Source organism: Weissella hellenica (genome assembly GCF_005405545.1).
Taxonomy (GTDB): Bacteria; Bacillota; Bacilli; order Lactobacillales; family Lactobacillaceae; genus Weissella; species Weissella hellenica.
Window position 1 is genome coordinate 1 of sequence record NZ_BJEG01000012.1, and the last position, 57,671, is coordinate 57,671.

At 36.2% G+C, this 57,671-nt stretch carries 53 protein-coding genes, 1 rRNA gene and 1 pseudogene; 9 read left to right on the plus strand and 46 right to left on the minus strand.

Annotated elements, in window-relative coordinates; genetic code table 11:
• The 14 genes from FFM61_RS06710 to FFM61_RS06775 form a co-directional block, all read right to left on the minus strand.
• A 16S ribosomal RNA gene (locus FFM61_RS06710) occupies positions 1 to 73 on the minus strand; the annotation flags it as partial.
• Between the two features lie 597 nt (positions 74 to 670).
• On the minus strand, positions 671 to 2,155 hold the full coding sequence (gene lysS, locus FFM61_RS06715; RefSeq protein ID WP_074427844.1) for a lysine--tRNA ligase: 1,485 nt from the start codon (positions 2,153 to 2,155) through the stop codon (positions 671 to 673).
• 112 nt (positions 2,156 to 2,267) lie between these two features.
• Positions 2,268 to 3,161, minus strand: coding sequence for an Hsp33 family molecular chaperone HslO (gene hslO, locus FFM61_RS06720; RefSeq protein ID WP_074427845.1), 894 nt, complete (start codon positions 3,159 to 3,161; stop codon positions 2,268 to 2,270).
• 106 nt (positions 3,162 to 3,267) lie between these two features.
• Positions 3,268 to 5,313, minus strand: coding sequence for an ATP-dependent zinc metalloprotease FtsH (gene ftsH / locus FFM61_RS06725; RefSeq protein ID WP_074427846.1), 2,046 nt, complete (start codon positions 5,311 to 5,313; stop codon positions 3,268 to 3,270).
• Between the two features lie 57 nt (positions 5,314 to 5,370).
• Positions 5,371 to 5,967, minus strand: a complete 597-nt coding sequence (gene hpt / locus FFM61_RS06730; RefSeq protein WP_083194524.1) for a hypoxanthine phosphoribosyltransferase — start codon at positions 5,965 to 5,967, stop codon at positions 5,371 to 5,373.
• Positions 5,968 to 6,048: 81 nt separating this feature from the next.
• A complete protein-coding gene (tilS, locus tag FFM61_RS06735; protein ID WP_074427847.1) occupies positions 6,049 to 7,023 on the minus strand; it encodes a tRNA lysidine(34) synthetase TilS in 975 nt (324 codons plus the stop codon).
• A gap of 113 nt (positions 7,024 to 7,136) precedes the next feature.
• On the minus strand, positions 7,137 to 7,508 hold the full coding sequence (locus FFM61_RS06740) for an FtsB family cell division protein (RefSeq protein WP_074427848.1): 372 nt from the start codon (positions 7,506 to 7,508) through the stop codon (positions 7,137 to 7,139).
• Between the two features lie 128 nt (positions 7,509 to 7,636).
• Positions 7,637 to 7,915 carry an RNA-binding S4 domain-containing protein gene (locus tag FFM61_RS06745; RefSeq protein WP_074427849.1) on the minus strand — a complete coding sequence of 93 codons (279 nt, stop codon included), beginning with the start codon at positions 7,913 to 7,915 and terminating at the stop codon, positions 7,637 to 7,639.
• The gene (locus FFM61_RS06750) at positions 7,915 to 9,504 is read right to left on the minus strand and encodes a polysaccharide biosynthesis protein (RefSeq protein WP_074427850.1); all 1,590 of its coding nucleotides are present in this window, start codon (positions 9,502 to 9,504) and stop codon (positions 7,915 to 7,917) included. The genes FFM61_RS06745 and FFM61_RS06750 overlap by 1 nt, the downstream gene beginning before the upstream one ends.
• A gap of 4 nt (positions 9,505 to 9,508) precedes the next feature.
• Positions 9,509 to 13,009: a transcription-repair coupling factor gene (gene mfd / locus FFM61_RS06755; RefSeq protein WP_074427851.1), complete on the minus strand. Its 3,501-nt coding sequence runs from the start codon at positions 13,007 to 13,009 to the stop codon at positions 9,509 to 9,511.
• Between the two features lie 17 nt (positions 13,010 to 13,026).
• Entirely contained in the window at positions 13,027 to 13,593 is a 567-nt protein-coding gene (pth, locus tag FFM61_RS06760; RefSeq protein WP_074427852.1) for an aminoacyl-tRNA hydrolase, read from the minus strand.
• A gap of 146 nt (positions 13,594 to 13,739) precedes the next feature.
• Positions 13,740 to 15,320 (minus strand): amidase family protein, encoded by a 1,581-nt coding sequence (locus tag FFM61_RS06765; RefSeq protein WP_074427853.1) that lies wholly within the window; start codon positions 15,318 to 15,320, stop codon positions 13,740 to 13,742.
• Positions 15,321 to 15,547: 227 nt separating this feature from the next.
• Positions 15,548 to 16,504, minus strand: a complete 957-nt coding sequence (locus FFM61_RS06770; RefSeq protein ID WP_074427854.1) for a TerC family protein — start codon at positions 16,502 to 16,504, stop codon at positions 15,548 to 15,550.
• Positions 16,505 to 16,626: 122 nt separating this feature from the next.
• On the minus strand, positions 16,627 to 19,149 hold the full coding sequence (locus FFM61_RS06775) for a YhgE/Pip domain-containing protein (protein ID WP_074427855.1): 2,523 nt from the start codon (positions 19,147 to 19,149) through the stop codon (positions 16,627 to 16,629).
• Positions 19,150 to 19,285: 136 nt separating this feature from the next.
• Here FFM61_RS06775 and FFM61_RS06780 point away from each other — a divergent pair, with 136 nt between their 5' ends.
• The gene (locus tag FFM61_RS06780) at positions 19,286 to 19,888 is read left to right on the plus strand and encodes a TetR/AcrR family transcriptional regulator (protein WP_074427856.1); all 603 of its coding nucleotides are present in this window, start codon (positions 19,286 to 19,288) and stop codon (positions 19,886 to 19,888) included.
• Positions 19,889 to 19,963: 75 nt separating this feature from the next.
• Here the strand turns inward: FFM61_RS06780 and FFM61_RS06785 are convergent, their stop codons facing one another.
• The 3 genes from FFM61_RS06785 to FFM61_RS06795 all read right to left on the minus strand — a co-directional run bounded on the left by FFM61_RS06785 (position 19,964) and on the right by FFM61_RS06795 (position 22,017).
• A complete protein-coding gene (locus FFM61_RS06785; protein WP_083194525.1) occupies positions 19,964 to 20,692 on the minus strand; it encodes a TatD family hydrolase in 729 nt (242 codons plus the stop codon).
• Between the two features lie 68 nt (positions 20,693 to 20,760).
• Positions 20,761 to 21,405, minus strand: coding sequence for a cyclic di-AMP binding protein CbpA (gene cbpA, locus FFM61_RS06790; RefSeq protein ID WP_074427858.1), 645 nt, complete (start codon positions 21,403 to 21,405; stop codon positions 20,761 to 20,763).
• Between the two features lie 177 nt (positions 21,406 to 21,582).
• Complete coding sequence (locus FFM61_RS06795; protein WP_074427859.1) at positions 21,583 to 22,017, minus strand: cytidine deaminase family protein; 435 nt, start codon at positions 22,015 to 22,017, stop codon at positions 21,583 to 21,585.
• Between the two features lie 191 nt (positions 22,018 to 22,208).
• On the opposite strand from FFM61_RS06795, the gene FFM61_RS06800 reads away from it, so the two are divergent.
• Positions 22,209 to 22,991 carry an AEC family transporter gene (locus FFM61_RS06800; protein WP_083194527.1) on the plus strand — a complete coding sequence of 261 codons (783 nt, stop codon included), beginning with the start codon at positions 22,209 to 22,211 and terminating at the stop codon, positions 22,989 to 22,991.
• A gap of 38 nt (positions 22,992 to 23,029) precedes the next feature.
• Entirely contained in the window at positions 23,030 to 23,179 is a 150-nt protein-coding gene (locus FFM61_RS08985) for a hypothetical protein (RefSeq protein WP_168388716.1), read from the plus strand.
• Positions 23,180 to 23,242: 63 nt separating this feature from the next.
• Here FFM61_RS08985 and FFM61_RS06805 read toward each other — a convergent pair whose 3' ends face one another.
• Both FFM61_RS06805 and FFM61_RS06810 read right to left on the minus strand, forming a co-directional pair.
• Entirely contained in the window at positions 23,243 to 23,872 is a 630-nt protein-coding gene (locus tag FFM61_RS06805) for a DUF421 domain-containing protein (RefSeq protein ID WP_074427860.1), read from the minus strand.
• Positions 23,873 to 23,875: 3 nt separating this feature from the next.
• Positions 23,876 to 24,325, minus strand: a complete 450-nt coding sequence (locus FFM61_RS06810; RefSeq protein ID WP_074427861.1) for a DUF3290 family protein — start codon at positions 24,323 to 24,325, stop codon at positions 23,876 to 23,878.
• Positions 24,326 to 24,591: 266 nt separating this feature from the next.
• Here FFM61_RS06810 and FFM61_RS06815 point away from each other — a divergent pair, with 266 nt between their 5' ends.
• Positions 24,592 to 25,512, plus strand: a complete 921-nt coding sequence (locus tag FFM61_RS06815; protein ID WP_074427862.1) for a hypothetical protein — start codon at positions 24,592 to 24,594, stop codon at positions 25,510 to 25,512.
• Between the two features lie 72 nt (positions 25,513 to 25,584).
• On the opposite strand, the gene FFM61_RS06820 is transcribed toward FFM61_RS06815, so the two are convergent.
• From FFM61_RS06820 to rbsK, 7 genes are all read right to left on the minus strand, one after another.
• Positions 25,585 to 26,406, minus strand: a complete 822-nt coding sequence (locus tag FFM61_RS06820; RefSeq protein WP_074427863.1) for a Cof-type HAD-IIB family hydrolase — start codon at positions 26,404 to 26,406, stop codon at positions 25,585 to 25,587.
• 332 nt (positions 26,407 to 26,738) lie between these two features.
• The gene (locus FFM61_RS06825) at positions 26,739 to 28,547 is read right to left on the minus strand and encodes an oligopeptide ABC transporter substrate-binding protein (RefSeq protein WP_074427864.1); all 1,809 of its coding nucleotides are present in this window, start codon (positions 28,545 to 28,547) and stop codon (positions 26,739 to 26,741) included.
• A 96-nt stretch (positions 28,548 to 28,643) separates the two neighbouring features.
• Positions 28,644 to 29,594, minus strand: coding sequence for an ABC transporter permease (locus FFM61_RS06830; RefSeq protein ID WP_074427865.1), 951 nt, complete (start codon positions 29,592 to 29,594; stop codon positions 28,644 to 28,646).
• Between the two features lie 9 nt (positions 29,595 to 29,603).
• Entirely contained in the window at positions 29,604 to 30,560 is a 957-nt protein-coding gene (locus FFM61_RS06835; RefSeq protein ID WP_074427866.1) for an ABC transporter permease, read from the minus strand.
• A gap of 14 nt (positions 30,561 to 30,574) precedes the next feature.
• On the minus strand, positions 30,575 to 31,528 hold the full coding sequence (locus FFM61_RS06840) for an ATP-binding cassette domain-containing protein (RefSeq protein ID WP_074427867.1): 954 nt from the start codon (positions 31,526 to 31,528) through the stop codon (positions 30,575 to 30,577).
• Positions 31,525 to 32,547 (minus strand): ABC transporter ATP-binding protein, encoded by a 1,023-nt coding sequence (locus FFM61_RS06845; protein WP_371258046.1) that lies wholly within the window; start codon positions 32,545 to 32,547, stop codon positions 31,525 to 31,527. Before FFM61_RS06845 ends, FFM61_RS06840 begins: the two co-directional genes overlap by 4 nt.
• 218 nt (positions 32,548 to 32,765) lie before the next feature.
• The gene (gene rbsK / locus FFM61_RS06850) at positions 32,766 to 33,710 is read right to left on the minus strand and encodes a ribokinase (protein WP_074427869.1); all 945 of its coding nucleotides are present in this window, start codon (positions 33,708 to 33,710) and stop codon (positions 32,766 to 32,768) included.
• A gap of 530 nt (positions 33,711 to 34,240) precedes the next feature.
• Between rbsK and FFM61_RS06855 the strand changes: the two genes are divergently transcribed.
• On the plus strand, positions 34,241 to 34,639 hold the full coding sequence (locus FFM61_RS06855; protein ID WP_074427870.1) for a VOC family protein: 399 nt from the start codon (positions 34,241 to 34,243) through the stop codon (positions 34,637 to 34,639).
• Between the two features lie 625 nt (positions 34,640 to 35,264).
• Here the strand turns inward: FFM61_RS06855 and FFM61_RS06860 are convergent.
• Entirely contained in the window at positions 35,265 to 35,639 is a 375-nt protein-coding gene (locus FFM61_RS06860; RefSeq protein ID WP_074427871.1) for a hypothetical protein, read from the minus strand.
• A 185-nt stretch (positions 35,640 to 35,824) separates the two neighbouring features.
• On the opposite strand from FFM61_RS06860, the gene FFM61_RS06865 reads away from it, so the two are divergent.
• Positions 35,825 to 36,106 carry a hypothetical protein gene (locus FFM61_RS06865; protein WP_074427872.1) on the plus strand — a complete coding sequence of 94 codons (282 nt, stop codon included), beginning with the start codon at positions 35,825 to 35,827 and terminating at the stop codon, positions 36,104 to 36,106.
• 159 nt (positions 36,107 to 36,265) lie between these two features.
• Here the strand turns inward: FFM61_RS06865 and FFM61_RS06870 are convergent, their stop codons facing one another.
• Entirely contained in the window at positions 36,266 to 37,651 is a 1,386-nt protein-coding gene (locus FFM61_RS06870; protein ID WP_074427873.1) for an MFS transporter, read from the minus strand.
• Positions 37,652 to 37,773: 122 nt separating this feature from the next.
• The gene (locus tag FFM61_RS06875) at positions 37,774 to 38,160 is read right to left on the minus strand and encodes a LysM peptidoglycan-binding domain-containing protein (protein ID WP_074427874.1); all 387 of its coding nucleotides are present in this window, start codon (positions 38,158 to 38,160) and stop codon (positions 37,774 to 37,776) included.
• Between the two features lie 115 nt (positions 38,161 to 38,275).
• On the opposite strand from FFM61_RS06875, the gene FFM61_RS06880 reads away from it, so the two are divergent.
• On the plus strand, positions 38,276 to 39,175 hold the full coding sequence (locus tag FFM61_RS06880; RefSeq protein WP_074427875.1) for a YihY/virulence factor BrkB family protein: 900 nt from the start codon (positions 38,276 to 38,278) through the stop codon (positions 39,173 to 39,175).
• A 254-nt stretch (positions 39,176 to 39,429) separates the two neighbouring features.
• Here FFM61_RS06880 and FFM61_RS06885 read toward each other — a convergent pair whose 3' ends face one another.
• From FFM61_RS06885 to FFM61_RS06895, 3 genes and pseudogenes are all read right to left on the minus strand, one after another.
• Positions 39,430 to 40,368, minus strand: a complete 939-nt coding sequence (locus tag FFM61_RS06885) for a DUF4097 family beta strand repeat-containing protein (RefSeq protein WP_074427876.1) — start codon at positions 40,366 to 40,368, stop codon at positions 39,430 to 39,432.
• Positions 40,361 to 40,990: a DUF1700 domain-containing protein gene (locus FFM61_RS06890; protein WP_074427877.1), complete on the minus strand. Its 630-nt coding sequence runs from the start codon at positions 40,988 to 40,990 to the stop codon at positions 40,361 to 40,363. The genes FFM61_RS06885 and FFM61_RS06890 overlap by 8 nt, the downstream gene beginning before the upstream one ends.
• Positions 40,980 to 41,302 (minus strand): annotated as a pseudogene (locus FFM61_RS06895) (PadR family transcriptional regulator). Before FFM61_RS06895 ends, FFM61_RS06890 begins: the two are co-directional and overlap by 11 nt.
• Before the next feature lie 118 nt (positions 41,303 to 41,420).
• Here FFM61_RS06895 and FFM61_RS06900 point away from each other — a divergent pair.
• A complete protein-coding gene (locus FFM61_RS06900; RefSeq protein ID WP_074427878.1) occupies positions 41,421 to 41,708 on the plus strand; it encodes a PspC domain-containing protein in 288 nt (95 codons plus the stop codon).
• A gap of 54 nt (positions 41,709 to 41,762) precedes the next feature.
• On the opposite strand, the gene FFM61_RS06905 is transcribed toward FFM61_RS06900, so the two are convergent.
• The 12 genes from FFM61_RS06905 to FFM61_RS06960 all read right to left on the minus strand — a co-directional run bounded on the left by FFM61_RS06905 (position 41,763) and on the right by FFM61_RS06960 (position 55,771).
• The gene (locus tag FFM61_RS06905) at positions 41,763 to 42,194 is read right to left on the minus strand and encodes a threonine/serine exporter family protein (RefSeq protein WP_074427879.1); all 432 of its coding nucleotides are present in this window, start codon (positions 42,192 to 42,194) and stop codon (positions 41,763 to 41,765) included.
• A complete protein-coding gene (locus FFM61_RS06910; protein WP_074427880.1) occupies positions 42,195 to 42,935 on the minus strand; it encodes a threonine/serine exporter family protein in 741 nt (246 codons plus the stop codon).
• Between the two features lie 113 nt (positions 42,936 to 43,048).
• A complete protein-coding gene (locus tag FFM61_RS06915) occupies positions 43,049 to 44,602 on the minus strand; it encodes a bifunctional metallophosphatase/5'-nucleotidase (protein ID WP_074427881.1) in 1,554 nt (517 codons plus the stop codon).
• Positions 44,603 to 44,731: 129 nt separating this feature from the next.
• Positions 44,732 to 45,526, minus strand: a complete 795-nt coding sequence (phnE, locus tag FFM61_RS06920) for a phosphonate ABC transporter, permease protein PhnE (protein WP_174855263.1) — start codon at positions 45,524 to 45,526, stop codon at positions 44,732 to 44,734.
• The gene (gene phnE, locus FFM61_RS06925; RefSeq protein ID WP_074427883.1) at positions 45,526 to 46,308 is read right to left on the minus strand and encodes a phosphonate ABC transporter, permease protein PhnE; all 783 of its coding nucleotides are present in this window, start codon (positions 46,306 to 46,308) and stop codon (positions 45,526 to 45,528) included. The genes phnE (FFM61_RS06920) and phnE (FFM61_RS06925) overlap by 1 nt, the downstream gene beginning before the upstream one ends.
• A gap of 3 nt (positions 46,309 to 46,311) precedes the next feature.
• Complete coding sequence (gene phnC, locus FFM61_RS06930) at positions 46,312 to 47,076, minus strand: phosphonate ABC transporter ATP-binding protein (RefSeq protein WP_074427884.1); 765 nt, start codon at positions 47,074 to 47,076, stop codon at positions 46,312 to 46,314.
• Positions 47,077 to 47,184: 108 nt separating this feature from the next.
• Positions 47,185 to 48,117, minus strand: a complete 933-nt coding sequence (locus FFM61_RS06935) for a phosphate/phosphite/phosphonate ABC transporter substrate-binding protein (RefSeq protein WP_074427885.1) — start codon at positions 48,115 to 48,117, stop codon at positions 47,185 to 47,187.
• A gap of 252 nt (positions 48,118 to 48,369) precedes the next feature.
• Positions 48,370 to 48,843, minus strand: a complete 474-nt coding sequence (locus FFM61_RS06940) for a hypothetical protein (RefSeq protein ID WP_240005989.1) — start codon at positions 48,841 to 48,843, stop codon at positions 48,370 to 48,372.
• Between the two features lie 125 nt (positions 48,844 to 48,968).
• Entirely contained in the window at positions 48,969 to 52,343 is a 3,375-nt protein-coding gene (locus FFM61_RS06945; protein ID WP_074427887.1) for a DUF1542 domain-containing protein, read from the minus strand.
• 612 nt (positions 52,344 to 52,955) lie between these two features.
• Complete coding sequence (locus FFM61_RS06950; protein ID WP_137604617.1) at positions 52,956 to 54,140, minus strand: LCP family protein; 1,185 nt, start codon at positions 54,138 to 54,140, stop codon at positions 52,956 to 52,958.
• A gap of 178 nt (positions 54,141 to 54,318) precedes the next feature.
• A complete protein-coding gene (locus tag FFM61_RS06955) occupies positions 54,319 to 55,275 on the minus strand; it encodes a thymidylate synthase (RefSeq protein ID WP_074427888.1) in 957 nt (318 codons plus the stop codon).
• A 22-nt stretch (positions 55,276 to 55,297) separates the two neighbouring features.
• The gene (locus FFM61_RS06960) at positions 55,298 to 55,771 is read right to left on the minus strand and encodes a deaminase (protein ID WP_074427889.1); all 474 of its coding nucleotides are present in this window, start codon (positions 55,769 to 55,771) and stop codon (positions 55,298 to 55,300) included.
• 232 nt (positions 55,772 to 56,003) lie between these two features.
• Between FFM61_RS06960 and FFM61_RS06965 the strand changes: the two genes are divergently transcribed.
• A complete protein-coding gene (locus tag FFM61_RS06965; protein WP_240005990.1) occupies positions 56,004 to 56,252 on the plus strand; it encodes a Veg family protein in 249 nt (82 codons plus the stop codon).
• A 61-nt stretch (positions 56,253 to 56,313) separates the two neighbouring features.
• On the opposite strand, the gene FFM61_RS06970 is transcribed toward FFM61_RS06965, so the two are convergent.
• Complete coding sequence (locus tag FFM61_RS06970) at positions 56,314 to 57,306, minus strand: hemolysin family protein (RefSeq protein ID WP_342353937.1); 993 nt, start codon at positions 57,304 to 57,306, stop codon at positions 56,314 to 56,316.
• A 5-nt stretch (positions 57,307 to 57,311) separates the two neighbouring features.
• Positions 57,312 to 57,656 (minus strand): CNNM domain-containing protein, encoded by a 345-nt coding sequence (locus tag FFM61_RS09235; RefSeq protein WP_306452598.1) that lies wholly within the window; start codon positions 57,654 to 57,656, stop codon positions 57,312 to 57,314.
• Positions 57,657 to 57,671 lie beyond the last annotated feature (15 nt).

The following is a 57,671-nucleotide window of genomic DNA, read 5'->3' on the forward strand; positions in this document are numbered from 1 at the left end:
CAAAGCGTTCGACTTGCATGTATTAGGCACGCCGCCAGCGTTCATCCTGAGCCAGGATCAAACTCTCATTTTAAAAGCTTGAGTATAACTCATTAATTTGTTTTGTTTAACAGAAGTTAAACGAATTTACTAGCGAATTGACTTCGCAAATGTTTTTGTTTCAAGCATAATGCTTGAAGACCCTACACATTTGTTCTATCGAAACGATATTCAGTTTTCAATGACCTACATTGCTTTCATACAACTTAATCAGTATATCACCAAACAAAACGCTTGTCAATAACTAATTTTAAGGTTGAATAATCAACCCGTTGTGCATCACAACTTAATCTATATTACAGTATACTTTTGTAAATGTCAATACTGTATTTTAGATATTTTTTGATGACTTTTGAATTGATTTTTCAATCCTTTTCCAAAAGCCAACTTTTATATAATACGACTATCCGTAACATAATGCAACCCCTAATCTGCATTTTAAACATATTATTTCAAATAAGCATTAACAGCAAAGCAATACATCAATGCAAGCTAATTTTCAAAACTGTTTTGTTGGTATTAAAAAGGACGAAAATCTAACCATTATCCATGGTAGATCATCGTCCTTTTTTAACATATTTCAAAAACCCAATATATTGCTTTTTAAAATACGTTTTTATATTCATTTTAATTAACGCATCGTTGGGAACAACAAAACATCACGAATTGAATCAGCATTAGTTAGTAACATAACCAAGCGATCAATTCCAATTCCCAAACCACCAGTAGGCGGCATACCGTATTCTAGTGACTCAATAAAGTCTTCGTCAATACCCTCAGCCTCGTCATTACCAGCATCACGTTCAGCTGCTTGTGCTTCAAAACGTTCACGTTGATCAATTGGATCGTTTAGCTCCGTAAATGCATTGGCATATTCACCACCTGAAATAAACAACTCAAAACGTTGTGCAAAACGTTGATCATCATCACTTTTCTTAGCTAGTGGTGATACTTCAACTGGGTGTCCATAAACAAAGGTTGGATCAATCAATGTTTCTTCAACAAAGTCCTCGAAGAATTCGTTAATAATGTGGCCAACACCCCAGTATTGTTCGTATTTAACACCTTTTTCATCTGCAATCGCACGAGCTTGTTCAAGTGAATAATCTTGCCAGAAATCAACACCAGTATTCTCTTTGATCAAATCAACCATATGCTTACGAGCAAAAGGCTTTGCCAAATCGATATTCGTCCCCTGATAAGTAATCATCATATCATCAGCTACCACTTTCGCAGCTGCTTTAAAGATGTTTTCTGTTTCAGTCATCACATCGCCCAAATCCCAGAAAGCTGCGTATGATTCCATAACAGTAAATTCAGGGTTGTGCTTTGGATCCATCCCCTCATTTCTAAAGACACGGCCAATTTCGTACACACGTTCCATACCACCAACAACTAACCGCTTTAAGTGTAACTCTAACGCGATACGCATGTATAAATCAATATCCAAAGCATTATGATGCGTAATGAATGGACGCGCAGCGGCACCACCTGCAGTATTTTGCAACATTGGTGTTTCAACTTCTGTAAAACCATCCCCATCCATGTAGGCACGAATAGCTGAAATAATCTTTGAACGCTTTTGGAAACGCTCAAATGAATCATCGTTTGAAATCAAGTCCAAATAACGTTGACGATATTTCGTCTCAACGTCAGTTAAACCATGGAATTTGTCAGGTAATGGACGCAAAGCTTTTGACAAGTGAATAATTTCAGTCACGCTCAATGATAGCTCACCAGCACGTGTCTTAATCATTGTCCCCTTAAAGCCAAGCCAATCGCCTAAATCAGCCTTCTTAAACCAATCGTATACTTCTTCACCAACTATTGGCTTTTGAATGAATACTTGGATACGTCCAGAACGATCCTTAATATCGGCAAAACTGATTTTACCTGAACGACGCTTAGTCATCATGCGTCCAGCAATCGCTACTTCATTTGCTTGTGCTTCCAAATCTTCGCCTGAAACATCATCATACAATGCATGTAATTCTGATGCCATATGTGTCCGATCAAAACGGTGACCAAATGGATCGATACCTGCTTCGCGCAGTTCGGTCATTTTTTCACGACGCTTGATCATTTGGTCATTTAATGACACTTGTTGATCAGCCATTTTTCTATCCCTGCCTCATTTTTCATTAATTAATTCGTAACTGGTTTCTACCATACATACTTATAAGTTTGCCAACATTCAACACATTTTGCAAGTCCGAACTGCTACTTTTTTACAAACCGCTTGCATCTTTACTAGCAATAATTGCTTGCAATTGCGTTTCATCAAAATTAATAACTTTACCAGTAAAGCGATCAACAATTTCGATACCGTGATCTTCAGCCAAAATCGCTTGCAATTCACTTAATGGCAAGGTCGCTAACATTCGTGCATACTCATGCTTAGTAATAGCTGGATATAACGCTACTTCGGTTGTTGTCAAAATCTGCAATTCTTCAGTACCAAATAAATTATGTAATAAATCACTTGGTGTATAGCCTTCCATCATTTGTGTTGAAATAGCTGGGAAGTTTCCAAGACGTGTTTCTAATTGTTCAATATCTTCAGTTGTTGCATCTGGTAACGTCGACACCATAAATCCACCCGCTGTCACAACACTACCATCTGGATCAACTAATACAGAAACGGCAACTGCTGACGGAATCTGTTCTGACTTCGCCATATAATAAGTTAAATCATCCCCAATTTCACCAGTTGCCAAAGCAACCTTTCCTGTGAAGGGTTCGTTAGTCCCGTAATCTTTTGTAACTGTCAAAAAGCCATCCACACCAACTGCAGTCGCAACATCTGGCTGTTGCTTAACATTTAACGGCAACGCTACTTGCGGATTAGTTGCATAACCGCGCACTTCTCCTTGCGCCGATGATTCCACAACAATTTTACCAGCAGGTCCTTGACCATCAATACTAACTGCTAAACGTTCCTCACCTTTAAGAATTGCGTTTGACATCATCAAAGAACCAATCAATGCACGTCCCAAAATAGTCGTTCCTAATTGTGAAGCATCATGAAAGGTTGCTGCTTCTTTCATCATCTCAGTTGCATCAATTGCAATTGCACGAAACTTACCATCTGTCGTAATCGCACGTACTAATTTATCTGCCATATTATCTTTCCTTTTCCTATTTTTTTCCCGTTATCAAGTGTAACACAGAGTATATAAAAAAAGAGCTTAGGGAGCGCCTCCCTAAACTCTTTTAGCTTATCAAATATTAAGCTTTATCCTCGTCATCTGACGTGGTTGTTTCTTCTGATGAAGATGCTGCTTCTTCATCTTCTGTTAATTTGTCATTTGCGGCTTGCTTTGCTTGCTCATATGACATTGGTGTACCGTCATCTTTTTTTGCTTCGCTCTCATTTTCTGGCATTTTACCAGTGTTGAACAAGCTCAAAATTTGCTTTTCATCTAATGTTTCATATTCTAACAATGCTTGTGCAATTGCTTCATGACGATCCTTATAACGCAGAATAATGTCACATGCAGTGTCATATCCCTGTGTTGTAATGTGTCGAACTTCTTCATCAATTAGGCGTGAAGTTGTATCTGAATACAATGGTTGACCATATTGCGGACCATTATCCTTCTCCAACTGAACCATTCCTAATTTATCAGACATACCATATTGCGTTACCATCGCACGTGCAATACCAGTAGCCTGCTCAAAGTCGTTTGAGGCACCTGAAGATTGTTGATTAAATAGTAGCACTTCAGCAGCACGACCACCCATCAAACCAGCAACTTGGTCCATAGCGTCGGTCTTACTCATCAACATTTGATCTTCACGCGGTAGCATGATTGCATATCCGCCGGCACGACCACGAGGCACGATTGTTACCTTGTGAACGACACGAGCTTCATTTAAGACAAGGCCAACAATAGCGTGTCCAGCTTCGTGGTACGCAACAGTATTACGTTCCTTAGCTGAAATTACACGGTCCTTCTTAGCAGGTCCAGCAATCACACGATCTTCAGCCTCATCCAAGTCTTTAGCTGTAATCGTATTACTATTACGACGTGCTGCCAACAAAGCTGATTCATTCAGCAAGTTTTCTAAATCAGCCCCAACAAATCCTGGGGTTTGCTTAGCAATTTCTTTCAAATCAACACTTGAATCTAATGGCTTATTCTTCGCATGAACTTTTAGGATAGCTTCACGACCCTTAACGTCAGGACGGCCAACCAAAATCTTTCGGTCAAAACGACCAGGACGAAGTAAGGCAGGGTCCAAAACATCAGAACGGTTGGTAGCCGCCATCACAATAACACCCTCGTTACCTTCGAATCCATCCATTTCAACCAACATTTGGTTCAGCGTTTGCTCACGTTCGTCGTGACCACCGCCCATACCGTTACCACGTTGACGTCCAACTGCATCAATTTCATCAATAAAAATAATTGATGGTGCAGATTTTTTGGCGTTTTCAAACAAGTCACGAACACGACTTGCCCCAACACCAACGAACATTTCAACGAAGTCTGATCCAGAAATTGAGTAGAATGGTACACCAGCTTCACCAGCAACGGCTTTGGCTAGCAAAGTCTTACCAGTTCCGGGAGGTCCCTCTAGTAAAACCCCTGATGGGATGCGGGCACCCAACTTCAAGAATTTCTTAGGATCTTTCAAGAATTCAACAACTTCAACCAATTCTTGCTTTTCTTCTTCTGCTCCAGCAACATCGCCAAAGCGTTTCTTGTTTTCTGATGGGTCAGCAGCCTTAGCTTTTGATTTTCCCATACCCATCATGTTACCACGACCACCTTGACCACCTTGGTTCATACCACCCATCATTAGGTAGAATAATCCGACTATCAAAAGTAATGGCAACATTGTTACTGCAAGTGTACCCCAAAAATTAGAAGGTTGTGGTTTTGTCGTTATATCTGCCTTTGAAGCATCAGCAGCCTTTTGAACATCAGCAACAATATTGTCGCTCCCAACTAACTTGGTTTCAAAGGAATTGGCTTTCTTTGAATTACCACCTAATAGTGAAGTAAATGCATCATTGTTAGCATCTTTATCAGACTGTGCTCTTTTGTATTCACCCTTAATGTCATAGACACCATCACCAGGTTGAATCGTGACTTTATCAATCTTTTTGTCACGCAATTCCGTCATGAATGTTGACGTAGAAATAGTCTTTGTATTTGAAGTCTGCGTGGGCCCAGCTACCCAATAAATCAAACCCATAATACCTAGGACTACAATTACGTAAAACAAACTATTTCGGACAAAATTTCCGTTTCGTTGGTTTTTCATCAATTCCTCCCAAGAACAGGTAGTAATAGCAGTTACTACCTCATATAATGTACTAGCTTAATGATTTGGTGTGATGTCTACCGTGTCAACCATATCAGCATGTTGTGGATCATAAACTTCGCGTTTCAAAACACCAACATATGGTAAGTTACGGTATAGCTGCTTGTAATCAAGCCCATACCCTACCACAAAGGCTTTTGGCACATCAAAGCCAACATAGTCAACTGTTGCTTCCACAACACGACCATCTTTTTTGTCCAACAAACTAGCAGTTTTTACTGATTTTGCACCACGGTCTTTTAATAACTCAACCATGAACTTTAATGATCGACCAGTATCAACGATATCTTCCATGATAATAATATCACGACCCGCAATATCAGTTTGTAAATCTGTTACCAAATCAACACTCCCTGATGAAGCGATACCACCGTTATAACTAGAAATATCGATGAATTCAACTTCTGCATATTGCATATGTCTCATAACATCAACAGTCCACAAAACAGCACCTTTAAGTACTGATAGAATAATCGGCGTTTGACCTTCGTAGTCAGCAGCTAATTGCTCACCTACTCGTTTTGCAGCTTTTGCAATCTCTGCTTCGCTATACAATACCCGTTCGATATCATTATTCATATCTGGTTGGTTCATGTTTTGTTAATCTCCTAAATCTTGATTCCCCTACTGTTACATAACTTTAAGAATAACATGTTTAGTCAATAACTAATAATTTTACCCTTTTAATAATTGTAAATTCCCACGACTTCTAACAAGTAGGTTATTACCCTGTAAATGAACGGTTCCGGTTGCAATATTTTTATTTTTCATCAATTGCACCGCCTGCTCTAACTGACGATTTTTTACATCTAATATTTGATGCTTTTGCAGCCACTTTTGTAGCACCAACACCAATTGAGGCATTGGCAATTCCCAATCTAAATGACCTTGTTCTAAATCGGCGACATATTGCGTGATTTGCGCGTTTGCCAATGCTTGCAATGCTGCCAGTTCCTCAGCAAAACCAATAATATGTGGTATTGCTTGTTGATTAATTTGTTGTAAATCAGGAATGATAGCATGTCGTAATCGATTACGTGCATATTTTTGATCATCATTAGTATAATCATCAATCCATTCTTGCACAGGCTCTTTAACTAAACCTTGTAATTCTGCCTTTGATAGCTCTAAAAATGGTCTCACCAATTGTAAATGATTTGTCAGTGTTTGTTTGGGTGGCATCCCCGTCAGTTGATCTAAACGACTACCACGCGTTAACTTGTATAAAATTGTCTCAGCCTGATCATCACGATGATGCGCTGTAACAATCACATTGGCGTTAATTTTATTGGCAACTGCAAACATAGTTTGATAGCGTCTATCACGTGCTTGTTCTTCAACGGAAACAGTGGGCACTTCATCCCAATTGATTCTTTCTATTGCTTGCACCACTAAATTGGGCGTGTTTGATAACACGCGACGAACAAACGTCTCTTCTTGCATAGCATCTTGTCTTAATTGATGGTTAATATAAATGGCACTAACTTTAGGTTGAATATCTTGTGGCAAGTCGCCTTCTGTTAACCACCGTAATAATCGTAACGAATCTTGTCCACCTGACACAGCTACTAACACATGATCCTTGGCGTTAAACAATTGTTGTTCGCGAATTTTACGGATCAAATTAGCTCGCAAAACTTTTGGTTTCATACGACATGCTCCATTATCTTTACTTGACTAGTCTTATTATATGACAAAAGCTACCAGCATATAAAAAAACAGACTTACGCAATTGTATGTAAGTCTGCTGATCATTAATATCGTTAATTTGGCATATTGAACACAATTTCATTATCTTTTGTGTACATATATTTTTCACGGATTAATTTTTGCAAATAACTATCATCATGCAAATCTTGCACTTCTTGTTTTAGATCCGCATTATTTTGCTTAGCGTTAATCAAAGCTTTATTAGTTTGTTGCAATCCAGCTGAGGCATTCGTATATTTGGTTTGTTGACCATATAAATTAATCATTGCTAATACCGTAATGATTAACATTGCAATTACAGCAATTCCTCGACGTCGCCAGTGAATCCATTGATTATATTGATCTTGACGCATTTGAAAATGTATATGTTGTTTGCCAGCGGTATTTAACGGCTCAATATTTGATTGTTTTCTAACTTTCCTCATATTTCACCCTCCAAAAACAACACAAAAGCAATCTCTAATCACTCTAACTTTAACGCTAAACTTAAATATTCTTAACTCTCATTAACGTTTCTTAATGATTTTATATAAAAACATAACAGAGCGTTATGTTATTTACTGTCATTACTAAAATCTTGTGCATACGTTTCAGAAACAATGCGATACATATGTTCTGCTTCATCTTTTTTCGTTGTTTCCACAATTCGCTCAATTTCAATGGTAGTCGTTTTATTTCCAAAACGAATCGTTAATTCATCACCGCTTTTAACATCACTAGATGACTTTGCTGTTTTACCGTTAATATCAATTCGTCCTTGATCCGCAATATCCTTTGCTACTGATCGACGTTTAATCAAACGTGCTACTTTTAAATATTTATCTAATCGCATTATTTGTTTCTTCTTTCCAAAAAATTGTATATTTTATGTCCTTTAGGCAAAGCATACCACTCTGCTACTGACAACAATCGTAAACGCCATAGCATTATGATGAATACTATTATACCAATTAATATGGCAATAATCAGGGTTATTAAATTGGCTAAGCGGGATGACCCTATAAATATATCACTAATTTGGCACCAACCACCGGCACCAACTAACACACCAAGCAAAGTCAGTATAAATTTTCCCCACCAGCGTGGCCCATGCCACTGTTGCCACAACGTTTTAGGTAAACGATGCATCACAATAGATAACATTGGTAGCAACGATAGTATTGTGGACCAAGAAGCACCTATGATGCCATATTGGGGTACTAACCATATATTCAATCCATACTTAATGACCATCGTTAAAATAATCAACCAGCCTATGCCGCGTGTCTTATTTAAACTTTGCAAGACACTTGTGCCAATTAAAATTAAGGTAGCTGGTATGACAGTTAAAACGAATACAATCAATGACTGGCTACCTTCACGTGTACTAAACAATACTTGATTAACAACTGGCATTACCGCCATTAAACCACACGTCGCTACTCCTGATAATATCAATGATAGGCGAAACATCATTTGAAAGTCGTTAATAAAGTCTTTTTGTTCATGATGTACAACGTGATTTCGTAAGACTGGTAACAATGAAGTGCTGATAGCTGTGGCTAAAACCATCCCCAATTGAACCAGTGGTTGGCCACGATCATATACGCCCTTAGCATATTCAGCAGCTTGAGTACTTAGACCATAGATTTCTAACAAGCCTTTGGTGGAAAATGAATCTACCAACTGTAATAGCACCAATAATCCTGCTAGCATAGCTAACAAATTGCCTTCATTCCAAAGACGGTGAAAAATTCTAAACCAGCCAATTGATTTATCTTTTTTAACAGCTTTTGTAATCGGCGTCCGCCAAATTGATTTTACGACACCACTCATATATAACGTTGCTGCTGCAGCGGCAATAGCAGCAGCGGCCATTGCCCAAGTACCAATTGTGTAGACGGACCATTTAGCTGTGACACCATACCAAGCAATCGCAATAATAATTGCCACTCGTGCAATTTGTTCAATAATTTGTGAAATTGCCGTGGGCACCATATTAAGTTGCCCTTGCGCAAATCCACGGCCAACGGCCAAGAATGGCATAAACCAAAACATCCACGCAACCGCTTTGACAACTGGTGTTAATTTCAAATTACCGCCCATTCCCAATGCTAATATCGGTGCCCCGCCATAAACCAAAATAAATAAGCCACAACTAATAAACAACAACCACCAGAACAACCTTCTGGCAACTAATTGTTGATGTGCTTCATCCGGTTGTTCGGTAATAATTTTTGAAATAAACACTGGCCAACCGCTTAAGGCCAACACGACGCCAATACCGTAAATAGGATAGACCTGTTGGTACACATAAAAGCCAGTATTACCAACTAAATTCTGAAACGGGATACGATATACTGCACTCAATAACTTCGCGATAATTCCTGCTAAGGTTAAAATACCAGCGCCTACCATTAAATTTTGACCACTTTTACGCATCTGCTCAGTCCTTTTTTGGTAACAATGCCGTCAAAAACTGCATTAAGTTTTCTAGCCAATCATCGTCTGTCTGCTTAGGCTGAATTGCCATAGCAAACACAACGGGGGCATTTACTTTAACTTGTCCACGTGTTTTCGTTAAGGCACTAGCCTGTTTAACTTGTTGTGCTGTAATTGTTGTTTTTTGAGAAAAATTAACCATCACCAATTCTGGTTTGTTAACCGTTCGCTTGATCTGTTTAATACCAAGTCGATCAGCTAGCGCCTTTAATTTAGAAACTTCTAACAGCCGACTTGCCGCTGCCGGGATATCCCCAAAACGATCAACCAAATCATCGGTAATTTCTGCAAATTGTTCTGCCTTGTTTGCCTTACGGATACGTTGATATAAATCAATTTTCTGTGGCCCATCAGCAACATAGCTTGATGGCAAATATGCTTCAACCTGCAAATCCAACTCTGAATCTACTTGTTTAACCTGCTTACCTTGTTTAGCAGCCACCGCTTCTTGTAGCATCTGCGTATATAAATCATAACCAACTGTGTTAATAAAGCCGTGTTGTGATTGCCCTAGCAAATCACCAGCCCCACGAATTGATAAATCACGCATTGCAATTTTGAAACCAGAACCCAATTCTGTAAAATCACGAATAGCAGTTAACCGCTTTTCACTTTCTTCATTCAAAGAACGCGTCCCCAGATACGTAAAGTACGCATAGGCCACATTATGTGAACGACCCACACGACCACGTAACTGATAAAGTTGTGATAAGCCCATGTAATCAGCGTTTTCAACAAATAACGTATTAGCATTTGGAATATCAACACCAGTTTCAATAATAGTTGTCGTAACTAAGACGTCATACTCACCGTTAATAAAATCAACCAGGATACCTTCCATCTGGGCTTCCGTCATTTGTCCATGAATATAGGCAACTCGGGCTTCTGGTACCAAACTTTGAATCATCCCAGCGACCTTTTCAATATCGGCAACACGATTATGCAAATAGAAGGTTTGTCCACCTCGCGCCATTTCTCGTTCAACAGCATTTGCAATAACCCGACCATTTTGTTCCATAACATATGTCTGAATTGGATATCGATTAGCTGGTGGCGTTTCGATTACGGACAGATCACGCACGCCAACCATCGCCATGTTTAATGTACGTGGAATTGGCGTCGCCGTTAAGGTCAAGACATCCACATTCGTTTGTAAACTCTTAAGACGCTCTTTATGCTTAACACCAAAGCGTTGTTCCTCATCAATAATCAAAAGTCCCAGATCACCAAATATCACATCTTTAGCCAGCAAACTATGGGTGCCAATCACAATATCAATGGTATGATTTTTTAATCCCGCTTTAATTTCTTTCTTTTGCTTAGGTGTTTGAAAGCGTGACATTCCAACAATTTTTAAATCAGTGCCTTCAAAACGATTCATAAATGATTCATAGTGTTGCTGTGCCAAGATAGTCGTTGGCACTAACATTGCTACTTGTTTACCTTCATGGGCCGCTTTAAAAGCTGCTCGCATTGCAACTTCAGTTTTTCCAAAACCAACATCACCAACCAACAAACGATCCATTGGCTGCACCTTTTCCATATCAGTTTTGATCTCTTTGATCGACCGAATTTGATCTGGTGTTTCAGGATAAGGAAATGCCTCTTCAAAATTATGCATAGCATCATCATCTGGTGCAAAAGCGTAACCTTTTTTAATTTCACGTTCAGCGTATAACGCCAATAAATCGTCTGCAATATCTTCAACTTTTTTAGCAACTTTAGCCTTTGCCCGTTGCCACTCAGGGCCGCCCATCTTATTAATCTTGGGGGCTTTTTCAGCTGCACCAACATACTTTTGCACTAAATCTAATTGCGTAACCGGAATAAATAACTTAGCATCTTTTTGGTAACCAATCGTAATGTAATCTTGTTTAACACCACGATTTTCAATCGTCTGCATCCCTTCATAGATACCAATACCATGATTAACATGCACAACGTAATCGCCTGGTTTTAGTTCATTGTAACTTTTAATCCGTTCTGCATTTGATAACGTCTGTCGCTTTGGTGCCCGTTTACGTACTTGTTGAAACAATTCCTTTTCTGTTAAGACAACTAACTTTTGCATTGGCAATTCAAAACCAGCACTTAATGGCAAAGTCGTTAATTGTGTCCGTCCAGTTGCTAGGTTATCAACAGCTACTTGGTTAATTTTGACACCAAAATCATTCAAGGTTTGGACTAATTTAACTTGACGATCAGCCGAATTGGTTAGAAAAATAATTGTCATATTTTGCTTTTGCCAACGGTCAACTTCACCTTTTAACAGTGGCATTTGTCCAAAAAATTGTTGTGTTGGGCGAACAGTCACATTGGTTAAACTTGTTTGGCGTAATTGCCCAATTCCGCGCTGTAATGGCGACAACACCAAACTTGTCTGCTGAACATCACGCGCTTGATCCGTCAAAGTCCAACCAAAATTATCAACTGGTAATACCTGTTGATTAGCTAACTTATCTGCCCACCAATTGGTATCGTCTAAACGCATTTGAGCAGCATTTTCCACCGCGCGTGGATAATCATCAAACACTGCAATACCATTTTCTGGTAGATAGTCAAACAAGCTAACTGCATCCGGATACAAAAGATGTAGATAAGCACGAATATCCGGCAATAATTGACCATCAGCTAACGTATTTAACAATGGCGTCATCGCTTCCGTTAAATGCCGTTTGTCTGCCCCTGCCAATGAATCACGATAGCTAGTCATTGCTAACTCAAGTCTCGTTTTGGCTTGCTCACGTTCTTCATCACCAATGACCAAGTCAGTCGCTGGTAAAATAGTTAAGCTATCCAAATTATCAATACTACGCTGTGTCTCAGCATCAAAAGAACGCATCGAATCTAATTGCGTATCGAAAAAGTCTAACCGAATTGGGTTACCAACATCTGATGGATAAACATCTACAATTGAACCACGAATCGCAAATTCGCCTGGTTGCTCAACCGTGCTATTCCGGTGATAACCCATTTGATGTAACTGTGTTTCCAATTGATTTAGTTCATATTCATGATCAAAGTCAATTGTTATTTGTGCCTTTTTAAATGCATCAGCTGTTGGTAAATAGCGTTGTGCACCAGCAATGCCCGTAACCACTACTGCTTGTGGATCTGTCAAAAGTAGTTGCATTGCCTGAACACGGGCTAGACGAGCATCTAGTGATGTCACTGATAATTCTGCAGCGACACTTTCTTCTGCTGGAAATGAGCGGACATGTTCATCGCCCAGTAGCGCTTGTAAATCTTCGGTCAATTGATCAGCATGAAATTGACTATCTGACACAATCACCATTGGTTGCTGCGTTTTCTTTTGTAACGCAGCCAAATAAACTGTTCGTGCCGTTCCCGAAATACCCGTCATTAAGTGACGACCACCTTGATTCAGCCCAGTTGCTAATTGCTGTAAGTCTTTATCTTGTTGTAAAAATTCCGTTAATTCCATAACGCCTACTCATCCTTTTAATTAAATTGATTCATCAAGATTGGCATTTCTTCACCCGCAGCAAATCCTTCAAAAATTTCAACTGCTTGATCTAGTCCTGACAACAAATCAGGTTGCTCATCCTTACCAAAATGTCCCAAGACATAATCAACAACTGCTTGATGAACATGCGCTGGATGACCAATTCCGAATTTCAAACGATTGAACTTTTGCGTACCTAACTGATTGGCAATACTTTTAATCCCGTTATGTCCACCAGCAGATCCTTTTTGACGTAAACGTAGTCGTCCAAGATCCATGTCCATGTCATCTTGAACAACCAATAAATCAGCTAGATCTAGCTTATAGTAATCAACCAATGGTCGCACCGCATCCCCAGAATCATTCATATATGTCGTTGGTTTTACTAACAATACCTTTTCATTATTAATGCGCACATCCGCCACAAATGCGTGTCGTTGCCCATCTTGTTTAAATGTTGCTTGGTACTTATCTGCCACGGCATCAACCGTCATAAAACCAATATTATGACGCGTCTTATCATATTCTTTACCAATATTACCCAAACCAACAATCATCTTCATTATGCTTTTAACCTCACTGCTTCATTTCAACTAACGCACGAAATGGGTCGAGACTAATTAGCCCCCACCCAAATACGCTATTTATTTTTTACTTAATGACTATAGATTTTAAACCAAATCACGCCATTTTGATAGTCTTAACTATTTTATTTGTCTTCTTGATAGCTATCCAAAAAATGCAATTGATCATGATCTTGGAACTCTTTTCCTAATTGTAACAACAATTGGTCCTGTCCCTTATCTGCTTCAAACTGCACACCTAATGGTAAACCTTGCTTTGTCACATACGTTGGTAAGCTAAGTGCCGGTTCTCCTGAAACATTCGCTAACTGTGTAAACGGTGTTTTTGATAACCCATGCAGCCAGGCATCATAAATTAATTGAATTTGCTTTTTATGATTCAAATTCTGAATATGCTTTAATTGCTTAACATATTTAAGCAAATAAGCTGGATCACTGTTTTTAGGCGCTGGTGTTGCCGTTGTTGGTGTCAAATAGATTGGATAAGTCTTATGAAAATCCGTCATTTGTTGACTAACTTTGGTCATTTCAGTTGTCATAAATTTTTCACTTTGTTTAGTCTGTTTCTTATCCGCCTGATACAAGGCCCATGTCATTGGTGAAACATCCTTAAATTGCATGTTCTTACCAGTTTTTTCCTTGATCATCTTATTTGCATCCGTACCAGTTGGTGTTGATTCTGTGTAATACATATTCATAAGCTTCTTACCATCAACTGGTGCATCTTGCTTTACGACAGTATAACCTTGTGCCCTCAAAAACTTTACTGATTGTTGAACTGCCTTAACAGCATCTTTGCTAACTTTTGTTCCTACTGGTGATTTCGTTGAGTAAGCAATCTTTAGCTGTTTCAAATCAGTTGGTGCATCCTTAATCAATTCCGGATGCTCTGAACTCTGCATGCCTTTAAAATAAGTTTGTAAATCTGAAATTTTCCGAGCATTAGCAAAGTTAACTGTTGAAGGAACTGTACTATCTCCCGTAATTGCCCCTTGAGTTGGCTTTAGCCCAATCACACCTGTAAATGATGCTGGAATTCTAAGTGAACCACCTGCATCGTTACCGGTTGCCATTGGCACAAAATCAGTCGCAACGCTTGCCACTGCTCCCCCTGAAGAACCACCTGTATTACGAGACAAACGCCAAGGATTATGAGCAACACCATTCAATTTTGAATCCGTGATATTTACTAATCCTAACTCCGGAAAATTAGTTTGACCAATAATCACAAATCCCATTGATTGTAGCTTCTTAACATAGTCACTTGTTTCAGTTGCTTTATTATCCTTAAGATCTGTTAATCCCCTGGTATTAGATTCACCATCTAATTGCTGGCCCAGACCTTTAATTAAAATTGGGACACCATAGAAAGGTTGTCCCGTATCCTTCATTGCCACTGATTCTTTTAACGCTGCTGACTCCCGTAAACTGATAACTGCATTTAATTGTGGATTTTCAGCTTTGATTTGTGACACTGCATGCTTAATTAATTGCTGACTAGTAACTTTACCATCACGCACCATCTGCGCTAATTCACTCGCAGAAGCTTGTCGATAAACATTATCATCAATCCCCTCCGTATTGATTTTTATACGTTGTAGCACATCTGTCTTAGCAGAAACTTGTCGGTTTTGTATCACGACACCTATACCAACACCCAATACCACGCCAAGTACTGCAAATTTTAGAATTTTCTTGCTTTTCATTTTATGTCCCCCCAAGAACTAAAACGACTACTTAAAACTAAACCGCCAATATCTCAAAAACTGATACTAACTAAGATACTTAATAACTGCATCCATACATTAATTCTACGCCAGTTATAATTGCTTTTGTAACTGCACATGTCTTGCTGATGAAACAATCTAAATAACAATAATAAAAAATGACTTCGTTCCGAAAAAATAAACGGAACGAAGTCATTTTAATTTATCTATTTCGCTTTATCATGCTCGTCTTCCCAACGGGTCTTAGCAATCGATGCAATAATAGCAATTGCCAATAAGCCAACGATGACAACTAATGAGGCAACATTTGAAATCGCGAATTGCCAATCAAACATTTTGCCAGCTTCATTAATTAACATCTTTGCACCAATAAAAGCTAAAATACCAGCCAATGCATACTTAATGTAACGGAACATTGGCAATAACTTTGATAATGCAAAGAATAGTGAACGTAGTCCTAGAACGGCAAAAATGTTAGACGTTACGACAATAAATGTATCTTGCGTAACTGCTAATACTGCCGGAATTGAATCAACGGCAAACAACAGATCAGAAAGTTCAATGAAAATTAATGCTATCAAGAATGGCGTCACATAATGCTTGCCATTTTCCTTAACGATAAAATGTGGCTTACTAACATCATCTTTAACCGGTAAAAATTTACGTAGCATTTGAATAATTTTACTGTCATCCAAATTTTGGTCCTCATTTTTATTGAAGAACATCTTCACACCAGTATAAACCAAGAAAATACCAAATAAGTACATCAACCATTCAAACTTATGCAATAAGGCTGCGCCCCCTAAAATAAATAGGACACGCATTACTACGGCACCAAATACTCCCCAAAAGAGCACACGATGTTGATAACGTGCTTCAATACCGAAAAAGCCAAAGACTAAGATAAAGATGAACAAATTATCCATACTCAAAGATTCTTCTAGCAAATAACCAGTGATGAAATCAATCGCATGACCACTACCAGCAAAGTACCAGATACCCCCGGCAAATATAAACGCTAGTGCAATCCATGCTGCCGTTTGTAACAATGACTTTTTAAAAGTCGGCACTTCGCCTTTTTTATTAAAAACAGTTAAATCTAATACAAGCATTGCGATCACAAATGCAAAAAATCCAACCCAAACCCATATATTAACTTCCATTTAGTACGCTTCCTTTTTGTTTTACTACAAAATAATTCATTACAAATGATGAACTATACTAGTTTATATTTTATAACAAAAAAGAACCTGAAACAGCTATTTGTTTCAGATTCCATATTTCTTTATGAATTTGTTACCGGATCACTCATTGTATTAAAACTACGACGACGGATAACAAAATAGATAAATAACGCTAGTAATGAAACAATTGCAACGCTGATGATAACTATTAATTCGGTATTAATTGTACCACCAATCATAATTGTTTCACGTAAGCCACTTACTGAATAAGTCATTGGTACCAGTGGGTGTAACCACTCATAAAACTTATTTGATAATTCAATTGGATAAGTTCCAGCAGCTACACTTAATTGAACAACTAACAAAACCATTGAGACAAAGGCACCAGCACGACCAAACCACATATAGATGGCCGTAACTAATAGTGCATCCATATAACTCGTTAGTAACATGATCAAGAACGTTTGCCCTGGATTAATTGGATCCATGCCTAACACCCAATCACTTAGTGCATACAATACCATTGGCGCCAAAGTTGCAATACCAAGCAAAATTGCCATCTTTGAACCGAACCAAGCACCCAATGATGATATCTTTTGTCGTGGTGTCAACATATCTAGCATCAAATTCAATGCCATCATACCAACGAACATTCCCACTGAAAACATGTATGGAACCATCCCCGTTCCATTGTTTGGTACCTTATCTCTTTCAGTATGTGCCAATTTAGCTGGGGTAGCCATCTGCTTTAGCGTACCCTTAGTACTCTTAAGCTGATTAGCTTGCTGGCCTGCATCTGTTAACTTATTTGCTAATGTTTGATTACCATCATTCATTTGTGTCAAAGCTGGCCCCATTTGTTGTGCAGCGTTGGCTAGCTTACCTGATCCATTACTAATTTGACCAGCACCACTATTTAGTTGGTTAACACCGCCATTTAGTTGACCGTTCATGGTTGTTAAGGTCTGAAGCCCGCCATCTAATTGGGCAGCCCCATTCGCTAGTTGACCAACACCACCGCTTAATGTTTGTGCACCCGATTGTAGTGTTGCCACGCTATTATTCAACGTCACTGACTTACCTTGCAATGTTTGCAACCCAGTATTTAGTGTTTGACCACCCGTTGCTAATTTATTAACAGCACCCTTTAGTGTTGGCAACTTATCATTTAATTGTTGTGAACCCGTTGCTAATTGCGCCACAGCATCTGGCAGTTGTTGCATCGCTGTTAGTTGATTATTAATCGTTTTGATATCTGTATTCTGTAGTGTTTTATGTAATTCTGTTAACGTCCCTTGGTGCTTTTGAACCGTTTGCACGAATTGACTGACACTACCTTGTAATGCCGTTGCATGTTGTGTCATCGTAGCTAAGACCTTAGCAGTCTGCGTATTACTTTGTTTGCTTGCCAATGACTGTACAAATTTCTGCTTTTGCTCGGCTGTCAAATTAATACCTGCATCACTCATGGCTGCATTCACATTATTTGTTAATGCTCCTTGATCTGCTGCGTTCGCTTGCTCTAAGGCCTTTATATCTGATTGTAACGTGCTAAATTGATTGTTAATTGCTTGATCACTTGGTAAAGCTGCCTGTGTATCATCAATCACAGCTGATAATGATGTCAATTCTTTTTGAACTTTAGCTAAATTACCTTTTACATCATTATCGACCAATTGCTTATTTAACTTTGCCAAACCATTGTTTAGCTTTGTAACACCAGTCTGCAACGTTGGAACCTGTTGATTTAATTGATTTAGCCCGGTTGACAATGTTTGACTACCTTGAGCAGCTTGGCCAACGGCTGATGTATATTGCTGCGTTCCTTGCTTTAATTGGCCAATACCATTAATCAACGTTGGTGCTTGTTGATTCATTTGGTTTAAACCAGAAGCAAGTTGTTTACTACCCGTACTTGCCTGACCAACTGCCGATGTATATTGACCAACACCTTGTGTTAGCGTCTTGGCACCATCTTGAAAAGTTAATGAGCTAGCAGCTAGCTTATTAAGATTAGCAGTTACTTGATCGCTACCATTTTTTAACGTATTAGCACCATCAGCCAACTTTTTATTAGCTGCGCCGGCTTCATCCATCCCATTACCAGCTTTTTGTATTTCTTTAAACAATGTCTTGGTATAAATTTTTGTAACCTTACCAGAAATTTGTGTACCAATTCGTTCAGCGCCTGACTCAGATAACTTACCTGCAATAAAACTATGACCAGAACTTGTCTCGTATTGCAACTTCATTTGTTTAGGTTGCTTATCTAATAATGTTGTTGCATTTTGTGAAAAATTCTTTGGAATCGTAATGACTGTATAGTACTTACCATCATTTAGACCCTTTTTCGCTGCTGCTTCTGATGGAAATTTAAAATTCATCGCATCAGATTTCTGTAATTCTTCTTTTAAATCATGACCCACTGTTAACTTTTTTCCTGAATAAGTCACTGATTTATCCTTATTGACAACGGCTACTGGTAATTTACTGACTTCGCCATAAGGATTCCACAATGAGCCTAGAAAAGTCACAGCATAAATTGATGGTACAAATAACAAAACAAAAAGAACTAACATATAAAATTTATGTGCTTTTAGCCATTGCCACTCTGATTTCAACATTGTTTTTCTCTCCTTCTATAACAAATCATTGAACAACTTGTTGAATATTTTTTCTCTGGGGTCTATATTAATGCTAATAGGGCATTAGTACAATGTACAATTTTAAACACGTTGTTCAATAAATGGAGTAGAAATTATGAAACAAGCTGACCGTAACGCACGTACGAAACAAAGCATCAAACAATCTTTTATAAAACTAATTGAAAATAAAGGCTTTAGTAATATCACGGTATCTGATATCACACGTGATGCCGATGTGAGCCGCAGCACTTTTTATGTGCACTATACAGATAAATATGAATTACTAACTAAAATTGAAGACGAATTAATTATGAATATCACGGCAGCACTAAAAAACAACCTAAAAGAGCCGTTAAGTAACGATTACAACACTGATCGTTCTGCTGCAACGTATCGCGTTTTTAGTCAAGCTTTAGAGTATGTTGACAGTGAACGCGCAACCATGCATGCATTATTTTCAGCTAATGGTGATTCACAATTTTTTTCACAGGTTAAAAATGTCGTGGATAATCTTTTTACAACCCAATTATCAAAAAATAACGGCTATTTCGTTAATGATATTCCCATTGATTACACCAAGGAAATTGCGATTAACAGTATCTTAAACATCGTTCGTCATTGGCTTGATAAAAGTAATCCCGAATCTCCTGATGAATTAGCCAATATTTTAATGCGTAGTCGCTTTATGGCACCGCATGATTTAATAGCTTTTAATTAGCGAGTAAGCAACAGCGTTATATTAATTTTTAAAATAATTAAAAGCCGTCGATCATATGATTGACGGCTTTTCACATTATTTTGTCATAACAGTTGCAAGCAATTGCTGCCAATTAGTCTGTACTTGTAATTCTAGTTGTTCTACGGAAATATTGCGCAACTGTGCTACTTTTTGATAAACCATTTCTAAAATTGACAGATACTCATTAACTTCAACAGATCTTTTTAAAACCCATGAGAAACTTTCTAACCCATCTGATTCAATAAATAATTGTGCTGCTGGTACTTTTTTTGCAAACTGTTGCACAATCGTATCAGTCAACACATCTGGTCCAATCGAAAAATAACTATTTTGGCGTATTAAATATTCATTTTGATATTCTGCTGCTGAATACCAGTGTACTAATATGGTTAATTGCGGATATGCTTTCAAAATTGCCAAGATTTCTGCTTCACAACCTTTCGTATGCAAAATAACCGGCTTATTCAGTTGTTGTGCCACTTGCAACTGCTGCATAAAGATAGGTCTTTGTATTGTTAAGGAAACATCTGTCCATTCTGTATCTAACCCAATTTCACCAATGACAGATGCTGTCGCTAATAACTGTTGATTAATACTCTGGCGTGCTGATTCCCATGGGTGAACACCATAACTAACGAGCTGTTGATTCCCCACATACTGCTGATTAAATTGAAATTCTTCAGTAGTCGTGGCGTTTAAGATGCTAGCAATATGTGCCTTTTTTTGTTCTACAATAAATTCAGGACTACCATCACTATGACTGTGCATATCAATTAACATCATTTAACCTCCTAACAAAAAAGTGACTAATTAGACAGACACATCTACCTAATTAGTCACTTTTTAATATCTTACATATACGATGATTGTGATAAATCTTCTAATGACTCTAGATGATAACCCTTACGAGATAAAATCTTGATGATTTTTGATAGCGATCCTTCACTAACCGTACGTGGTAACGTGAACAACAAACGTGTTGTTCGGGGATTCTTATCAGGGTCTAAAGTCATTGCCGATGAAATAGTAGTGTATCGAGAAATAATATGGGTTGCTTTTTCCAACGTTCCCCGCTCGCCTTCTGACACCAACGTTAAGCTGTACCGGCCACCATCTGTCGTCCAAGAATCAGCTAATAATCTCATCATGCGTGCGTGTGTTAAGATCCCAATAAAATGGTTGTCATTATCAAGAACCGAAATAAATGGTAAATCTTTTAACGTAAAAAAGGCTTCGTAAAAAGTTGATTCAACACGAACAAATTTTGTCATATTGCGCATATAACTAGTCACCGGTGCATTCAAGTCACCACCTTGAATGAGGTGTTGATAAATATGTAATTTATAGATTGCACCGCGAAACAATTGTCCGCTTTCGTCTAAAATAGGAATAGCTCGAAAGTTAGAGCTATCAAAAACATCTAATGCATCTTGAAGTGTTGCATTCTCACTGAGCGTTGTTAATAGGTCTCGAGACTTAACTAAAGTCGCTAACATGTAGACAGCTCCTATCCTTAGTTTCTAATCTAATTATAATACCACGAAACCTGTTCTACTGCACTATTTTCTGGAACTTGTAATTTAAATTTTATCTTAAAATGAGAAAATTAGCCGATTTATTAATCTTATCAAACATTTTATTTATATAAAAAAGAGTGTGAGCAAAACGTATGTTTATTTTACATTACTCTCTTCATAACGTTCATTCCCCCACCAATTAGGCATCAACTCACCTAGAGTCGTTGTTTCTTCTTTACTATAGTCAATCATAATTTCAGTTGTCTTATTTTTTTGATCTAATTGCAATAAAAAGTCTTGGCAAGCACCGCAGGGCATCCCCGAACCACCGCCACTAGGCGCAGCGTCACGAAACGCAATCATTCTTTTAATATGTGTTTGGCCACTGTTAACATACATGTTCAAAGCGGCCACGCGTTCTGCACATAAATTGCAAACGCCCGAACAACTTTCTACGCAAAAGCCAGTGTAAATTTGCCCATTTTCTGCTTCTAACGCACAAACAACATTGTGCGCATAAATAAATGGTGTCACGTCTTTTGGATCATACTGTACTTTTGCTTTTTCATATAATTGTTGCCAAATATTCATCATACTTCCCCACTACTTCTAAATTTATGTTTATAAATCATATAATACTGATTACAAATCATATTGCAGACTTGACGTATTAAGGATAAAACGGCATCGCATTTAAGGTTATAAAAGTGTAGAATAAATCTGATTGTTATTAATTGACACAATTTGTTCATTAATTCATCAATTTATTTTAGGAGTTATTTATGCTACCAACTTTTCTTATTTCATTAAATAGTGTTCTTATTATTATCACTATCATTATTATTGGTCTTATTATTGGTAAATCTAATGCAGTTAGCAGCCATTTTATCAATGACCTATCAACCATTGTCGTTAATGTTGCACTACCTGTATCGGTCTTCATTTCGGCACAAAAATACATCAACAAACAAAACTTTCATATCCTATTAATTGGCGTTATTTTATCACTGATCGCGATTGGCCTTTGCTTCTTGATTGCCATTCCAGTGGCCCGTTTACTACACCTTAACAAAGATCGTCGTAGCATCTTTTTAAACGGTTTTGTTAATGCAAATACCCTATTCGTTGGGTTACCATTAAACCTCGCTTTATTTGGTAGCAAAAGTTTACCTTACTTTTTGGCTTACTTTGTGGCTAACACGATTACCACCTGGGCAATCGGGGTTAAATTAATTTATAAAGATGGTCCTCAAGCTACTGATGCCATCAAATTACCATTATGGCGTCGTACTCTTAATCTCCTAACACCACCTATGTGGGGATTCATTATTGGCATCATATTCTTTTTCATCAATATTAAATTACCCGTTAACGGCTTTTTATACCAAGGACTTAATTATGTCGCCAACGTTGTAACACCACTTTCACTTATTTTTATTGGTTTACAACTTGCAAAAACACAATTATCACACCTTAAAATGGAAAAAATTGATATTGTTGCTCAAATAGGAAAATTTGTGATTACGCCTCTCATGATGCGATTGTCCTATGGATTAATCAATTAACTGGGATATTTACATTACCTGACTTATTAGTAAAGACATTGCTGATTCAATCAATAACACCAATGTTAACTGTTCTACCAATGTTAGCTGAACAAAATGACATGGACGTTGACTTTTCAACGCGTATTTTAACGGAGAGTATCTTTATTTTCCCATTTGCTGTTGTTGTTATTATGTTACTTGTATAACATGTTAAAACACCCAAGATTAACACTCTATGTGCTAGTCTTGGGTGTTTTTTCTACTTCGTATTAGTAAGTTGCGATGTCCCATTTATCATGTCGGTAGCGTGCCATATAAACATCTTTTACATTTTCTACGCCTTGTTTTTCTAATTCTTTTTGGAGCCATTCTTCATCTTTATTCATAACCGATAAGACGTCCATATCAATATTACCATCAACAATAACAGGGAAACGGACATCTTCATCATATTTACCTAAAATCGTAATACTGCCATTTTGTTCCAAAATAGCGCGTTTCACTGTGGTAATATCTAACACACCCGCTGAACGCAATTTAAAATCAATTTCTTTAGCTGATAAATTAGCTTGCAAACAATTTTTTACCATTAATTTACCATTATAAATAACTGTCATTGGTTCACCATCAATAAATTTACCAACAATATGATTATGAATTTTTAAATAACGCGTTGTTAGCATTAATAAAGCCCAAATTGTCAACACAACGACATATTGTGCAATTGAAATTACTTGATTATATAAAATACCACCAATAATGCCACCTAAAACATAATTTTGCACTTGATCTAATGGTGAGGTTAGTGCCAAGCTACCCTTGCCACTAAATTTAATTAATAATGTAATAAAAATGAACCCAATAATCAGTTTCAATAACACATCTGAATATGAAAACATGATTTACTTATCCTCCACTTTAATTGTCTCTGGTGTTAAAGTTATTTTTTCTAAAACATATTCAGAATTATCACTATTAAAAATAACGCGATAATTACCTTTAACACTATGAACCAAAATATCCCCATTACCTTCTTGTAAATTATTAACACTTAGTTTTTGTGGTTTTACATCCAATTTCCTCGCAATATCCACCACTAAAGACACTTGCTGACCACTTTGCCTGCTAGTTGTTTGAAAATTAGTATAGTCATTAAATTGAATTGCTAGCGCCAAAACGATTAACGTACCAACAATTACTGCTAAGTCCTTATATTTAATATCACCCTTATTAGCAAAGTACCACACCAATAGGCCAATAAACATGATTGCCAAAAAAACAATGATTGCTAAGCGTAAATAAGGAAATTGCGCCTGATGATCCAATAAATACTGATATGTATAAAATGTCATGATGTTAACCCCTTATTTTGAAAAGACAAATTAAAATTATTAATATAAAACATATTAGCACTATACATGATAATTACTTATGCTATAAAAACTATTATATGCTTGTTAAGTCAATTATTTTAGTCTATTTTATTTAAAAATTAACCATTAAGCCCTTTTTATACGCTTATATATCAGTTTTGTTATAATATAATTAGAATATTACATTTTAGTGAATGGCATATTCTAATGAACGGGGGAGGAGTAATCAAAGGGGGTAAATAATTATGAAGAAAACTATCGTAATTGGAACAACAGCTGTTGTCGTTGTCGCCATTGCAGGTGGTGGTTCATATATGGCACTACACACGCCTAAACGACAATTCAATTCTAGTCTAACTAAAATGACAGATAATAAGGATAATATTGCTGATTTCCGGGTAAAAATCAGTGGCGATGATATGTCTGATAAACGTGTTAATGGTAAGATGAAGTTTGATACAAAGCATAAAAATAATATGGATTTAGTGGTTAATTTATCTGACAATAAACAGTCGCAAAAAATGCACATCAAAGCAAATAACGATAACGCTTATTTGTCAGCCAGCTTCGTAACGAGTTCTTTAGGACTATCCAGTGGCAATAGCGAAATGGCTAAAATCACAAAATCAATTAATCAGTATTGGCTAAAAGCTTCAGATACTACTTCTTATGAGACAGCTACGCTTAAACCAGGAACAGTAAAATCCGATACTAGTTCATTAACCGATTGGTTCCAAGATTTAGATGGTAAAAAATTCGAGAAAGTATCTGATGGTTATAAAGTTAATCTAAATAAAGCTGATATGAAACGATTGATGACCAAAATCTCTAAAACAAAATCTGGTAAAGAAATTTCTAAATCAGAATGGCAACGATATAAGTCATCATTTGACGATATTAATGATTTAAAGTTTAATATCACTACTGGTAAAAACGGGCACTTACTAAAGATGAACTTCTCTGGTAAAGAAAATGGTCAATTAGGTCGAATTGCGTTCCAGATTAACACAAAACGTGCTGCTAAACTACGTGTTAAAATGCCGGCAGCTAATAAAATTAAATCAGAAACAGAATTAACTAATATTATTCAAGATAAAATTCGTGACTACAGTCGACAACAATATAACAATACAAGTTTTAGCTCGTCATCAAGTTTTAATATATAAACTCTAATTAAAAGGCAGAAAATAACCAATCATTGATTATTTCTGCCTTTTTCATATATATTTAAATCTTATTTATTCAATATTATCGTGTTGCAACAAAATTTGCTGAATACCATATGCAACACCATTTTCCTGATTTGTTTTTGTCACATAATCACCTGCCTGGCGCACATTAAGGGGGGCATTGCCCATAGCAACGGCTAAGCCAACTTCATCAAACATTGACAAATCATTCTGCCCATCCCCAAAAGCAGCCGTTTCAGATTTTTTTAGACTTTTCTGTTCAACGATATAAGCAACACCGAAAGCTTTTTCAGCCACATCACTTGTTATTTCCAAATGTTCCTTATCTGACTGTTGCACATTGATTCCCGTCAAATTTAAAGCTAAAATGGCTGTTTGAATATCATCCAATAATTTCCCGCTTAAATCGATCAACATGATTTTAAAAATACCATTTTGTACATCTTCAGAAAAAGTTGCCGTATTTAGCAGACGTGGTACTAATCCAGTAAATTCAATCTCACGGTTCACTTCTGGTGACATATCAGAAACGACCCACTCATCCTGTGTATAATAACTCAAACTCATAGCTGCATAATTATCTAACAACCATCGCATTAATTGTTCACCAACACCACTAGCGATTGTATTAGCACGTATAACATGCATCTGATCAGTCTGCCATTGATAAATTAAACCACCATTGAAAGCAACTTGTGGCGCATCCAACGCTAATTGGTCAATTGCCACTATCATTTCTTGTGGTGCTCGCGCAGAAACTAAGGTCACTGGTATATTCGCATTTTTAATGGTCTCTCTTGTTTGTTGGGTGATATCTCCTTGATCATCCAACAACGTGCCGTCCATATCTAAAAATATTTGTTTAATCATTACATATTCCCCTCTTAATGATTCATAATCGTTGGCTCCCCTATTAAATCATACATTCTCATGAAATAAAAATTGACAGCACTATATTGGCTGTTAGCGATTTAAAATTCATAAACCTAATGCATTCGGCTAAAATCCCCATAAAGATTGGCTTCCTTTATAATTGTAACAGACTACATGTTCAATTCTTTTTGTATGTTTAATGTTGTTTCAATTTTTTGTATAAATATACACATAAAAATAGTCATCACTTAAAATAGCAATTCCGTTTTAAGTGATGACTTTAATTATATATGTGTTTAAATTAATGTTCCTTTTAATGCATCATTAATTTACTTTAATTTTGAAGACGTGAATGATAGGTTACTCCAGAATTCATTATTATCAGGTGCAATATCAAAGCCCTTCACACGTTTGTTAACAGGGCCCCATTGATAACTATTATCAGTCGCAACGTATGCTGCTTGATCATTCATATACTTCTGCCATTCTTTAAATTTATCTGTTCGATATGAATCATCCCATGCTTTGTCATTGTTCATATCATTAATCAATTGGGTATTCTTATTTGTGACAAAGTGCCCCATATTAAATGGTGCATCAGCGCCGTACAATTGACTAGGCGTTGGCTCAGATGACACACTCCAAGCAGCTGCAAAAATATCAATTTTATCTTGCTTAGGCTTTTGTAGCGTATCATAGAAACTATTCATTTCCATTTCTTTACCAGTTGCCATCTTAACGTTCAAACCAACTTTACGCCAACGTTGTAAGTAATCTTCATAGGTTGCATGACTAGTTGCAGACCCTTTCATTGCACCAAACTTAATCACAAGTTTCTTACCATTTGGTTGCGTACGCCATTTACCATCCTTCTTATAACCAGCAGCATCTAATAACTTTTCAGCCTTCTTGGGATTATGTGGAAAACCTTTGGCTGATTTATCACTATATTTATCAAAAATTGGTGGAATCAATGTCTTAGCACGCCACTTAACACCGTTACCAAATTTGTCATTAATTGCATCCTCATCAATGGCATACATCATAGTTTTACGCAAATTCTTATTACCCATCTTAGACTTGGAATCCATGACGTTCACTTGCTTATCAGCATCGTATTCTCCAACATTAAAACCAAAGTAATTATAACCTAAATCAGGTTGCCCAACGATTTTATAATTCTTTAGATTCTTCAAGTTCTTATAACTAGTACCCCGCATCACACCTCCTGGCGAAGTGAAATCATATTTACTAGTTTGAATGGCTTTATCAATACTATTTGATGACACAACATTAATAGTGACATGCTTTATTTTTGGTGCATTTCCCCAATAATATTTATTTGGTGACCATGATGTTGATTCACCTTCAACAACTTTGTCTAACTTATAAGGTCCAACAAATACCGGATTTTTACGGACTTCATCAGAACCTGCTAGTTTATCAATTGCCACATCTTTATAGTGATGATAAGGTGCGACAGTTCCCCAAATAAATGAATTACCAGAATATTTCATACTTGGTGAAAGTGCATTATATTTGATAACCACTGTTTTTCCATCTTCACCATCTGGATATGTAAATCCTGAAATTTTATCCGCCTTGCCCTTGTGGAAATCAGCCATCCCTTCAATACGTTCAAAGTCACCTGAATACTGTGAAGATGTTGATTTTGGACTTGCAATAATTTCATATGCATATTCAACATCACGTGCTACTACCGGCTGCCCATCTGACCATTTTGCATTATCACGAATTGTTATTGTCACCGTATTATTATCGCGATCAAGTTTTTGATTAGCTAATCCGCCATCAATAATTTTAAAATTTTTATCAACATTAAATAAGCTACCTACGCCACCGGGACTAAAAACATTTTGATCTTCTTGATTATCAGCTAAAATAGGTTCAGAAATCCCTTTGAATGGTGAATCATTTGGTTCTGCTACTTTCAAAGTACTTTTGTTATTAGCTTTATTGTCTACTTTGTCATTGTTTTTATACGTATCTGAAAGTTTTGCACGCTTCGTTTCTGCTGCTGATGCCTGATTGGTGCTACCAACACTGACTGCTGCTAGCGAAACTGTTGCTAGTATTGCTGCTGATGTAACTGCCCATTTTTTGCTTGCCTTTTTCATAAACTTTCCTCATTTCTTTAACTCACGAAACTGACCTTAACATACTGATAATAGCCTTTTATAACCGCACCACCACCCTAATTTGTTTTTTACTTATTACTTATTTACGCGTCGTTGCGATGCATTCGCTGCTCGACTAACAACCTGACCGATATAACTAATTGCCAGACATAAAACAATAATTTCAATTGCCGCTGGTAACCATGTCCACCAATATTGGGTAATATTATTAGGATCATTAGCATTAGCAATTAATGTTCCTAATGATGGTGTCCGTGAGGGTAACCCAAATCCCAAATATGATAATCCTGTTTCAACACCAATATTTTCAGCAAATGACAACGTCGTGTCAACAATAATTAGCGAAGAAATATTAGGCATGATTTCACGAAAAATAATTTTCCATGATTTTGTACCTGATGTGATAGAAGCTGAGACATAATCTTTTTTTGTTTCAGCTAACGTTCGTGAACGAATCAGTCGTGACGTTCCCATCCAATAGAATAATGAAAAAATTAACGTTAATGTTACAGCATTATAATCATCGATAATTGTAACCAACACGATTATCATCATTGTCATAGGTAGCATCATCATAAAATCATAAAAACGCTGCATTCCCCAATCGATATAACCGCCAAAATAGCCAGAAACCAGTCCCCAAGCAATGCCAATTGTTGACGAAATAATGGTTAATCCAATCGCGATGCCAATTGAATTTCGCGAACCAACAATCAATTGCATTGCAATCGACCGGCCATTAGCATCAGCCCCCAATAAGAAATTATCTTGTAATGGTGGTGTCAAATACGCCAAAATATTAGTGGTCATCATCTTTTCACTATCAATAAATAATGGTGAAATCATCACAAATAATATAAAAACAACCACGATTATTAAAGAAATTAAGGCTGGTCGATCAGCTTTAAACTCGCGCCATAAAATTTTTGTTGCTGAAGGTGCTGCTGCTTGTTTTGCTTGTGCCGCTAAACTCTCTAATTCTTTAGGCGACATTTCAGCCAAGTTTGTATTTGCTGCCATTTTCATGCCCCTTTCTTAATTAATACGAATTCGCGGATCAACAATGCTTAGAATAATGTCAGATAATAATGTTCCCAACAAATTGAGAATACCAAATAGCAAAACTAAGGCTGTAATCACGGTATAATCACGATAACTAATTGAATCAATAAACAACATCCCCATCCCCGGATACGAGAAGATTGTTTCAGTAAAGATTGATCCGTTTAAGAGGCCCGTAATTGAATAACCACCAAACGCAGCAATTGGTAATAATGAGTTTCTAAAAATATGATGTTTATAAATATCTTTACGTGGCACACCTTTTGAGCGCGCTGTCCGCACATAATCTGAATGCTTGGCATCAATAACTTCCGAACGCATGTACTGCACAATATTAACAGTTCCAAATAGGGCTCCTAATAGTCCAGGTAACAATACATGTAGGAAACGAGAACCAATCATCCCAATACCACTAGCTGTTGGAGATACTGATCCAGTGGTTGGAAACCAATTCAAAACGTAACCAAATACCCATAACCCAATCACTAAAATAACGAAAAATGGAATACAATATGTTACATATGTATAAATTCGAATAACTGTATCTGGCAACTTTCCTTCATGTTTCCCGGCATATAAACCTAGTGGTAAAGCCAATGCATAAGTCAAAACCATTGTGAAAGCTGACAACCACAAGGTATTAATAGCCCGATCACCAATAAGATTCGTCACCGGTTCATGATATTGATAACTTTGTCCTAAATCACCATGAAATAAATGCACCACCCAATTCCAATACTGCTGATACCACGGATCATATAAACCATTAATTTGTTTTAAATGCTCAATCTGTGTTGCACTTGAACGTGGATTAATTGATCCAGTAAAGGGATCCCCTGGCATTGATTTTGCTAAAAGAAAAACCAGTATGCTTAATAAAATCACCTCTGGAATCATGATTAAGACTCGACGTAAAATTGTTTTCCACATTAATCACTCCCCCCTTACTTTAATTGATCAATTAGCTGCGCTTTGGGTAACGCAACAAAATGAGTTGGTGTTACTTGAACCAATGGGTAAGGTAAACCTTCGTCATCATAATATTGACTAGATTCTTCCTGATATACACGTTCAATTTCCTTGCGCTGTTGCTGCCGTTCTTGTCGTTTTACAACATCTACTTCTGGAATCGCGGCTAATAAGCGTTTCGTATAAATATGTAGCGGATTTTCATAAATATCTTCACGTGTCCCCACCTCAACTAAACGCCCTTTATTCATAATGGCAATATTCTGACACATATGCCTAACGACACCCAAATCATGAGAAATAAATAAATATGAAATGCCAAAATCTCGTTGAATTTTTTTCATGAAGTTTAAAACTTGTGCTTGAACTGATAAGTCTAAAGCAGATACAGGTTCATCAGCGATAATTAACTCTGGATTGGTGGCAACTGCACGCGCAATACCAATTCGTTGTCGTTGACCACCAGAAAACTGGTGTGGATATTTATATAATGAATCCGGATTCAACCCCACCGTTTCAAGTAGTTGTAGTACACGAATTTTTTCGTCTTCAATTGATAGATGTTGAAAATTTCGTAGCGGTTCTGCAATGATGTCTAAAACCCGCTTTCTTGAATTTAAGCTAGACAAGGAGTCTTGAAAAATCATTTGGACATTTTGATTATATTTAACATTATGGCGTGCATTCGTTTCCGTAATATCAACACCCTTGTATTTAATTGTTCCTGATGTCACATTCTCTAAACCAACAACTGCTTTCCCAGTCGTTGATTTACCTGATCCTGATTCACCAACCAATCCATATGTTTCGCCAGCCTCAATGTTAAAGTTAATACCATCGACTGCTTTAACCTGATCAGTAATCCGGTTCAAAAAACCTGAACGAATTGGATAATGAACTTTCAAATCTTTAATTTCAATTAAACTCATATATTCATATCCTCCAAAGTCTTAAAATAAAAATGTTGGTAACATGTACAACGAACAGTATGTCCAGGTTCAACTACATGCATCGTAGGCCTTTCTTCATGATACTCAGCTGGAATCCACGGAATACGTGCGGCAAAGCGATCACCAGTTTGCGGCATTTTCTCCAACGACGGTACACTACCTTCAATGACATACAAATCATCATTTGCAACATCACTATCGCCTTGGGGCATTGATCGTAATAATGATCTAGTATACGGGTGTTGTGGATTATCAAATACTTGTAACGTTGTACCATGTTCAATAATTTCACCTGCATACATGACAGCTACTTCATCAGCAGTTTCGGCAACAACCCCCAAATCGTGTGTAATTAAAATAATTCCAGCATGATTTTCGGTTTGAATACTGCGTAAAACATCCAAAATTTGTGCTTGAATCGTCACATCTAATGCCGTTGTTGGCTCGTCAGCAATAATAATATCTGGCTTACAAGCAATAGCAATTGCTATAATGACACGTTGTCTCATCCCACCTGACAACTCATGGGGAAACTGTCGTGCAGTTCTTTGAGGATTGACAATGCCAACTTGATTTAATAATTCAAGCACACGGTCATTCTTTTCTGTTACTGACATTGTCGTATGGTAATCTAATACTTCACGAATTTGATCGGAAATACGTTTCAATGGATTTAAAGCTGACAAAGGATCCTGAAAAATCATACCAATTTTGGCACCACGAATATCGTTCATCTTTTCCTCATTTAAATCTAATAAATTTTCGTTCTCAAATGTAATCTGTCCAGCTATTTTCGTTGTGTTTAAATCATGAAGCCCCATAATAGTTGTTGCTAGGGTACTTTTCCCGCAACCAGATTCACCAACAATTGCTAAAATTTTATCTTTTTTAACTGTTAAATTAACATGCGAAATCGCATCATAATAAGCATCATCAATCTTAAAAGACGTTGATACATCATTTAATTTTAGTAATGTATTTTCTTCAGCCACTCTAATCACCTGCCCTTTTGTTAGCTATCATCTTTTTCTTAAACCTATCATAATTTTCTAATATTATAACAACAACTTTATCTAGTCAATAGATTTTCTAATTTGTTTTTAATTTTTCCGTTATTTTAACCATCATTGTTCGTTATGTACTGAATTTTCATTGAAAATATGACACAAAAAAACACGATTTTGTTAACAAAATCGTGTTTTCATATTTAGATATTTTAAATTACGTCTGCATGCGCTGCAAGAATCGCTAAAACCTCATTCTCAAACGGAATACTTGGTTGTGCTCCCGGTCTTGAAACGGTAACTGATGATGCTGCCGATCCATACACCATCGCATCTTCTAAATTACTCAAATCTTTATTTAAACGTGTTGCCATCGCGCCAATAAATGTATCGCCAGCTGCCGTCGTATCGACTGCCGTTGTTTTAAAGATAGGTACAAGTTTTGTCTCACCGTTATCTCGCATGTAAAAGGCACCTTGTGATCCCAAAGTGATAATAACGGTATCGATCCCCCGTTGGAAATAATAAACTGCATTACGTAGCAATGACTCTTCATCCGTTATCGCCACACCCGTTAGTAAGAAAGTTTCATGTTCATTAGGTGCAATAACATCCGTTAACTCCAACAATTCTTCAGGTAAGCCACCCGTCTCTGGCATTGGTGCAGGATTAAGAATTGTCTTAACCCCATTTTCATGCGCGATTTTAAACGCAGCAATAACTGCAGCAATTGGAATTTCCAATTGTGCCACGACAAACTCTGATTCAATAATTGCATCTTTATGATCGTTGACATCAGATACTGTCAAATCAGCATTGGCACCACCATAAATATAAATCATATTATCCCCAGTTTCTTCGGAAACCGTGATATATGCCTGACCTGTTTCTTCTGTTTCTGAAAACATAACATGATCTGTCAGCAAATTTTTAACTGCCATATTTTCAGCAATGTTAAATTCACGCCCCACCTTAGTAATCATATTAGTTTGTACACCCGAACGAGCAACTGCAACACCTTGATTTAATCCTTTACCACCCATTGCATTTGTTAAATGGCTGTCTGTATGTAAAGTTTCACCACTCTGAGCAAATCTAGGTACTGATACAACACGATCAATATTCGTTGAACCCAACACGGTTATTTTTTTTGTCATTATTTTTCTCCGTATATTATCAATAATTCCGTATTATCTATCCAGACAAACCTTAATAATTCCCATTATATCGATATAACTAAATTGTGTAAACGCTTAAGTAAAACGTTTCACTAAATGTACTTAAGTATTAAAATTGACAAATACAGTACTTATTTGATATTTTACTCCTAACTTAGGAGGGTTTTTATATGAAAATTACAATCAATGTGATTAAAACAATTCTAATGCTCATATTATTTAATTTATCAAGCAATTATACGTACTCAAGTCCTATAAAATGGTTGATCACAATTATTCTTCTACTCATAATATGGGTACCCAACGAAAAAATTATAAATTTATTTTCCAAAGACCGAAAAGAATGATTTTTATTTCGTAGTAACTACCTAGACGAAGCAGAGACATAATTGTCGAAATAGACGGTTATTTAATCTTAAAGATGAACTTGTAATGACATTATCAAGCAACAGAGAATGACATCATTTCAATTAGTGATATTAAATATAAATTCATAAAGGAAAAAACTAATGCGTAAAATAGGGCAAATAAACCATATTGAAATATACGTTAGTAATTTGGCAAGGACACGTTTATTTTGGGATACGTTACTTTTAAAAAATTTAAATTATAAAATCTATCAGGAATGGTCAACCGGTATTAGTTATAAACTTGATGAAACATATCTTGTATTTGTTCAATCGAATAAATTAACACCTGAATACAACCGTACAAGAGTCGGCCTGAATCACCTAGCATTTCTTGTATTAACAAATAAGCAAGTTGATGAAATACGAGCACAACTTCTTGCTGCCAACTACAATGAATTATATGCTGATCGTTATCCCCATGCGGGCGGAACCGACAGTTATGCCTTATATTTTGAAGATCCTGATCGTATAAAAGTTGAAATTGTTTGTAAACAATAAAAATATTATACCAAAACTACTGAAATTAGAGGGATACATGAAACCTGATGGAATCATATACCCCTCTATTACTTTATTATTAACGAAGTAGATATTTTGTGTCACATTTTGACAATGGATGAACATTTCAAATCGTTTCAGACTCGGTTTTTGCAAGAAGTACTTATGTTTGCTTTGTAATTAACGTAAAATCATGAAAAATCCAAGGCATTTAGAACAAACTCATCTACTCATGCTTTTTGCCTGGAAAATAAATAATACAAGCAAACATAGATACTAATTCCACAAAATTTAAAACAAAATATAAAAAACTTCTCCATGCCGGATCGTATATAACATTTAACACAACACTAATAATAAAAACGACAAGCCATATCAAAAATATTTTTGTTCGTGATTTCATAATTTATAACACCAAAGACACACGCACATACGCAACCCAGCTTGAAACACCTTGATTTACTAACGCATATTTATATTTAATAGTCTCACTAGCTTTATCATTCTGTTGCATTTAAAATCTCCTATAATTAAAAAATCAAACTATCATAAAATAAATAGCTTGTTATATACGCTACCAAAAAAATAATATGTTATCAATACTAACTGAATTAGCAAATAAAGACTATTTGGTCTTGTGACTATTAAAAAACATATGCATAATAATAACCATCATTACCGCTATGAAAGCCGCTACACCACCAGTGACGATAAAAGAGGTGTAATTGACATAACTACCGTCAAAAAACATTTGAATACTTAAATAAATAAAATTTATAAACGCTGCCACACAAAAACGAATATAAGTATTATGTACTGTTTTACTAATTATCCAGCAAACAAAGTACAAACAAAATGTATAAATAATAATGTCAAGTTCTTCATACACAGGACGCTGTTTAATAATATTAAGAAATAGCTTGAACAAGCCTACTATAATCGCTATAAAAAACAAAAAATATAGTGGGTGTTTGGTTACAAATTCATTTAGTTTTTTCATAACACTAGCCTCCTCTATACCAATTAAATCTATACTATATGTCCAAATTAACAAATTAAGCGAACTAAAGTAAAACAATTTGTTTATAGACTAATTATGAAATTTAACAATTACTTTCTCCCTTAATTTATTTAATTAAAATTAAATGATAATATATCAATAAATGCGTATACGGAGGATACAGTATGAAGTATCAAGATTACATCAATATGGCGCTAGATGATAATGGGGAATTAAAAGTAATACTAAAAGGCGAAATTTCACATAAAGCTGATCAAAAAATCGGCATTGTATCTATCGTATTTATTACTAGAGATGTAAATAAAGCGAAAATAACCCTCGACAAACTCAATAAAACTAAAAATACAGACGACTATTATATGTTATACAGTTGTCCTATGGATACTGATTTAACAAAATTAGCACACTATCCTTCTTTAGAAATCAATAAAGAAGATCTGATATAGTTTTAAAATAATGTTAGATTAATATTGAAGTGCGTATAAACTAAAAAGCTTACAAGTCTGACAACATTATCAGACTTGTAAGCTTTTTAAATTAATTTCAGCATAACCCATACTAATTAGTGCATCTCTACCTAATGAGTACGCCTATTTTTCACTTTATTACTTAGCCGTCTTAGTTTTCATAAAGACAACTAACCAAATCAAACTGATGGCAACAATAACTGTACTAAAGACGATTAAGTGACCGAAACCAGTTGCTGTTTGTGATGCAATAGCAGCTTTTGTTGTACCAGTTGTTTGAATAAACAAGGCAGCAACCGTTGTTCCAACCGCACCAATAAATTGTTGCATCGTATTGAATACGGCGTTAACATCCCCGGACTGTTGTGGTTTAACTTCAGCAACACCAGCAGTCATTGACACACTAAAGGTCAAGTTTCGTGCTAACGTGAACAATGCGTAAACGACTGTCAAACCAATCGTCATAATATTTGGTGCCATAAATGAAAAGACAATCATAACTACTAAGAACGCAATCGTTCCCCAAGCCAATGGCTTGTTAGCACCGTTACGGTCATACATTGACCCATAAATTGGTGCAACAGCAGAACCCAACAATGAACCTGGCATCAAGATAAATCCGGCAACCATTGTGGTCGTACCTAGTGTTAATTGTGTATATTGTGGCAATGCAAAATTAACAGCTAAATTAATTGCTTGTGATGTCGCATAAATTAATAATGCCATAACAAGCGCTTTGCTACGGAAAATAGTCAAGTCAATTAATTGATGTTGTGACTTCTTAGCAACCACAATAAATGCAATCATCGTCACGATTGCAATTACGAATAAACTAATAATTGCTACAGTAATCTTACCTGATTCTAGTTGACCCAATGCCAATAACGCTGATGTTAGTGATACACCAATCAATAAGAATTGGCCTAAAGCAAACTTATTTGTACCCTTTGGCTTTTCTGTATCTAAATTAAACCAGCCAATTAATAATGAAATAAGTGCAACTGGTAAAATAATCATAAAAATGGCACGCCAACCTAATGTATAGGCCACCACACCACCATAAACAGGACCTAATGCTGGTGCCAAAGAAATAATCAAAGTTCCAAAGCCCATGAACTTACCAAGTTGTGACATTGGCACACTGGTAAAGATGATATTAAACACTAATGGTAATGCAAATCCCGTACCAACGGCCATAATTAAACGACCAAACAATAGCAACCAGAAATTAGGTGCTACCATGGCAATAACATCACCTGCAACAAACGCAATCCAACCAATTAAATATGTCCAACGTTTGCTCAAAATTGAATTAAAATGAGCTGATGTTAGCATCATCAAGGCAACGACTAATAGATAGGCCGTTGTCAACCATTGTACAGTACCCATTGGTTGATGAAATTGTTGAATTAATTCTGGAAACGTCACATTCATAGACGTTTCTGTTAAAATACCCGAAAATCCCAAAATGGCAGTGGCCACAATTGACCAAATAACCTTGGGTGAAACTTTTTGCTCCTGCATAATTCCTCCTAAATAAAAAAAGTGCTTGATTTTTATTTAAACACATTTCTTAATTATGCGTAAGTATCTTTTATGTTACAAAAAAATGAGTTGTTAGTTCAAAAACAACTCATTTATTTTGATTATTTAACCGTCAACATTTCGCCTTCTCTTAGATTATTGACATCAACTTCAGGATTTAAGGCTTGTAATTCATCAACACTTAAGCCATACTTTGTCGCTATTGCATAACCAGTTTCCCCTGCAATGACTTCAATTTGCGATGTTTTAGTTGTTGCCTGACTTTTAGTTGATTTGGTTGCTTTTTTTGTCGTGACTGATTTTGACTCACTTTTTTGTTTATGGTTGCTGCTAGATGAAACATTATCGGCAACCATATCAGTTTGTGTATCTTTATGTGTCACGTTATCATAAGCTATTGGTATGAAAAAACCGATTAGAAAAATTGCGACGTAGCCAATTAAAATAATAATCCAATATTTAATACGAGAAGGTTTTTTTGTTTTCATTTTATAATCTCACTTTATCTTTTTTATTTATCTACGTCTGAATACTATAATTATTTGCACGTCATATCGTAATATTTGATAGAATTAAATGATTATTGTTAATTTTATCAGGAGAATGTACATCGTGAAACTGCTTTTCAAAAATTTTATGAATAACAAATTCATCACAACTACTATTAATGTTGTTTCCCGTGTCGATATTATAACTGCTAGTTCATCGATTGCTTATTTCGGCTTATTATCCTTGTTCCCTGGGATTGTTATCCTAAGTACTATTCTACCTTATTTAGGTCTAACAATTGATACAGCATTAAACTATGTTCAAACAGCCGTACCTGAATCGGTATTTACTTTTCTCGACCCTGTCATTAGATCCGTGCTAAGCCAAAATGGTGTCGGTGCCCTATCTATCTCAATTATTATTACTCTCTGGTCATTATCGCGCGTTGTTTCTGCAATTCGAGTTGCTCAAAATGGTATTTATAACGTTCAACCAAACAATGTCGCTATCTTCAATCGTTTCATCTCAATGTTTTGGTTAATTATTATCATATTTATTATTGGTATCTTATTAATCATCGCTTCAATTGGATCAAATATCTTAGATGCCTTACCAATTAGCAGCCAAATTATTTATAAAATTGAATCTGCCAAACGTTTAATTGTTATTATCGGTTTGTTTATTGGCGCTTTTCTATTTAACACATTCTTACCAATTAAAAAGCCCCGATTTATTTGGAATTTTTTGGGCACAATTGTCCAAATCACACTAGTTATTTGGTTAGCTAAAGCATTTGGATGGTATATAAATATCGCCACTCGCGCTTTTTCTTTTTACCAAGCCTTGAGTTCTGCCATCATTTTATTACTTTGGATTAATTTCATAGCGTTATCATCATTAATTGGTACAATTATTACTGCTATTTTGCAAGAATTATTCCCAGCACGTGTCAGTTATCGCGCTAGTAATTGGTATATGATTAAACTGTTTTTCCGAAATTCAGGAAAAAAATAAAAAAAGTTGTATTATCGGACTTATTGCGTTATATTATTAAGTGTTACGAGAAAGCATATTTCTCTGACTATATGTACAAAAACTCATAACACTAAGTAGTGATACTTAGTATTGTAGGACTAACTAACCTACAACCTACTCCTTAAAATACAATCATAGACACTCAGTCGACTGTTGTTTATGATTAATGTCATCATGACTAACGTTTAATGACATAAAAAAACACTAGCAACCCCACATTGCTAGTGTTTTTTTTATTTAATTGTAATATTTCCATTTGATACCGAAACATTTAATTGATTATTAGTACCCAAATTGTTGGCATAACTATTACCATAGTTTTCGCCCGCAACTTTTACTCTACCTGCTGTTGTCTGCATTTGAAGATTAACATTTGGTAATCCGCTTGCTTTCAACGAACCATCCATAATTGTCATAATGTTTTGATTCTGTATTTTCGTATCTAATAACTTCAATGTCCCACTTGTTATCTGAATTGCGCTTGTGTTCATCGCTGTTCGCTGCAGATTAGTAACGCTTTCATCTGCCGATAACATCAAACGTCCCATTTGGGCATTATTTGTTTTTAAGCGACTGTCATTAACATTAATCGTCGTTTGCTGAGATTTAATATTATTTAATGCAATTTCTGCATCATGCGCTGATGTTGATAAATTAGTCATATTAACATTATCCATCTGCACATCTGCATTTGTGGCTGTTAAAGTAACATGCTTAGCATCTAGGTTAGCAATATGCATTGCACCATACACAGTTGTTTGCTGATAATCATCTAGTCGCATTTTTTTCGGAAGACTAATCACAATTTTTTCGGGTTCACGTTTACTAAAATTAACTTCATATCCTTTTTCTTGGCTTGGTACATAACGAACTTTAAGTTGCTTACCATTACGTGTCAGGTGTAAAAAATCAGGGTTAGTAATACGTCCCTTAATTTTAATTTTCTTCTGTTGACCTGTTTCAATGAAAACCGGTACATTGGCCGTCTCAACATCAAGTTTTTGCACCGGTTTAATCTCATGGTGAATTGATTTAATTTGTGATACTTCAAAACGACCATCATGCCAACCTAATTTATTTTGCCCACCATGTGCTAAACCAATCAACATGATAATAACCCCAAAAGAAATAACGATAAATCCCGTTAACACATACCGAAATCCTTTACGCATGACGTGTCACCCCATTATTTTTATGCGAAAACCTACGGCCTATGTATTTAACAAATTGCATTAGCATCTGAAATACTGAACGGATAATTGCTGCACCAAGTGGCCAAATAACCAATTGTAACCCAACAATAATTAGGCCAATGCCACCTTGATATAAGCCAGTCGCCCAATTATTAGGTAGTACTGCTAGACCCCCAATAATTTGAAAGACACCAGTCAATAAATAATAAATTAATACAACAATCACGATTACTGCAGTAATAATTGCTGCAAATAAACATATCAAAATCAGCAACATTGCCGGCAACCAAACAATAGATGATAGCAATCCTTCTAACACTGTACTGATCAATTTCAGTTCCTGTTTAATCCAATTTTGATGTCCTTGTCGACTATCATCATCAGTCGGTATGTCTTCTTCATCGGCAACACGCAATGAGTAATCAACTAAAATTCGTTGTGCTAATTGCTTAGGAGTCCCCAATTCCGACATTAATCGTGTACCTGATAATTGCGCATCAACAGCATACTCTTGGTAAAACTGAATCACATCTGCCTGTTCACTAGGTGTTAATTGTTGTAAATAGTTTTTGACCTGTGCAAAATAAATACTATTTTCCATCAGTATCTCCTGCTAACATAATTTCACTTACTTTACTGCTAAAATAACGCCATTCTTCTTGAATGCGTTCCATTTCATGATAGCCTAAATCAGATATCTTGTAATATCTTCGGTTACGTCCTTCAAAAGGTTCATCATAAGTGTAACCCAATCGCGCTTTTTTAATCGGCGTAATACTGGGTACATTGTTGATTCAGAAACAGCAAATCGCTCTTGCACTTGCTTGGTTAATGAATAACCATATAAATCTTCTTTAGACAGTAACGCTAATACCAAACCATCCATTAAATCACTTGATAATTGCATTGCCATGATCATCTTCCTTTACAATACTATAAGACGTATAATATAATACAAGTATAGGGAATGTAACCAGGTCTGTAAAGCATTTTAATTTTCCTGTAATAAAAATTAGAAAGTGAGTAACATTATGGCAAAGAAAAATAAGTTAACTAAATCAAACGATCGTGTACTAAGTGGCGTTTTAGGTGGTATTTCGGATTATCTAGATCTAGATACAACGTTAGTTCGCCTATTGTTTGTTGCTGCTGCAGTTTTCACTGGGTTCTTCCCATTTCTATTTCTATATATCATTGCTGCAGTTATTATGCCTGAAACAACAAGTCATGATCATCATGAATACCGTTTTGACGAAAAAACAGATGGTGATCGACGTGATGTAACACCCGATCGAGACGATAACGGCGACAAAATTTAAACATAAATACTGACAGCAAGCAGTGCCATGAATAATTGGTAGTTGTTTGCTTTTTTATTTAACAAATTGATATATACGCTTAAATAACGATTCTGCGATAGCAAAACCAATATCAATCGCTAGCGCAATCACCAGTGTTTTAATTAAATTTTGCCCTGCATGAACATAATTACCTAAGGTAAATTCTTTTAAACTTGCGTAGATTATGACCCCCGGGACTAATGAAACCAGACTTGGTACGTAGATCATATTAACAGGTGCCTTGACTTTAATTGCAGCCAAATTCCCTAACAATCCAATTGTTAATGCCGCTAAAAAATTAGGTAGAATAAGATTATTTGTCATAGCTTCAGCTAATAAATAAATTGTCCAACCAAAAGCGCCTGTCATACCAGCATATAGTAGAACACGGCGTGGTACATTAGTAATAATGCCAAAACCAACCGTCGACAAAAAGCTGAAAATAAAGCCTGTTAATATTGTCATTTAAAGCACTCCTATCAAAAAATGAACCATAAAACTACCCAAAATAGCACCAATTCCAATTGAACCAGCAATCATAACGGCATCAATACCACGTACCAAACCAGAAATAATATCACGATCAATAATTTCACGTAAAGAATTCGTGAATGGCACTCCAGGTACTAAAGGCATTAGTGCACTAATAATAATATTGGCTGCACTATTAGCAATGCCCATTTGTTGTAACAAGGTCGCCAACAAGCTAATGACTAATCCACCTGCAATGGCTCCCAAATAAGGTGCTACGGCATGTTTATCGCCCCATTTTAATGCAAGATATCCCAAAATCCCTATAAAAAAAGCCAACGTCAAATCGCCCCATGTGGCTTTAAATAACAACATAGGTGCTACCGACACTAATCCTGCCCCAAAAATCTTTTGTGGCCACGTAAAATCAATCACTTTATGATCAATTGCTTGCACTTGTTGTTCCAATTGCATAAAACTAATTTCATGCGCAAAAAAGCGCCGCGATACAGTATTAATATCATCTACTTTTTGTAAATTAAATGCCGACACATTCGGTTTTACTAAATATGTGTTTGATTCACTAGCTGTACTAATAAAAATTGCCGTCATGGTGGCATGACAATTTAAATCAACGCCAATAGCTTTACCAACATAATCAATTGTCGACTCAACTCGAGTTGTTTCAGCACCACTTTCTAGTAAAATCCTTGCCATCATCCCACATACATACATTATGTGATTTAAATATTCTCTAGACACTAAAACACCTCCTTTTTAGGATTGTTCCAATAAAAAGGACCAATAAGCAAGTCGTTTATTGGTCTTTTTAAGATTACCATTACTTCTTACTTAATAATGGTGATATTAGTTGGTTGCGGAATATGCACTTTGGGATGATTCATAATGTATTCACCAATTAAATCGGCCGTTTCACGTTGCACTTCACGTACTGCTTTATCCATTGAAAACATTGGAAAATTACCAGCACCACCGGCACGATAATTATTCATTGTCACTTCATACGTTCGATTTAAATCTAATGGCTGACCATCTTTAATAACCGATGTCACACGTTGGCCCATTGGCTTATTAAGATCAAATGTATAGTCAATACCACTCCAAATATCATAATTATAATGCTGTACTTTAGGCATCGTAAATAATGGATTCAGAATAATCTCACCTTGATCATCTAATTTAAAGTAACGTGCATTGACTTCAAGTGCATCTTTAATATCCTGTCCTGTTAATGCTTCAACTACTAATGTATTCGGAAAAATATAGTTAGTCATGATATCACGTTGTGTTACGGCATCTGTTAATCCACGTACTTCATTATTAAATAATGCCGTATTAGAAATTTGTGTATTCGTTGCTCCCATTTGTACACGGTTAACCAGCTCGATAAATGGATGATTGTGTAAACGAGCAGCAAAATGATCAGTAATTGTCATATTATTACCAACATGGCCAACTGGCATATCCAACCAATCATTAACACGGTTTTGTAATGGATCAATTAAGGACACAATATCTTCACGCTCAGCACTTTCACCTGTTGGCAAAATTTCTACAGTCGCACCAACTCGCTGATGTTCCTCATTCAACGTCAATGTCATTAATCCTACATAATTACCACGATAACCTGGTTGTGTTGTTGGCACACCGTTAACGACTTCTGCAATTTCCCGATGTTGATGACCTGTTACAAGTGCATCAACTCCTGGCAATTGTAATAACTGATACCCTTGATTTTCTGACGTTAATTTTTCTAGAGGTGCCCCTGTTTGCAAATCTTGAGCAAAACCACCATGATAAGCAATAATTAAAACATCAACTTGTGGGCGCAATTTTGCAATATATTGTTCTGCCGTTACCACTGGGTCTTGAAAAATTAAATTAGTAATGTGGGCTGGTTGTTCCCAATGTGGAATAAATTGCGTTGTTAGCCCAATGATTCCGATTTTGATACCTTTGCGGGTAATAATTTTATAAGGCTGACCAACGAACGGTTTTTGTGTTTGGTCGTCTAAAATATTTGCATTCAATAAATTGTCAGTGTCTGCAAATACTGTTTCAATATATTCGCGACCAAAATTAAATTCATGATTACCTAAAATACGCACATCATAAGAAATCTTGTCAGCTAATTCTTGATATATATTTGTTTGGTTGGGTACTATTTTTTGAATATAATTGGTTAACGGTGATCCTTGAATAAAATCACCATTTTCAATGGTTACCACAACGTCGTCTGTTGCAGCAACTTGTGACTGTTGTTCAGCAATAACTGACGCTGCTCTTGTAAGACCTAATTGATTATTTAACAAAGGTCGTCGAAAATCATCAGCACGTATATAACCATGCACATCTGATGTTGATAGAATTGACACTTGCATGTTGTTCTCCTTATGATTTTTCATTTTATAATTAACAATAAAAGGTCGAAGTTTTCCAAATTATATGGAACTAACTTCGACCTTTTTCGCATGTATTTTAAAAGGCTAGCCCTTTACTTCATCTTATCACTAAACCAAGCGTTTACGTAATTGCCCAGATAGGAAGTCAATAACTGTGACCATTACAATAATTCCCAATAAAATGATCCCTACTTTTGGCCATTGGCGCGTTTGTAGTGCGAAAATCAATGGGGCACCAATCCCACCTGCACCAACAATTCCTAAAATAGCGGCTGAACGCACAGCAATTTCAAAACGATACAATGTATAATTCATAAATTCTGGCATAACTGCTGGAATTGTTGCTAATGTTAACCCATCTAATGTGGAACCACCCGCTGCAATGATGGCTTCGTTCGGTCCACGATCAATGTTTTCAATGGCTTCTGAGAACAGCTTTCCAAGCATACCAATAGAATGAATTGATACAGCCAAAACACCTGCGTAGGCACCAGGGCCAACTGCTTTGATAAACATAATTGCCAATACAATTTCAGGGAAAACACGAATAATAGTCAAGATCAACTTTCCAACCGTAGAACGTGGTGTAAAGAATCCCTTCTTAGTTCGTGCCGCCAAAAATGCAAAAGGTAACGTTAAGATAGCTGAAATAAATGTTCCTAAGAATGCAATAGCTAGTGTCTCTATTAAGGCACTAACTAAATCTTCACCATCCCCAGTATAAACGTATGACCATTCTGGATGGAATAAACCATTAATAATTGATTTCGTGACCTGCATTGCTTGTGGTTTAACTGTTGATAGGGGAATACCCGCAAAAGCCCAAACAAAAATTAAAACGACCACTAGCACTATAATATACGGACCATACTTTTGCCACGAATTTCGTTGAATTTTTTGCATTATGCCAACGCCTCCCGTAGTCGATTAGAAATACCGTCAACAACTATGACAACAACCAAAATTGCTAGAATAACAATAGCTGTTCGGTCATAGCGGAATAATGACAACGTTTGATCCAAGTACAATCCAACACCACCGGCACCTAAGTAACCTAACACTGTTGATGCACGAACATTAATCTCCAATGTATATAGGAAAAAACTCAAAAATTGATTCATTACTTGTGGAATAACTGCAAACACAATTTTTTGAATCCCATTTGCTCCAACTGATGTCAATGCTTCAATCGGCCCTTCATCAATTGTTTCAATGGCTTCATAAAATAGCTTAGAAATCATTCCAAAACTGAAAATTGTTAGCGCACCAACTCCGGCCATTGGGCCAATCCCAACAATGGCAACAAAGACAGCTGCTAATAACAAATCTGGCACAGCACGTACCAAATTCAAAAAGAAACGAATAATTCCTCGTAAATACGTATTTTTCACGATGTTACGCGCAGCCAACAAACTAAATGGTATAGCTATAATCGTTCCTAATAAAGTCCCAACTAATGCCATTTGGATAGTTTCTGCAATTGGCGTGATAATCGATGACACGTATGACCAATCTGGATGCATCATACGAATTAACAGTTGCCAAAATTGATCCCAACTAAAACTAGTTGATACCCCAGTATTATAACCAGATCCAATAAAAATTAAGACAAATAGGAGAACAGCCAAGCTGCCCTTAATATGCCACTTTTCACTGAATTGGCGTTCAGGTAAAGTTGCGTTCATATCCTACTCCTCATCGCCAGATTCGGCATAAATATCATCAAAATCATGTTCATCGACTTGATCAATTGGTTTATCATAAACTAATTTTCCAGCACGTAATCCAATAATCCGAGTTGCGTATGTCATTGCCAATTCAACACTATGTAAGTTTACAACGACTGTCATCCCCATATCATTCAAATGTTGCAAATCGTCCATAACCATCTTGGTCGTTTTTGGATCAAGGGAAGCAATCGGCTCGTCTGCTAGTACAACATGTGGTGATTGCATCATTGATCGCGCAATGGCCACACGTTGTTGTTGACCACCCGATAATTCATCTGCTCGTGTGTAATACTTATCTAGCATATTAACACGATCTAAATTCACAGCTGCTTTTTCTTTGTCTTCTTTAGAAAAAAGTCCAAAAGTACTTCTAAATGTTGAATAATACCCAACTCGTCCGGCCAAAACATTGCGAGCCACTGTTGCGCGTTTAACCAAATTAAAATTTTGGAAAACCATCGCAATATTACGTCTTTGTTGTCGTAATGCTTTTCCTTTTGATTTTGTAATGTCCACATCATCTAGCAAAATTTCACCTTCACTAATATCATGTAGCCGATTAATCGCACGCAATAATGTACTCTTACCAGCACCAGATAATCCAACAATAACGACGAACTCACCTGATTTAATATCCAGGTTAATATGATCTAATCCAACCGTTCCATTCGGATAAATTTTTGAAACATCATTAATTTTGATGGTACCTAAACCATTACCCATATTTTACTATCCTACCTTCTGTATATATCTATCTAAAATATGTACTAAAGCGAGGCTCAGTATATCCAACCAAGCCCCACTCTAAAAAAATATTAAATTAACTTATTTTTATTTGATGTCTTCTACTTGCTTTTGGTACTTACGAACGGTATCAAAGTTTGAATCCTTTGACTTGCTTACACCAGCACAGCTGTAGACGTCCTTCATAATTTTCTTACCTTTGTCCGTCTTTGAAACCTTTAACATTGCTTTTTGAATAGTCTTTGTATCAGCCTTTGAAATTCCCTTACGTAACGTAATAGTATCGTTAGGAATCTTAGCAGTGTATTCTAAGACACGTGTATCCTTAAATGCGTCTGAATTATCTTTTTTAACCAAATTACGGGCATCATTAAAAATAAAGGCAGCATCAGTATCACCATTTAATACTGAGATAACACCTTGATCGTGACCCTTAACTGTCACTAGATCAGAATTTTTGATAACGTTCATTCCCTTTTTATTTAAGTCAACCACTGGGAAGATATATCCAGCATCAGAAGTTGGATTTTGAACAGCAATTTTCTTACCCTTCAAATCCTTAGCATTCTTAATACCTGAATCTTTCTTAACCAATACCAATGCACGATAGTAATCAACTAACTTATCAGTATCAGAACCATCATTTTTCTTATCATTAATACCATATCGCTGTGATTGTAAAATAACCTTCGCACCATATTGTTTGTGTGCTTGTACATAAGGATCAGGTGGTAAGAATCCCATATCAACCTTACCTGAACCCATTGCTTCAACAACTGTATTATAATCAGTTGAAATTGTAACGTGTACTGGAATTCCTAGTTGCTTCTTCAACAACTTTTCCAATGGCTTAGCCTTTGCTTGAATTGTATCTGCTTGAGATGATGGTACAAACTGTACATTCAACTCTTTCAAATCAACTTTCTTTGACGCTGCATCTGCTGTTACTACTGGTACAGCTGAGACAATTGTCGTAGCCAACATTGCTACGGTGGCTCCCGCTACAACTTTTTTAAACATTACCTTTGTACTCCTTAAAATTTAGTCATATACACTTACAAACACTTAAAGGTTACTTAAATAATAACAGCGAACAATAAAATCGTCAACAAAATTAATAGTTCACATTAATCCAGTTAAACGTTTTAAATACAGACTGATATCACAACAAAGTTCGTGTTTTAATGCTTTTATATTAAATACCTATAAAAAAAGGTTATTAAAACCCAATTGGAATTTAATAACCTTTTCTATCTAACAGACAATTAATGTTTAATTATGATGTTGCTTGATTTTCGCTAATCCCAATCCACCGATCAATGATGCCATTACTAGTGATAATACAACTAGTAAGTTATTATTTTCAGCTTCATTAGTAATACCCGTTGCTGGCAAAACTAAGTCTTGATTATTTTCAGCTACTGCATTAGTACTTTGCTCTGTTGCTTGATCATGATTCTTTGACAGCGCTACACTAATCACATTTGCATTAATATCAGTCATATTAATACCAGTGTCCAATGGTGTATCAGTTTTTATATCATCTACTACGACATCAGCATTGTCAACATTTTCTCGATCAACGTCGTTATCTGTTGTTGATGCTTGTTCGTCGCCACCGCCTGTTACGGGTGCTTGCTCGTCATCACCTGTTGTTGGTGTTTGCTCGTCACCGCCTGTTACGGGTGCTTGTTCGTCACCATCCTGACCCGTACCATTTGTCCATTGTTCAATAATGCCCGACAAATCAAGTTCTCCCGACACTTGTGCGGCCGTTACTTCGGCTTCTGTTGTTGCACTAGTAACTGCTTCTTTGGCCGTTTGTGCTGCTTTGTCGATGGCTGCAGTCGCCGTTGCCTGCTCTTCAGCGGTTAAGTGTTGGTGTTCTTCGCTACTTCGCCCTTTGCGGCTTCCGCTGCACTATCAATTGCACCTTCAGCTGTTGGCTTGACTACTGCTACTTGGTCTACTCCACCTATTGCAGCTTCTCCTGCTACTTGTGCAGCTGTTACTTCATCATTCGTTGTTGCGCTAGTAATCGCTTCTTTAGCTGCTTGTGCCGCTTCATCAATGGCTGCAGTCGCCGTTGCCTGCTCTTCAACTGTTAAGTTGGCATTTCCTGCTACTTCGCCCTTTGCGACTTCCGCTGCATTATCAATTGCAGTTTCAGCCGTTGGTTTTGTCACTGCCATTTGGTCTACTGCGTCAATTGCAGCTTCTCCTGCTACTTGCGCTGCTGCCACTTCAACATCTGTTGTCGCACTAGTAATCGCTTCTTTGGCTGTTTGCGTTGCTTCATCGATTGCAGCATTGATTGTTGCTTTTTCTTCAACAGTTAACGTAACATTACCAGCCACTTCTGCCTTCGCTGCTTCAGCTACTTTGTCAATTGCCGTTTTTGCTTCGGCTTTAACATGCCCCGCTTTATCTATGTCGGCAATAACTGTCTCGCCTGTTACTTGTGCTACATCAACATCATCAGTTGTTACTGCACTATCAATATTATCTTTCGCAGTCGTAACAGCAGCATCAATCTCAGTTTCAATTGCAGTACGTTCTTCATCCGTTAAATTAACGTTATTGACTAGTTCATTTTTCGCAGTTTGCGCAGCATTATCAATGCTTTTTTTGGCTGATAATTTACTATCTACCAATACAACATCCACAACAATGCCATCAATATTATGTGTACCAGTATTAAATGCTGCATCAGCTTCAACCGTTGTCGTAGCCTTATCAATATCATCTATACCTGTTGCAACTTCTGCATCAATCGCTGCTTGCGCTGCCAATCGTTGCTCATCTGATACATTTGCTAAATCTGTAATAACTTGTTTTTGTTCTTCGCCATAGGCTAATAATGCGTTTTTATTATCTGATTGGACCTGTGCCAAACGTAATTGATCAACAGAGTATTCTTGATTATCTGTAACAAACTCACGAGTGGTCTTAATAATAATAGTGTCATCATTTTGTACATTAGCATTACTTAAATCAAAACTGAACGCACCCTTTTCATCTGTTAATTGGCCATATTTATCTGTATCACGCCAATAAGGACTATCAACAGTATTAACGGCTGGCAATATATCGATTGAACCATCAGCATGTTTAATTTGAATTTGAACAAATGCATCACTATCAGCCATTACATTTGAAATATTGGCAGTTAGTCGATTATTTTTATCTAAGGCCACATTTTCTTGGAAAACATCTTCACCAGAACGAATAACATCCAAAATACCTTTCGTATTATTTTGGAATTGATTATTAATTTGTGTTTCAACTGCTTCAGTTTTACCGACTACATCTGATGCATTTGATGCATAGAAACCTAAGAATTGAGAAAAATTCAAATTCATTGTATCAAGTGAATCCGAATAATTACCTTGATCATCCATTACTTTAATTTTTGAAAAATTCAAAGTACCGTTAGTCATAAATGACGTTTGATCATTAGTATTAGCCGTACGATCAATTAAGAAATGCTTAGGTTGCACGATATTAAAGTATCCTTTACTAATAGCACTACCTAAATCGATTAGCTTAACAGCACCTGTTCCATCAATTTTAGCAGTGAAAGTTGCATTCGGATTAACATTGAAAGTTGACCCTCCGGTAATATAGAACACACTACCTGCAAAGTCGCCCATATCTTGACCAACATAATTAAATGTTGCGTCATTATCAACGTTTATTTGACCTTTTCCACTAAAATTCAACAAATTATCTGGACTAATATTAATTGCTGATACAGATGGGACACCATTAGATTGAATATCTAACAGTGCATTTTTTTCAACATTTATTTTTGATTCAATTAACACATGTAAGTGAATTACCCCTGATGTTTTCGCGTTATCAATGCTATTTAGATTAATGTGTAATTCGGCACCATCATTAACAATAACATCCGCTGCTGATGCGTTAATAGCATATTTACCATCCCCATGAGGATTCAATGAAACGTTTGCTTGGCCTCCCAAAAAAATACCATTATGATCGTTAGTAATATTTGTAATGTCAACATTGGTATATAAAACATCACCATTAGTAGTAGTTCCAGTAAAATTGCTGCCCTCTTTAAAATTAATTTCATTAGCAGAAATAGCAGGAGAACCATTAGCTGTCGTATCAACAGTGACAGTCCCTAAGATATCAACACGATTATTCGTTGAGATAAACGTGCCGCCCTGATAAGTAACATCTTCTACTGCATAACTATCGGCTTTACTGAAAATACCACTTGTATTAGTGCCTAATAGATCCAAATTCTTTAAATAAATACGATTTGTCGGCACTAAAATTGTTGCCATATCAAACGTAAATTTATTGAAGTCAATTTTATGACGTTGCTCACTTGTAGATTGAACTGTCATATCACGATGACTTGTCACACTTATCGTTGGCAAATTCAATAACCCATTTTTATAACCTGCTAAATCAATATCTGAATCAACATAAATATCTGAAGATGTCCCAGTTGCAATGGCGTTAACAAATTCTTCGGCTGTATTAACGACTACTGAACCTTCTGGTAGTTCATCACCCGCTTTATTTTCCACAGTCGGTACGGATTCATTAACACTAGCGTCAGCGACTACTGGTTGTTTAACTTGCTCAGTATTATCTTTTGTTGTTTGTTCAACTCCCTCACCTTTGTCAGCGCTTACATTAACCTCATTTGAAACAGGTGTTTCGGTTATAGTCTGATTAGTTAGGTCTTGTTCAGTCTGTGTTGTATCTACTGTGGCAGCCGTCACTGCAGATGTTGATACTGTTTCTTCTTGAATTTTTTCTATTGTTGCTTCTGAATCTACTATTGATGATGACGTTTGTATGTCAGATACCTCAGACGTAATTGGTGATTGCTCGGTTACAACATCTGTTTTGTCAGTTTTATTATCAACTACTGTCACTTCGCTACTTACTGTAGAACTGGCAGTTTCACTGTTAACTGAAGTCGATACTTGTTCATCTGATGATGAATCTGTTGTTACTATATCACTCGCTTGGCTCGTCATTTCAGTCGAATTTTCTAACTCAGGAGAGCTATCAATATCATTATCATTAACTTGTATGCTTGCACTTTGTTGTACTGGTGTTACTTGATCAGCGTTAACATTCCCCAAAAACCCCATTGTCCCGATTGTCATTCCTGCTAAAGCAGTAACCCACATTTTACCGATTTTATATGACTTGTAATGTGAACGAACATCTAATTGTACTTTTACGACACGCTTCATATTATCCTCTTTTCCCCATACGGAAGGTGACACAACTTTTACACATTAATAATATCATACAATTTAAAGATATATGATATATTAAAAATCTAAATAAAATAATGTAAAGGTATGAAGTTAGTGATTAACAGTACAATTACACAATATGAACTGAATCAAATAAACGTAAATCTATAAAAACCATCATTTTTATAAACAATCATTTTTATATCAAAAACAATTTAAAAAAATGTCTATTAAATCATTTTTAACGTTTAATCGAATGAACCAGTATTAATTTTATAAATAAAATTAATTATATATACTTTTTAAATATTCATGTGACAAATAGAACCTGCTATAATTTTTTTCACAGTATTTGAATCTTTTAAAAATTAAATTTTTTGCTTTTTCGTTCGTGTTTCACACAAAAAAGCGACAAACATTATCTAAATGTTTGTCGCTTTATCATTTTATAGTTTTTTGACATTTACTATCAATAAAAAGTACATCACCTATAAAAAGCACTTAACTTATTTTCAAAATTTAAATATTATCCTAATAACCTGTGTACGTATCTGTAACAGTACCATATACACTATCCGTAGTGGCAGGCACTTCTTCTGTTACAGATTACGAAGTCGGCAATCCATTCATTACTAGTGTCGCATTAGAAACTTTACCACCATACAGTGTACCAGTTTTTTTATGTTTTAGTCCTAATGACTTACGTAAAACATTCGTGACACGTTGTTTTTCATCTTGTGAAATTAACTCAGATGAACCCGACGTTAGATTAACTTCAGTTCCTTGTGCATTATCTTGCTTAATTGTTTTTGCAGCACTAAGATAATGCGATGCAACGGTTAACATATCACCAAAAGTTAAATCAGTTTGTGTCGAATCAGACAATGTATTCAAAAACTTTTGATTAATTAGTTTAGTTGGATTACTCTTAGCATCATTAACAATCGTCTGTAATACCATCCGTTGACGTTTTTGACGACCATAATCACCTTGTGGATCATCATAACGCATACGTGAAAATGCTAGAGCTGCCTGACCATCCATTTTTTTATAGGTCTTTATTTGACCTTTCGTATTAAAGGTAAACGTCGATGATCCCTTAGTAAAGTTATAAATATAATCTCCGTCATTATGAGCAGTATAAGGATTATATCCAAATGTTAGTGGTGACTTAACTTTAATACCACCCATTTGATCGATAACCTTTTCTAATCCACCCATATTAACCAGTGCATAATAATCAATTGGCACATTTAGCCATTTTTGAATTGTTTGAATCGTTGTCTTGGCAGATCCGTATTCATATGCCGAATTCAACTTTTGTGGAAATTCTTCTTCATAGCCAACTGGCGCAATAACCGAGTCACGTGGCAAAGACATAATCGTTACTTTTTCTTTATCTGGATTAACCGTGACTAACATTAAAGAATCCGTTCGACCTTTATAATTTCGATCTAATTCCCCTGTATCAGTTCCCAATAGCAAAATTGAAAATGGCTTACCTTGTTTGATAACCTTAGAAACATTACGTTCTTTAGTTAGCCCGGTCTCTTGATATGAACCCTCAACGGCATTTTTAGTCTTGTTATAAGCAACGCCAAACAACATCCCCACAATCAGGACAATCACAGCAATCACAAATAAAATAGCGCCACGAATTCTACGTTTACGTGGAGGCTTCCCATTTAATTGAAATTTTTTATCACGCGGGCCACCTTCACGCTTTTTACGCCTTTTTAATTCATCTTCAGCCTGGCGTCGATCTAATCGAGTTTTCGGCTCATTATCCATGAGCATCTCCTCTCTAAACTATAAAAATTAATGATATATTTCATATTTTGTGCAAGAAAAAATACTTAGTAAGTTTATAAAAAGTTCCTTTTAAAAAACTTATAGCAACCCTACCATATTACCATATTTTTTAATCTAGCAATATATCATTAACTATTATCTGACACCATTATAAATATTAAACAGCTACTGGCGCCTTAATACTTGGATGAGGTTCATACCCATTCAACTTAATATCAGACATTGTATACTCTGCAATATCATTTACATCGGGATTTAAAGTAATCGTTGGTAATGCCTTCATGTCACGTTGTAATTGTTTTTGAATTTGCTCAATGTGGTTTGAATAAATGTGTGTATCCCCAAAAGTATGTACAAATTCTCCTGGCTCTAATCCCGTTTGTGCTGCAACCATATGTAATAGTAAGGCATATGAAGCAATATTAAACGGCACGCCTAAGAACACATCTGCCGAACGTTGATAAAGTTGTAAACTTAATTTACCATCGGCCACATAAAACTGGAATAAAGTGTGGCAAGGTGGCAAAGCCTGCGTTGGCACATCCTCAGGATTCCATGCAGAAACAATTAAACGACGTGAGTCCGGGTTGTGCTTGATTTGTTCTATTACATCATGAATTTGATCTATAAAACCACCCTGCACGCGACGCCAGTGCCGCCATTGTGCACCATATACATCACCCAATTCACCATATTTTTCTGCAAATACATCATCATTTAAGATACGTTCAACAAATATAGCATGTTGCTCATCATATTGACTTTTAAAATCCTCATCAATCAATGAGCGACGTCCAAAATCAGTCATATCTGGTCCATCATAATCAGATGATGTTACCCAATTTTTAAAAGCCCATTCATCCCAAATATGATTTTTATGTTCTAACAAAAAACGGATGTTGGTATCTCCTTTAAGAAACCACAATAACTCACTTTTAATTAAACCAAATGGTACCCGTTTAGTAGTTAATAACGGAAAACCTTCACTCATATTAAAGCGTAATTGACGCCCGAAGACAGATTTTGTTCCTGTACCAGTGCGATCATTTTTAACAGCACCATTATCCAATATATCTTGTGCTAAATCTAAGTAACCTTGTTCATTTTCACTCATAATGAGTACCTTACTAGCCTTTCTATAAATAAGCCTCAAAATCAATTTTATCTAAATCTGTGCCATCCACTTTTACTTGCGCAATTGTGACCTTTTTTGCATCCAATAATTCTGTTACAAAATCATCATTACGATAGTTACGTAAATAATTAATTTTAGTTACCCCTGCTTGCAATAACAATTTTGTACAATGTACACAAGGAAAATCAGTTACAAAAACTTGGGAACCATCAGCACTAATACCCATCTTTGCCAATTGCATCAAAGCATTCTGCTCAGCGTGTACAGCACGGATACAATGTCCATCCACAAGCAAATCACCCACCTCGGTACAATGTGGTGTGCCAGATACGGATCCATTATAACCACTAGCAATGATGCGGCCATCTTTTACCACAACTGCACCAACATGCAATCGTGTGCAAGTACTACGTGCGGCCAACATAATTGCCTGTAGCATAAAATACTTTTCCCAAGTAATCCGTTCATCATTCATTATCTTGCCCCTTCATTATCTGTATTTGTTGTTCCTAATATTAGCAAGGATTGCAATTAAATAAAAGAGTTTATATTTTACAACTTATAAAACATTTTATTACAGTCACGGCGAAATATATAATTGATTTAAAAAATAAATTATGATATAATTAAAATTAACTAATTTTATCTTTATTTAGATAATAGATTTATGCAGCGATTCCATTTGTCGCTGGCTATGGGGGTGCCCCATGAGAGGAGTTCTTATGCCTGCAGCATTAGCAGAAATTAAGCAACAATTAGATGAACACATCGGTAAACAAGTCACTTTGACTACCCATGAAAGCCGTCACCGCACCATTAAACACCAAGCAATCGTACGAAACACCTTCCGTTCTGTTTTCGTCCTTGATTTAGAACAAGATGGTCACGAATTTGATCGTGCATCATTTAGTTACACCGATCTTTTAACAGAAAACATTGAAATATCTTTTGATTAGGCAACCAAAAAACGTCAGGTATAATGATTTCAAGTCATTATACCTGACGTTTTTTATTATTTTATTCTGATTTGTTTAATCGCACAACTTCAAATTCATTAATATAAGCATCCTTAAAATCCAGTGGCTTAATTGCAAAGTCTGCCAATTCAACCGTTTCACTGCCTTTAATATCTGGGAATTGCTCCAAAATAAATCCGGTTAATGTGACCATATCTGATTTATCAAATTCTTTAATGTCTGTCTTGAAATAGCGTTCAAAATCATAAACCGTCATTTTGCCAGAAATTTTATAATGCATTTGTTGTTGATCATCTGTTCCTAATTTTTCAACCAAATCATCAACTACCCAATCAACCTCATCACGAACTGAGCCGAATAGTTCCTCATAGATATCTTTATCAGTAACGATACCAGATGTACCACCATACTCATCTTTTACAACAATCATCGGTGTCCGCTTTGAAATCATCAACTTTAAAACATCCTGGATAGGCATATTTTCAGGTACCGTTGGCATATTACGAATAATTTTTCGTACCGGAACCGTACGATCAACTTCTGCTTGACGCATAATATCATAATTAAACACGTATCCCAAAATTTTATCCTTATCACCATCAGCAACTACTGGAAAACGCGAATGCTTCGTTTCAAAATAAGCATGCAATGCATCAGCAACATTACTTCTAACATCAACCACAAACAATTGCGTACGATCAATCATAATGTCATTAGCAACCTTGTCATTCATTTCGAATGCACGTTCCATAAAGACATAATCTTCATTTTGCAATTGACCTAAGCGAGCTGCATTACGTGATAAGCTCAAAATTTCTGCTTCTGAGTAAACCTCATTATCTTCAGATGCTGTGCGTAGCCCTAGTAAGTGCGTAAATCCAGTTGCAGATTTATTAAGTAACCACACAAAAGGATAAAACAACACATGGAACAGACGCAATGGTCCTGAGACGAACAAAGCCACCTTAACAGGGAATTCAATTGATATATTTTTAGGGACCAACTCCGTTAGGATAACCTCAATATAAGTCAACAATATCAATGCAATAACTGATGCAATGGCCGCCGAGGTAGGCCCGTCATTTCCTTCAAGAAACCACCAGCTAATAATAAGTGAGCAATTGTTTCTTCACCCATCCAACCTAATAACAAACCAGTCACTGTAATTCCAACTTGGGTTGTTGATAAATATTCATTTAAATTATCAACCATGTGAATCGTTGTTGCAATCTTGCGCGATGGTCGTTCACGTGCTTCTTGAAGTTCTACTAATGCACTTTTTCTAACCTTCACTAAGGCAAATTCAGCAGAGACACACAACGCTGCAAATATTAACACCAAGATTATCACAATAATTGATATGATAAATCTTCCTTCACTCAAATTAATTCCCTACTT

What these genes read in the sequence shown, in the direction of transcription:
- lysS (WP_074427844.1), bottom strand. Translation starts at nt 2,155, where the DNA reads ATGGCTGATCAACAAGTGTCATTAAATGACCAAATGATCAAGCGTCGT.
- hslO (WP_074427845.1), bottom strand. Translation starts at nt 3,161, where the DNA reads ATGGCAGATAAATTAGTACGTGCGATTACGACAGATGGTAAGTTTCGT.
- ftsH (WP_074427846.1), bottom strand. Translation starts at nt 5,313, where the DNA reads ATGAAAAACCAACGAAACGGAAATTTTGTCCGAAATAGTTTGTTTTAC.
- hpt (WP_083194524.1), bottom strand. Translation starts at nt 5,967, where the DNA reads ATGAACCAACCAGATATGAATAATGATATCGAACGGGTATTGTATAGC.
- tilS (WP_074427847.1), bottom strand. Translation starts at nt 7,023, where the DNA reads ATGAAACCAAAAGTTTTGCGAGCTAATTTGATCCGTAAAATTCGCGAA.
- FFM61_RS06740 (WP_074427848.1), bottom strand. Translation starts at nt 7,508, where the DNA reads ATGAGGAAAGTTAGAAAACAATCAAATATTGAGCCGTTAAATACCGCT.
- FFM61_RS06745 (WP_074427849.1), bottom strand. Translation starts at nt 7,915, where the DNA reads ATGCGATTAGATAAATATTTAAAAGTAGCACGTTTGATTAAACGTCGA.
- FFM61_RS06750 (WP_074427850.1), bottom strand. Translation starts at nt 9,504, where the DNA reads ATGCGTAAAAGTGGTCAAAATTTAATGGTAGGCGCTGGTATTTTAACC.
- mfd (WP_074427851.1), bottom strand. Translation starts at nt 13,009, where the DNA reads ATGGAATTAACGGAATTTTTACAACAAGATAAAGACTTACAGCAATTA.
- pth (WP_074427852.1), bottom strand. Translation starts at nt 13,593, where the DNA reads ATGAAGATGATTGTTGGTTTGGGTAATATTGGTAAAGAATATGATAAG.
- FFM61_RS06765 (WP_074427853.1), bottom strand. Translation starts at nt 15,320, where the DNA reads ATGAAAAGCAAGAAAATTCTAAAATTTGCAGTACTTGGCGTGGTATTG.
- FFM61_RS06770 (WP_074427854.1), bottom strand. Translation starts at nt 16,504, where the DNA reads ATGGAAGTTAATATATGGGTTTGGGTTGGATTTTTTGCATTTGTGATC.
- FFM61_RS06775 (WP_074427855.1), bottom strand. Translation starts at nt 19,149, where the DNA reads ATGTTGAAATCAGAGTGGCAATGGCTAAAAGCACATAAATTTTATATG.
- FFM61_RS06780 (WP_074427856.1), top strand. Translation starts at nt 19,286, where the DNA reads ATGAAACAAGCTGACCGTAACGCACGTACGAAACAAAGCATCAAACAA.
- FFM61_RS06785 (WP_083194525.1), bottom strand. Translation starts at nt 20,692, where the DNA reads ATGATGTTAATTGATATGCACAGTCATAGTGATGGTAGTCCTGAATTT.
- cbpA (WP_074427858.1), bottom strand. Translation starts at nt 21,405, where the DNA reads ATGTTAGCGACTTTAGTTAAGTCTCGAGACCTATTAACAACGCTCAGT.
- FFM61_RS06795 (WP_074427859.1), bottom strand. Translation starts at nt 22,017, where the DNA reads ATGAATATTTGGCAACAATTATATGAAAAAGCAAAAGTACAGTATGAT.
- FFM61_RS06800 (WP_083194527.1), top strand. Translation starts at nt 22,209, where the DNA reads ATGCTACCAACTTTTCTTATTTCATTAAATAGTGTTCTTATTATTATC.
- FFM61_RS06805 (WP_074427860.1), bottom strand. Translation starts at nt 23,872, where the DNA reads ATGTTTTCATATTCAGATGTGTTATTGAAACTGATTATTGGGTTCATT.
- FFM61_RS06810 (WP_074427861.1), bottom strand. Translation starts at nt 24,325, where the DNA reads ATGACATTTTATACATATCAGTATTTATTGGATCATCAGGCGCAATTT.
- FFM61_RS06815 (WP_074427862.1), top strand. Translation starts at nt 24,592, where the DNA reads ATGAAGAAAACTATCGTAATTGGAACAACAGCTGTTGTCGTTGTCGCC.
- FFM61_RS06820 (WP_074427863.1), bottom strand. Translation starts at nt 26,406, where the DNA reads ATGATTAAACAAATATTTTTAGATATGGACGGCACGTTGTTGGATGAT.
- FFM61_RS06825 (WP_074427864.1), bottom strand. Translation starts at nt 28,547, where the DNA reads ATGAAAAAGGCAAGCAAAAAATGGGCAGTTACATCAGCAGCAATACTA.
- FFM61_RS06830 (WP_074427865.1), bottom strand. Translation starts at nt 29,594, where the DNA reads ATGAAAATGGCAGCAAATACAAACTTGGCTGAAATGTCGCCTAAAGAA.
- FFM61_RS06835 (WP_074427866.1), bottom strand. Translation starts at nt 30,560, where the DNA reads ATGTGGAAAACAATTTTACGTCGAGTCTTAATCATGATTCCAGAGGTG.
- FFM61_RS06840 (WP_074427867.1), bottom strand. Translation starts at nt 31,528, where the DNA reads ATGAGTTTAATTGAAATTAAAGATTTGAAAGTTCATTATCCAATTCGT.
- rbsK (WP_074427869.1), bottom strand. Translation starts at nt 33,710, where the DNA reads ATGACAAAAAAAATAACCGTGTTGGGTTCAACGAATATTGATCGTGTT.
- FFM61_RS06855 (WP_074427870.1), top strand. Translation starts at nt 34,241, where the DNA reads ATGCGTAAAATAGGGCAAATAAACCATATTGAAATATACGTTAGTAAT.
- FFM61_RS06860 (WP_074427871.1), bottom strand. Translation starts at nt 35,639, where the DNA reads ATGAAAAAACTAAATGAATTTGTAACCAAACACCCACTATATTTTTTG.
- FFM61_RS06865 (WP_074427872.1), top strand. Translation starts at nt 35,825, where the DNA reads ATGAAGTATCAAGATTACATCAATATGGCGCTAGATGATAATGGGGAA.
- FFM61_RS06870 (WP_074427873.1), bottom strand. Translation starts at nt 37,651, where the DNA reads ATGCAGGAGCAAAAAGTTTCACCCAAGGTTATTTGGTCAATTGTGGCC.
- FFM61_RS06875 (WP_074427874.1), bottom strand. Translation starts at nt 38,160, where the DNA reads ATGAAAACAAAAAAACCTTCTCGTATTAAATATTGGATTATTATTTTA.
- FFM61_RS06880 (WP_074427875.1), top strand. Translation starts at nt 38,276, where the DNA reads ATGTACATCGTGAAACTGCTTTTCAAAAATTTTATGAATAACAAATTC.
- FFM61_RS06885 (WP_074427876.1), bottom strand. Translation starts at nt 40,368, where the DNA reads ATGCGTAAAGGATTTCGGTATGTGTTAACGGGATTTATCGTTATTTCT.
- FFM61_RS06890 (WP_074427877.1), bottom strand. Translation starts at nt 40,990, where the DNA reads ATGGAAAATAGTATTTATTTTGCACAGGTCAAAAACTATTTACAACAA.
- FFM61_RS06900 (WP_074427878.1), top strand. Translation starts at nt 41,421, where the DNA reads ATGGCAAAGAAAAATAAGTTAACTAAATCAAACGATCGTGTACTAAGT.
- FFM61_RS06905 (WP_074427879.1), bottom strand. Translation starts at nt 42,194, where the DNA reads ATGACAATATTAACAGGCTTTATTTTCAGCTTTTTGTCGACGGTTGGT.
- FFM61_RS06910 (WP_074427880.1), bottom strand. Translation starts at nt 42,935, where the DNA reads ATGTATGTATGTGGGATGATGGCAAGGATTTTACTAGAAAGTGGTGCT.
- FFM61_RS06915 (WP_074427881.1), bottom strand. Translation starts at nt 44,602, where the DNA reads ATGCAAGTGTCAATTCTATCAACATCAGATGTGCATGGTTATATACGT.
- phnE (WP_174855263.1), bottom strand. Translation starts at nt 45,526, where the DNA reads ATGCAAAAAATTCAACGAAATTCGTGGCAAAAGTATGGTCCGTATATT.
- phnE (WP_074427883.1), bottom strand. Translation starts at nt 46,308, where the DNA reads ATGAACGCAACTTTACCTGAACGCCAATTCAGTGAAAAGTGGCATATT.
- phnC (WP_074427884.1), bottom strand. Translation starts at nt 47,076, where the DNA reads ATGGGTAATGGTTTAGGTACCATCAAAATTAATGATGTTTCAAAAATT.
- FFM61_RS06935 (WP_074427885.1), bottom strand. Translation starts at nt 48,117, where the DNA reads ATGTTTAAAAAAGTTGTAGCGGGAGCCACCGTAGCAATGTTGGCTACG.
- FFM61_RS06945 (WP_074427887.1), bottom strand. Translation starts at nt 52,343, where the DNA reads ATGAAGCGTGTCGTAAAAGTACAATTAGATGTTCGTTCACATTACAAG.
- FFM61_RS06950 (WP_137604617.1), bottom strand. Translation starts at nt 54,140, where the DNA reads ATGGATAATGAGCCGAAAACTCGATTAGATCGACGCCAGGCTGAAGAT.
- FFM61_RS06955 (WP_074427888.1), bottom strand. Translation starts at nt 55,275, where the DNA reads ATGAGTGAAAATGAACAAGGTTACTTAGATTTAGCACAAGATATATTG.
- FFM61_RS06960 (WP_074427889.1), bottom strand. Translation starts at nt 55,771, where the DNA reads ATGAATGATGAACGGATTACTTGGGAAAAGTATTTTATGCTACAGGCA.
- FFM61_RS06965 (WP_240005990.1), top strand. Translation starts at nt 56,004, where the DNA reads ATGAGAGGAGTTCTTATGCCTGCAGCATTAGCAGAAATTAAGCAACAA.